The sequence below is a fragment of the Pseudomonas atacamensis genome (assembly GCF_017167965.1).
GTDB lineage: Bacteria > Pseudomonadota > Gammaproteobacteria > Pseudomonadales > Pseudomonadaceae > Aquipseudomonas > Aquipseudomonas atacamensis.
The window spans coordinates 4,702,709-4,758,060 of sequence record NZ_CP070503.1 but is presented as its reverse complement, the minus strand read 5'-3'; the positions used below and the strand labels follow the sequence as shown (position 1 = coordinate 4,758,060).

60 protein-coding genes and 2 tRNA genes (2 of these 62 running past the window's edge) are annotated in these 55,352 nt (G+C 60.1%); 33 read left to right on the top strand and 29 right to left on the bottom strand.

What is annotated here, in order from left to right; all coding sequences use genetic code 11:
• The 20 genes from JWU58_RS21770 to recX form a co-directional block, all read left to right on the top strand.
• On the top strand, positions 1-63 hold the 3' end of the coding sequence (locus JWU58_RS21770) for a phage baseplate assembly protein (RefSeq protein ID WP_123443022.1). It extends 981 nt beyond the left edge of the window; only the last 63 of its 1,044 coding nucleotides appear in the window; its start codon lies beyond the left edge, outside the window; it ends in the stop codon at positions 61-63.
• Positions 64-205: 142 nt separating this feature from the next.
• Positions 206-715 (top strand): phage baseplate assembly protein V, encoded by a 510-nt coding sequence (locus tag JWU58_RS21765; RefSeq protein ID WP_016771423.1) that lies wholly within the window; start codon positions 206-208, stop codon positions 713-715.
• Positions 715-1,113, top strand: a complete 399-nt coding sequence (locus tag JWU58_RS21760; protein ID WP_071174563.1) for a phage GP46 family protein — start codon at positions 715-717, stop codon at positions 1,111-1,113. Before JWU58_RS21765 ends, JWU58_RS21760 begins: the two co-directional genes overlap by 1 nt.
• Complete coding sequence (locus JWU58_RS21755) at positions 1,103-2,149, top strand: baseplate J/gp47 family protein (protein WP_206420966.1); 1,047 nt, start codon at positions 1,103-1,105, stop codon at positions 2,147-2,149. Before JWU58_RS21760 ends, JWU58_RS21755 begins: the two co-directional genes overlap by 11 nt.
• Positions 2,137-2,736, top strand: a complete 600-nt coding sequence (locus JWU58_RS21750; RefSeq protein ID WP_206420965.1) for a YmfQ family protein — start codon at positions 2,137-2,139, stop codon at positions 2,734-2,736. The genes JWU58_RS21755 and JWU58_RS21750 overlap by 13 nt, the downstream gene beginning before the upstream one ends.
• Positions 2,737-2,749: 13 nt before the next feature.
• Positions 2,750-3,907, top strand: a complete 1,158-nt coding sequence (locus tag JWU58_RS21745; protein ID WP_123443019.1) for a phage tail protein — start codon at positions 2,750-2,752, stop codon at positions 3,905-3,907.
• A complete protein-coding gene (locus JWU58_RS21740; RefSeq protein WP_123443018.1) occupies positions 3,904-4,419 on the top strand; it encodes a phage tail protein in 516 nt (171 codons plus the stop codon). The genes JWU58_RS21745 and JWU58_RS21740 overlap by 4 nt, the downstream gene beginning before the upstream one ends.
• 139 nt (positions 4,420-4,558) lie before the next feature.
• Positions 4,559-5,599: a phage tail protein gene (locus JWU58_RS21735; protein ID WP_123443017.1), complete on the top strand. Its 1,041-nt coding sequence runs from the start codon at positions 4,559-4,561 to the stop codon at positions 5,597-5,599.
• Positions 5,600-5,606: 7 nt separating this feature from the next.
• Complete coding sequence (locus tag JWU58_RS21730) at positions 5,607-6,167, top strand: tail fiber assembly protein (protein ID WP_206420964.1); 561 nt, start codon at positions 5,607-5,609, stop codon at positions 6,165-6,167.
• Between the two features lie 82 nt (positions 6,168-6,249).
• Complete coding sequence (locus JWU58_RS21725; protein ID WP_123443015.1) at positions 6,250-7,176, top strand: glycine-rich domain-containing protein; 927 nt, start codon at positions 6,250-6,252, stop codon at positions 7,174-7,176.
• Positions 7,176-7,643 carry a phage tail assembly chaperone gene (locus JWU58_RS21720; RefSeq protein WP_123443014.1) on the top strand — a complete coding sequence of 156 codons (468 nt, stop codon included), beginning with the start codon at positions 7,176-7,178 and terminating at the stop codon, positions 7,641-7,643. The genes JWU58_RS21725 and JWU58_RS21720 overlap by 1 nt, the downstream gene beginning before the upstream one ends.
• A gap of 38 nt (positions 7,644-7,681) precedes the next feature.
• Positions 7,682-8,419, top strand: coding sequence for a gp53-like domain-containing protein (locus JWU58_RS21715; protein ID WP_206420963.1), 738 nt, complete (start codon positions 7,682-7,684; stop codon positions 8,417-8,419).
• Between the two features lie 2 nt (positions 8,420-8,421).
• On the top strand, positions 8,422-8,853 hold the full coding sequence (locus JWU58_RS21710; RefSeq protein WP_123443012.1) for a phage tail assembly chaperone: 432 nt from the start codon (positions 8,422-8,424) through the stop codon (positions 8,851-8,853).
• A gap of 9 nt (positions 8,854-8,862) precedes the next feature.
• Positions 8,863-10,023 carry a glycine-rich domain-containing protein gene (locus JWU58_RS21705; RefSeq protein WP_206420962.1) on the top strand — a complete coding sequence of 387 codons (1,161 nt, stop codon included), beginning with the start codon at positions 8,863-8,865 and terminating at the stop codon, positions 10,021-10,023.
• Positions 10,023-10,277 carry a hypothetical protein gene (locus JWU58_RS21700; protein WP_123443010.1) on the top strand — a complete coding sequence of 85 codons (255 nt, stop codon included), beginning with the start codon at positions 10,023-10,025 and terminating at the stop codon, positions 10,275-10,277. Before JWU58_RS21705 ends, JWU58_RS21700 begins: the two co-directional genes overlap by 1 nt.
• 36 nt (positions 10,278-10,313) lie before the next feature.
• A complete protein-coding gene (locus JWU58_RS21695; protein WP_206420961.1) occupies positions 10,314-10,880 on the top strand; it encodes a glycoside hydrolase family 19 protein in 567 nt (188 codons plus the stop codon).
• Positions 10,859-11,377 (top strand): lysis system i-spanin subunit Rz, encoded by a 519-nt coding sequence (locus JWU58_RS21690; RefSeq protein WP_206420960.1) that lies wholly within the window; start codon positions 10,859-10,861, stop codon positions 11,375-11,377. The genes JWU58_RS21695 and JWU58_RS21690 overlap by 22 nt, the downstream gene beginning before the upstream one ends.
• Before the next feature lie 67 nt (positions 11,378-11,444).
• A complete protein-coding gene (locus tag JWU58_RS21685; protein ID WP_038861108.1) occupies positions 11,445-11,945 on the top strand; it encodes a CinA family protein in 501 nt (166 codons plus the stop codon).
• A gap of 83 nt (positions 11,946-12,028) precedes the next feature.
• A complete protein-coding gene (gene recA / locus JWU58_RS21680; RefSeq protein ID WP_024011876.1) occupies positions 12,029-13,087 on the top strand; it encodes a recombinase RecA in 1,059 nt (352 codons plus the stop codon).
• A gap of 8 nt (positions 13,088-13,095) precedes the next feature.
• A complete protein-coding gene (recX, locus tag JWU58_RS21675; protein ID WP_122610679.1) occupies positions 13,096-13,566 on the top strand; it encodes a recombination regulator RecX in 471 nt (156 codons plus the stop codon).
• A gap of 59 nt (positions 13,567-13,625) precedes the next feature.
• On the opposite strand, the gene JWU58_RS21670 is transcribed toward recX, so the two are convergent.
• Entirely contained in the window at positions 13,626-14,741 is a 1,116-nt protein-coding gene (locus tag JWU58_RS21670; protein ID WP_122751961.1) for an LOG family protein, read from the bottom strand.
• 341 nt (positions 14,742-15,082) lie between these two features.
• On the opposite strand from JWU58_RS21670, the gene JWU58_RS21665 reads away from it, so the two are divergent.
• A complete protein-coding gene (locus JWU58_RS21665) occupies positions 15,083-15,280 on the top strand; it encodes a hypothetical protein (protein WP_016770569.1) in 198 nt (65 codons plus the stop codon).
• Here the strand turns inward: JWU58_RS21665 and JWU58_RS21660 are convergent, their stop codons facing one another.
• Positions 15,281-15,706, bottom strand: a complete 426-nt coding sequence (locus JWU58_RS21660; protein WP_007908738.1) for a PA3611 family quorum-sensing-regulated virulence factor — start codon at positions 15,704-15,706, stop codon at positions 15,281-15,283.
• 189 nt (positions 15,707-15,895) lie between these two features.
• Here JWU58_RS21660 and JWU58_RS21655 point away from each other — a divergent pair, with 189 nt between their 5' ends.
• The 3 genes from JWU58_RS21655 (at position 15,896) to JWU58_RS21645 (ending at position 17,952) form a co-directional block, all read left to right on the top strand.
• Positions 15,896-16,642, top strand: coding sequence for a tRNA-uridine aminocarboxypropyltransferase (locus tag JWU58_RS21655; RefSeq protein WP_122882023.1), 747 nt, complete (start codon positions 15,896-15,898; stop codon positions 16,640-16,642).
• 223 nt (positions 16,643-16,865) lie between these two features.
• Complete coding sequence (gene erdR / locus JWU58_RS21650; RefSeq protein WP_123443004.1) at positions 16,866-17,516, top strand: response regulator transcription factor ErdR; 651 nt, start codon at positions 16,866-16,868, stop codon at positions 17,514-17,516.
• 73 nt (positions 17,517-17,589) lie between these two features.
• On the top strand, positions 17,590-17,952 hold the full coding sequence (locus JWU58_RS21645) for a diacylglycerol kinase (RefSeq protein WP_016771411.1): 363 nt from the start codon (positions 17,590-17,592) through the stop codon (positions 17,950-17,952).
• On the opposite strand, the gene JWU58_RS21640 is transcribed toward JWU58_RS21645, so the two are convergent.
• Positions 17,949-18,875 carry a LysR family transcriptional regulator gene (locus tag JWU58_RS21640; RefSeq protein ID WP_024011881.1) on the bottom strand — a complete coding sequence of 309 codons (927 nt, stop codon included), beginning with the start codon at positions 18,873-18,875 and terminating at the stop codon, positions 17,949-17,951. The genes JWU58_RS21645 and JWU58_RS21640 overlap by 4 nt on opposite strands.
• A 132-nt stretch (positions 18,876-19,007) precedes the next feature.
• Here JWU58_RS21640 and fpr point away from each other — a divergent pair, with 132 nt between their 5' ends.
• Entirely contained in the window at positions 19,008-19,787 is a 780-nt protein-coding gene (gene fpr / locus JWU58_RS21635; protein ID WP_007908723.1) for a ferredoxin-NADP reductase, read from the top strand.
• A gap of 173 nt (positions 19,788-19,960) precedes the next feature.
• Here fpr and tsaA read toward each other — a convergent pair whose 3' ends face one another.
• The 6 genes from tsaA to rimO all read right to left on the bottom strand — a co-directional run bounded on the left by tsaA (position 19,961) and on the right by rimO (position 25,195).
• A complete protein-coding gene (tsaA, locus tag JWU58_RS21630) occupies positions 19,961-20,659 on the bottom strand; it encodes a tRNA (N6-threonylcarbamoyladenosine(37)-N6)-methyltransferase TrmO (RefSeq protein ID WP_206420959.1) in 699 nt (232 codons plus the stop codon).
• 166 nt (positions 20,660-20,825) lie between these two features.
• Positions 20,826-21,596: an SDR family oxidoreductase gene (locus JWU58_RS21625; RefSeq protein ID WP_206420958.1), complete on the bottom strand. Its 771-nt coding sequence runs from the start codon at positions 21,594-21,596 to the stop codon at positions 20,826-20,828.
• Between the two features lie 129 nt (positions 21,597-21,725).
• Positions 21,726-22,193: a YehS family protein gene (locus JWU58_RS21620; protein WP_016771408.1), complete on the bottom strand. Its 468-nt coding sequence runs from the start codon at positions 22,191-22,193 to the stop codon at positions 21,726-21,728.
• Positions 22,194-22,263: 70 nt separating this feature from the next.
• A complete protein-coding gene (locus JWU58_RS21615) occupies positions 22,264-22,974 on the bottom strand; it encodes an rRNA pseudouridine synthase (protein ID WP_133335055.1) in 711 nt (236 codons plus the stop codon).
• 191 nt (positions 22,975-23,165) lie between these two features.
• Positions 23,166-23,639, bottom strand: a complete 474-nt coding sequence (locus tag JWU58_RS21610; protein ID WP_073475936.1) for a GNAT family N-acetyltransferase — start codon at positions 23,637-23,639, stop codon at positions 23,166-23,168.
• Between the two features lie 218 nt (positions 23,640-23,857).
• Positions 23,858-25,195 (bottom strand): 30S ribosomal protein S12 methylthiotransferase RimO, encoded by a 1,338-nt coding sequence (gene rimO / locus JWU58_RS21605; RefSeq protein WP_024011887.1) that lies wholly within the window; start codon positions 25,193-25,195, stop codon positions 23,858-23,860.
• A 349-nt stretch (positions 25,196-25,544) separates the two neighbouring features.
• Between rimO and JWU58_RS21600 the strand changes: the two genes are divergently transcribed.
• Entirely contained in the window at positions 25,545-27,386 is a 1,842-nt protein-coding gene (locus JWU58_RS21600) for a potassium transporter Kup (RefSeq protein WP_371699263.1), read from the top strand.
• Between the two features lie 197 nt (positions 27,387-27,583).
• Here JWU58_RS21600 and JWU58_RS21595 read toward each other — a convergent pair whose 3' ends face one another.
• Positions 27,584-27,910, bottom strand: a complete 327-nt coding sequence (locus JWU58_RS21595; RefSeq protein ID WP_125918029.1) for a DUF3077 domain-containing protein — start codon at positions 27,908-27,910, stop codon at positions 27,584-27,586.
• Between the two features lie 474 nt (positions 27,911-28,384).
• Between JWU58_RS21595 and JWU58_RS21590 the strand changes: the two genes are divergently transcribed.
• Genes JWU58_RS21590 through JWU58_RS21580 form a run of 3 tightly spaced genes read left to right on the top strand, consistent with a single transcriptional unit; the run spans position 28,385 to position 30,532 of the window.
• Positions 28,385-29,152, top strand: a complete 768-nt coding sequence (locus JWU58_RS21590) for a MarR family transcriptional regulator (protein ID WP_123442999.1) — start codon at positions 28,385-28,387, stop codon at positions 29,150-29,152.
• A 1-nt stretch (position 29,153) separates the two neighbouring features.
• Positions 29,154-29,852, top strand: coding sequence for a hypothetical protein (locus JWU58_RS21585; protein WP_123442998.1), 699 nt, complete (start codon positions 29,154-29,156; stop codon positions 29,850-29,852).
• A complete protein-coding gene (locus JWU58_RS21580; protein ID WP_206420957.1) occupies positions 29,849-30,532 on the top strand; it encodes a serine/threonine protein phosphatase in 684 nt (227 codons plus the stop codon). Before JWU58_RS21585 ends, JWU58_RS21580 begins: the two co-directional genes overlap by 4 nt.
• 196 nt (positions 30,533-30,728) lie before the next feature.
• On the opposite strand, the gene JWU58_RS21575 is transcribed toward JWU58_RS21580, so the two are convergent.
• The 4 genes from JWU58_RS21575 to JWU58_RS21560 all read right to left on the bottom strand — a co-directional run bounded on the left by JWU58_RS21575 (position 30,729) and on the right by JWU58_RS21560 (position 35,313).
• Positions 30,729-32,024, bottom strand: a complete 1,296-nt coding sequence (locus JWU58_RS21575; protein WP_206420956.1) for a virulence factor family protein — start codon at positions 32,022-32,024, stop codon at positions 30,729-30,731.
• A complete protein-coding gene (mprF, locus tag JWU58_RS21570; protein WP_206420955.1) occupies positions 32,024-34,663 on the bottom strand; it encodes a bifunctional lysylphosphatidylglycerol flippase/synthetase MprF in 2,640 nt (879 codons plus the stop codon). The genes JWU58_RS21575 and mprF overlap by 1 nt, the downstream gene beginning before the upstream one ends.
• Before the next feature lie 279 nt (positions 34,664-34,942).
• Positions 34,943-35,019 (bottom strand) — tRNA-Met (locus JWU58_RS21565).
• A gap of 217 nt (positions 35,020-35,236) precedes the next feature.
• A tRNA-Met gene (locus tag JWU58_RS21560) sits at positions 35,237-35,313 on the bottom strand.
• A gap of 279 nt (positions 35,314-35,592) precedes the next feature.
• Here JWU58_RS21560 and dinB point away from each other — a divergent pair.
• Complete coding sequence (dinB, locus tag JWU58_RS21555; RefSeq protein ID WP_076567795.1) at positions 35,593-36,654, top strand: DNA polymerase IV; 1,062 nt, start codon at positions 35,593-35,595, stop codon at positions 36,652-36,654.
• Between the two features lie 100 nt (positions 36,655-36,754).
• Here dinB and JWU58_RS21550 read toward each other — a convergent pair whose 3' ends face one another.
• The 4 genes from JWU58_RS21550 to JWU58_RS21535 form a co-directional block, all read right to left on the bottom strand.
• On the bottom strand, positions 36,755-37,708 hold the full coding sequence (locus tag JWU58_RS21550; RefSeq protein ID WP_206420954.1) for a hypothetical protein: 954 nt from the start codon (positions 37,706-37,708) through the stop codon (positions 36,755-36,757).
• A 17-nt stretch (positions 37,709-37,725) separates the two neighbouring features.
• On the bottom strand, positions 37,726-39,441 hold the full coding sequence (locus JWU58_RS21545) for a proline--tRNA ligase (protein ID WP_206420953.1): 1,716 nt from the start codon (positions 39,439-39,441) through the stop codon (positions 37,726-37,728).
• 129 nt (positions 39,442-39,570) lie between these two features.
• Positions 39,571-41,130, bottom strand: coding sequence for an AmpG family muropeptide MFS transporter (locus JWU58_RS21540; protein ID WP_024011895.1), 1,560 nt, complete (start codon positions 41,128-41,130; stop codon positions 39,571-39,573).
• 43 nt (positions 41,131-41,173) lie between these two features.
• The gene (locus tag JWU58_RS21535) at positions 41,174-41,527 is read right to left on the bottom strand and encodes an MGMT family protein (RefSeq protein ID WP_071174585.1); all 354 of its coding nucleotides are present in this window, start codon (positions 41,525-41,527) and stop codon (positions 41,174-41,176) included.
• Between the two features lie 165 nt (positions 41,528-41,692).
• Between JWU58_RS21535 and JWU58_RS21530 the strand changes: the two genes are divergently transcribed.
• A complete protein-coding gene (locus JWU58_RS21530) occupies positions 41,693-42,700 on the top strand; it encodes a DUF481 domain-containing protein (protein ID WP_016771390.1) in 1,008 nt (335 codons plus the stop codon).
• A gap of 118 nt (positions 42,701-42,818) precedes the next feature.
• Here the strand turns inward: JWU58_RS21530 and JWU58_RS21525 are convergent, their stop codons facing one another.
• Entirely contained in the window at positions 42,819-43,028 is a 210-nt protein-coding gene (locus JWU58_RS21525; protein ID WP_002554837.1) for a cold-shock protein, read from the bottom strand.
• A 355-nt stretch (positions 43,029-43,383) separates the two neighbouring features.
• Between JWU58_RS21525 and dcd the strand changes: the two genes are divergently transcribed.
• Together dcd and JWU58_RS21515 are read left to right on the top strand one after the other, a co-directional pair.
• Positions 43,384-43,950: a dCTP deaminase gene (gene dcd / locus JWU58_RS21520; RefSeq protein ID WP_007940589.1), complete on the top strand. Its 567-nt coding sequence runs from the start codon at positions 43,384-43,386 to the stop codon at positions 43,948-43,950.
• A 107-nt stretch (positions 43,951-44,057) separates the two neighbouring features.
• Positions 44,058-44,267: a hypothetical protein gene (locus JWU58_RS21515; RefSeq protein WP_016771389.1), complete on the top strand. Its 210-nt coding sequence runs from the start codon at positions 44,058-44,060 to the stop codon at positions 44,265-44,267.
• Between the two features lie 44 nt (positions 44,268-44,311).
• Here the strand turns inward: JWU58_RS21515 and pdeM are convergent, their stop codons facing one another.
• From pdeM to JWU58_RS21465, 10 genes are all read right to left on the bottom strand, one after another.
• Positions 44,312-44,965 carry a ligase-associated DNA damage response endonuclease PdeM gene (pdeM, locus tag JWU58_RS21510; protein WP_016771388.1) on the bottom strand — a complete coding sequence of 218 codons (654 nt, stop codon included), beginning with the start codon at positions 44,963-44,965 and terminating at the stop codon, positions 44,312-44,314.
• The gene (locus JWU58_RS21505) at positions 44,962-47,451 is read right to left on the bottom strand and encodes a ligase-associated DNA damage response DEXH box helicase (RefSeq protein ID WP_206420952.1); all 2,490 of its coding nucleotides are present in this window, start codon (positions 47,449-47,451) and stop codon (positions 44,962-44,964) included. Before JWU58_RS21505 ends, pdeM begins: the two co-directional genes overlap by 4 nt.
• 193 nt (positions 47,452-47,644) lie before the next feature.
• A complete protein-coding gene (locus JWU58_RS21500) occupies positions 47,645-48,409 on the bottom strand; it encodes an ABC transporter ATP-binding protein (protein WP_206420951.1) in 765 nt (254 codons plus the stop codon).
• Between the two features lie 12 nt (positions 48,410-48,421).
• Positions 48,422-49,540, bottom strand: a complete 1,119-nt coding sequence (locus JWU58_RS21495) for a succinylglutamate desuccinylase/aspartoacylase family protein (protein ID WP_206420950.1) — start codon at positions 49,538-49,540, stop codon at positions 48,422-48,424.
• 27 nt (positions 49,541-49,567) lie between these two features.
• A complete protein-coding gene (locus JWU58_RS21490) occupies positions 49,568-50,278 on the bottom strand; it encodes an ABC transporter permease (RefSeq protein WP_016771384.1) in 711 nt (236 codons plus the stop codon).
• A complete protein-coding gene (locus tag JWU58_RS21485) occupies positions 50,275-51,003 on the bottom strand; it encodes an ABC transporter permease (RefSeq protein WP_016771383.1) in 729 nt (242 codons plus the stop codon). The genes JWU58_RS21490 and JWU58_RS21485 overlap by 4 nt, the downstream gene beginning before the upstream one ends.
• Before the next feature lie 56 nt (positions 51,004-51,059).
• A complete protein-coding gene (locus JWU58_RS21480) occupies positions 51,060-51,842 on the bottom strand; it encodes a transporter substrate-binding domain-containing protein (RefSeq protein ID WP_024011901.1) in 783 nt (260 codons plus the stop codon).
• Between the two features lie 369 nt (positions 51,843-52,211).
• Positions 52,212-53,900 carry an ATP-dependent DNA ligase gene (locus tag JWU58_RS21475; protein ID WP_197890316.1) on the bottom strand — a complete coding sequence of 563 codons (1,689 nt, stop codon included), beginning with the start codon at positions 53,898-53,900 and terminating at the stop codon, positions 52,212-52,214.
• Positions 53,897-54,931: a ligase-associated DNA damage response exonuclease gene (locus JWU58_RS21470; RefSeq protein WP_206420949.1), complete on the bottom strand. Its 1,035-nt coding sequence runs from the start codon at positions 54,929-54,931 to the stop codon at positions 53,897-53,899. Before JWU58_RS21470 ends, JWU58_RS21475 begins: the two co-directional genes overlap by 4 nt.
• Before the next feature lie 187 nt (positions 54,932-55,118).
• A protein-coding gene (locus tag JWU58_RS21465; RefSeq protein WP_206420948.1) for a penicillin acylase family protein crosses the window boundary here: on the bottom strand, positions 55,119-55,352 show its end. Its footprint extends 2,217 nt past the window's final position; the window shows 234 of its 2,451 coding nt (coding positions 2,218-2,451); its start codon lies beyond the right edge, outside the window — the gene reads right to left on this strand; the stop codon is at positions 55,119-55,121.

Below are 55,352 nucleotides of genomic sequence, written 5' to 3'. Positions count from 1 at the left end.
ACCTTGCAAGTGGCGCCGCCGCATACCTTTGATCCTGATCCGACTCCCCCGAAAAAAACCTGAGCCTGACCCCGAACCCTGTGGGAGCGAGCCTGCTCGCGAAAGCGTCGCCAGCCTCAACATCACAGCGCCTGACCCGCCGCGTTCGCGAGCAGGCTCGCTCCCACACTGATCCCATTCGGGCGAATCTTTTCAAGGACACCCCATGAGCCTACTGACACGCCTGCTGGCGCGCGGCACTGTCGTGCTCGCCAATTCGGCAACCAAGCTGCAATCGCTGCAAATGCGCCTCACCGCCGGTGAAATCAACGACGACCTCGAACACTTCGAACCCTACGGTTTCACCAGCCATCCGCTGGCGGGAGCCGAAGGGGTCGTCACCTTCATCGGCGGCGACCGTTCCCATGCCATCGCCCTGGTCATCGCCGACCGCCGCTATCGCCTGCAAGCACTCGCTGCCGGTGAAGTGGCGATCTACACCGACGAGGGCGACAAAATTCATTTCAAGCGCGGACGGATCATCGACATCGAAACCGCCACGCTGAACATCCGCGCCAGCAGCGCGGTGAACTTCGACACACCGGTGATCAACCAGACCGGCAAGATCGTCTCCACCGGTGATCAACTGGCCGGCGGCATCAGCCAGATCAAACACGTGCATGTTGGCGTCCAGGCCGGTAACGGTCAGACCGGCGCGCCGGCAGGAGGTCAGTGATGTTCATCAGCCAGAACCTCCATGCCGCACTGACCCGCGCGGTGCTGATCAGCCTGTTCACCTGGCGTCGCGCCGCCGATGACGACGCCCTCGATGACGAGGAGCGCTTCGGCTGGTGGGGCGACAGTTTTCCCACCGTTGCCGACGATCGCATCGGCTCGCGGCTGTGGCTGTTGCGCCGGGTCAAGCTGACCCGGCAGACGCAGATGGACGCCGAATTTTATGCCCGCGAAGCCCTGCAATGGCTACTCGACGACGGCCACTGCAGCGCCATCGACATCCTCAGCGAACGCCTCGACGCCCAGCGCCTGAACCTGCGCACGGTCCTGACCCTGGCCGACGGTGAGCGTCTGGACATCAACCCCGATAACAGTTGGCAGGTGATCTATGCCGTTTGAAACCCCTTCGCTGCCGGTGCTGATCAAGCGCACCCAAAGCGACCTGGCCGGCGATTCGCTGCGCCAGTCCGATGCGCAAGTGCTCGCCCGCACCCTCGGCGGCGCCGCTTATGGTCTGTACGGTTATCTCGACTGGATTGCCGAGCAGATCCTGCCGGACAAGGCTGACGAGTCAACCCTGGAACGCATCGCCGCGCTGCGCCTGAACCAACCGCGCAAAGCTGCGCAAGTGGCTACCGGCAGCGTCAGTTTTACCGCCACTGCCGGCGCGGTGCTTGACGTCGACACTCTGCTGCAAGCGAACGATGGCCGCACCTACAAAGTCACCGCCGCGCGCACCACGGTCAATGGCAGCAACAACACCACAATTGCCGCGTTGGAGGCCGGCAGCCTCGGCAACGCTGACGCCGGTCTGACGCTGACCCCGGTGCAGCCGATTGCCGGGATTGTCGGCAACAGCTTCTTGGTGCTGGCGCCGGGCCTCAGCGGCGGTGTGGCGCGGGAAAGCCTCGAATCGCTGCGCTCGCGGGTGATTCGTTCCTACCGCGTGATTCCCCACGGTGGCGCGGCCAGCGACTACGAAACCTGGGCATTGGAAGTGCCGGGCGTGACGCGGGCGTGGTGCCGTGGTGGCTTGCTCGGCCCGGGCACCGTAACCGTGTTCATCATGCGCGACGATGATCCGCAACCGGTGCCGAACGATGAACAGTTGGCGGAGGTTCAGGAGTACATCGAACCGCTGCGTCCGGTGACCGCGGAAGTGCACATGCAGCGACCGGTTCAGGTGCCGGTGGTGTATCGCTTCAAGAGCGTCAATCCGGACACCACCGCCGTGCGCGCCGCCGTCGAAGCGCAGTTGCGCGATCTGCACAACCGCGAGGCTGACCTCGGCGTGCCGTTGCTGATCAGCCATATCCGCGAAGCCATCAGCAGCGCCGGCGGCGAATACGATCACACGCTCACTGCTCCAGCCGCTGACGTGCCGGCCGGGCAGAGCGAACTGCTGACCTTCGGAGGCTGCGTATGGGGGGCATAAGAACCGCCGCGCAATACCAAGCGCAACTGCGCGCCTTGCTTCCCAGCGGCCCGGCGTGGGATCCGGAACGCGTGCCGGAACTCGAAGAAGTGTTGCAAGGCGTCGCCCTCGAACTGGCCCGTCTGGATGCGCGCGCCGCCGACCTGCTCAACGAAATGGACCCGGCCGGCGTCAGCGAACTGGTGCCGGACTGGGAACGCGTCATGCAATTGCCCGACCCGTGCCTGGGCACCACGCCACTGTTCGACGACCGCCGCCTCGCCGTACGCCGCCGCCTGCTCGCGGTCGGCAGCCAGGCTGTCGGCTATTACCTCGACATCGCCAAAAGCCAGGGTTACCCCAACGCCAGCATCACCGAACACGAAGCCCCACGCATGGGCCGCGCCCGTTTCGGCTCGGCGCATTGGGGCACCTGGGAAGCACAGTTCATGTGGACGCTCAATACCGGCGGGCGCTTGCTGCTCGGCCGGCGTTACGGCGCGAGCTATTGGGGGGAGCGCTTCGGCGTAAACCCGGGCTCGGCGCTGGAATGCCTGATCCACCGCAGCGCACCGGCGCATACCAAGGTGCACATCAATTATGACTAGGGAGGGATGAGGGATGGATTATCCGAAGAGTGTGCCCAGTGCCGGGCTGGTGAATGGCAAGTTTGTTGATGAAAACCCCATGACGGGGACGCCGGGATCGTTGATTCCGGCGGATTGGGGTAACGGAGTTACGCAGGAAATTCTCAACGTGATCAAGGCGGCGGACCTGACACCGGACGAGAAGAAATACGATCAGTTGTTGCAAGCGATCCAATCGGTGACGGCCAAGGGCTGGAACCAGGATTTGGCGCTGCCGTTGGTGGCATTGCCGCTGCCGACGCTGGCCACTGCCGATGGCCGGCTGACGGTCAGCCCAGCAGCTGCCGCTACCAGCGGTGGCAAGGTTTCGATCGCGGCGGGTACGTTTATCAGTCTGGGGCAGGAAGTGGTGAATGGCCAGTTGGGCCGCTCGCGCACTTTTGTGACATCGGCCTGGAGCAGCGGGGATTTGTTGCCCAGCAGCCATTACTTTCTGCGCACGCAAGTTTCTGGTGGTGCGCTGACGTTCTACGTGCAGCGTGGCAACATTCATGACGTGACGCCCGAGTCGTTGAAAGGAACGGTAAACGGTGCCGCCGGTGGCGGCTTCCAGTCAACGGCACTGGACATGTGCCTGGCTTGGGTCGTGACCGGCGCACCGGGTTCGGTGCCGACGGTGCGAACGATATACAACCGTGCCCGCTTGACCTGGACCCAGACCGTCAACGGCACGGGCGCAATTTTCCTGCCACTGGATCCCCATGCTCGTTCTGCACGATTGGTTGCTGGCAACCCGACACCGTCTTCGACGGCAGTGACGTCGGTTGCCTTTCCGTCAACGGGATGGGCGGGCGGTAACTACTGCTTCCTGTCGCCCATTATTACGGGGAGTTCCAACAACCCCGGGGGCTGGAACCCCGCAACGGTTTCCCCTTGTGTGTTGTTCACCAACAACATCGTTAACGACGTGACGGTTTCAACGCTGGCCGCCAGTTTCGACCATGCCAATCTGCGCTCGCTGTGGCAGTGCTATCAGGCAGAGCACAATCTTGGCCAGTCGAACGCCGACAGTGATGAGCTGTTACTCAGCATGGGCATCAAGAGCCACCCTGTCACCGACTACAGCGTCGGGATTGCGATCAACTTTGCAGACGCCGTGAACGTCCAACTGTCGTGGGAGCTAATTCGATGATCGTGATTCAGGAACTTCATCAGTTCGACGGCGAGATGCGCCTTCCTCAACCTTCTGCCGCCCATGACTGGGACGGTGAGAAGTGGGTCGTGAACGGCGATAAGCAGGCTGTGCTGGACGAGCAGGAAACTGAACGTCTGTGTACCAAAGTCGACGCCACCGCCGACAACATCCGCACCGCGCTGGCCGGCGACCCCCTCAAAGCCTTGGAGTACGCCCAGGCCGCCGCTGACGCGCAGGCTTATCAGGACGCCGGTTACCCGAAAAAGGAAGTGCCGCTGTCAGTCGCCGCGTGGATGGTCAAAGGGCGCACGGCTAAACAGGCCGCCGAGCAGATTCTGAGCAAGGCCGATCAACTGACCGACCATCTGCTGGCACTGCGTACGCTGCGCCTGAAAGCCAAAGCGCAAATTCGCGCACAGGCAGCCAAGGGCAATATGGATCTGGCGCGCAGCGCGGGTGATGAAGCTTTGGTCGCCATTCGCGAGCTGGCCAGCGGCCTTTCCAACTAAGCCGAAAAGCCTCCGTTCAGCGTCACCCAAGCCCACTTCGTTGTGGGCTTTTTATTTTCAGAAAACAGACCGCGGGCAGGCACCTAAAAGGCGCCGTGTCGACGCCGGTCATTTGTCATTTCAAAGGAACGAACAACCTATGGATTATCCAAAAAGCGTCCCCAGCGTCGGCTTGGTTGATGGCCGCTTCGTTGATGAAAACCCGGTGGCGGGTACGCCGGGATCGTTGATCCCGGCGGTGTGGGGCAACAGTGTCACCGAAGAGTTGCTAAGCGTTATCAGGGCGGCCGGAATCACCCCGGCCGAAGCCGCTACGGATCAGTTGTTGGCGGCATTCAAAAAACTTCTGAGCCTGGCCAGTCCCATGGCATCACGGGTGACGGAAGTTTCCGGATCCAAGACATTGATTGCCGATGAGCTGGGGCTGGTCTTGATCAGTGCCAATGGAGCCGATGTAACGATCACTTTGCCGCCGGTGAACGCTCTTTCCGGTGTGCGCGACGTCATTGTCCGTCGAACCGATAACAGCGCTAACCGCTTGGTAGTGCAAGCCGCCGGCAATGATCGAGTCCGCTTTCATACTCATCTGTCGGCAAACGGCTACCCGTTTCTGGTGCTGATGGGGGCGGGCGATTGGTGGCACCTGCGCAGCGATGGTTCGGGTAACTGGTGGCCGGTAGGGCGCTTCGATGGCAGTGCGTTGGGACGGATTGTATTTGAGACGTCGACCGCACTCAGCCCAGGTGGATATGGCGCACTCAACGGTCGTGAGTTTCTGCGTGCCGAATGGCCGTGGCTCTGGGATCACGCTGTTCAATCGGGAATGTTGCGTGCCGAAGCTGACCGCGCGGGTGGCTGGAGCAGCGGTGACGGCATCAAGATCTTTCGCGGGCCTGAGGTTCGCGGCGAGTTCCTGCGGATGCTGGATGAGCAACGCAATATTGATGCGGGCCGAGTGGCCGGCTCATGGCAGACGGGAACCAACATCGCCGGTGATAACGGATCCGCCCCTGCGGTGCACGCAATCGGCAATCTGGCGACGATCGGGGCAGATTCGACCGCTTTCCTCGGCCTGACGTACTACGTCACTGCCACTAATGCTGAAAACTTCAGCGCCCCTTATTGGGGAATGGCCCGACCTAGAAACATTGCGTATCCAGGTCGCCTTAAACTGATTTGAGGTATTTATGGCTTATTACTATGTCAACGAACTCACCGGGGAACTGACCGGGCCCGTCGAACTGCCGGTTTGCCCAGGCATGGGGGTTGTTGTACCGGGCAATGCAATCGAGCTGCCGCAAGTGTTGCCTGCGGCCGACTCCGGACATGTCTGGGTATGGCGCAATCAGCGCGCCCTGCAAGCGGTGGATTTGCGCAACCGCACGGTTTTTCGCAAAGACAATGGCAATCCCCTGTACTGGGCGCAATTGGGGTGCCTACCCGATCACCTAACAGCCAAGCCTAGACCGGGTATCTATCACTTCTGGAAGAGTGACGATTGGGAACTGGATGTCGAAGCCGAGCGCACAGGTCTTATCGTGCACGCGCAGATCGATCGGGACAGCAGGCTGCGCGAAGCAGTCATTCGGGTTGCGCCTCTGCAATATGCCTATGAGTTGGGCGAGGCGAGCAGTGATCAGTTGACCACTCTGCAAACGTGGAAGCGTTATGCGTTGACATTGGCTCGGATCGAGCAGCAGCCGGATTATCCATCGGTTATTGACTGGCCTGCGCCGCCGACCGTGTAACTCGCCAATCACTCAATAAAAACCTTACAGACGGCCTGTGCTGCCGGCATTCGGCTGCCTGTAAAACCTAGAAGGTGCCGACATGGACTATCCAAAAAACATTCCCGGCGTGGGGCTGGTCAACGGCGGCTTCGTCGATGAAAACCCGCTCGCCGGAACACCGGGATCGTTGATTCCCGCTGCGTGGGGCAACAGCGTCACGCAAGAAATTCTCAACGCGATCAAGGCTGCCGGATTGACGCCGGATGAAGCCAGAACTGATCAATTAGCCAGCGCAATCGGGGCACTGGTCGACTTCAACAAACTGAAAAATACCCCAACCACGTTGGCCGGCTATGGCATCACCGATGCGGTGGGACGGTTGTTGGCAGTCAGGCAGTTCGAAACGGTCGGGATCACGGTTTACAAGCCTAACCCCAAGGCCAAACGTATTCGTGTTCGACTGGTGGGGGGCGGTGGATCTGGCGGCGGTTGTGCACCTGTCGCCTCCGGGAACCTACGTCTCGGTGGCGGCGGCGGATCGGGGGCCTATGCGGAGAGTCTGTATGACGTGACGCCCCAGATGCTTGCCGGCGTACCTGTTTCTTTGGGGGCCGGTGGAGCTGCCAGCCCTTCGATGGGCCTGGCAGGTGGTGGGGCTTCCTTCGGCTCTTACATGAGCGTTACAGGAGGCGGCGGTGCACAGATCCTGACCATCGATACGACAACCTCTTCCTCGGGGTACGTTCAGGGTGGGACGGGAGGTCAAGACGCCGTGGGCGGCAACCTTGCCAATGCTCGGGGGCACACCGGTGGCTACGCAATGTTCAACGGCAATTGGGGAATGCTCTCCGGAGGCGGAGCGGCGAGTCCGTTTGACGGTGGCGGCCCGTACAGGGGCGTAAACAATCCGGGTTTCGCAGGCGTCCGAGGCTCGGGTGGCAGTGGTTCTTGTTCGACCAGTACGTCCGCCTCTGTCCTTAGCGGTGTTGGCGGTAACGCCTTCTGTGAAATCTGGGAGTACGAGTAATGGCCGTTTATGCACGGATCGAAAACGGCGTAGTCGTCGAACGGATAGACACGGGTGACTACGCAATCAGTCAACTGTTTGCACCGTCCTTTGTCGAGTCGATGGTGCGAGTGCCGGATGGTCAGGCGGTCGAGATCGGCGCACCGATCAGTGAGACGCCGACAGCTGCCGACCCACTGCCCGCGCAGGAAAGTCCGGTGATCCTCCAAGCGTCGGTTGTTGCAGATCAAGCGCCTTCGACAGCCGAACGTAGCTGGCGTCAGGCATCCCTTTCTGCGACTGAATGGCTGGTCACTCGCCATCGCGATGAGCAGGAACTGGGGCGCGGAACCTTGCTCAAGGCTGCGCAATATCTGGAACTGCTCGAGTACCGACAAGCGCTGCGCGACTGGCCTGATTCCAGCCACTTCCCGGAAGTGGTTTTCCGTCCGGCTGCACCCGAGTGGATGGTCGGCGTTTCTGCCTGAGACGTTTTGTTGATGCTTTGAAAATATGGAGAAGATTGATGGACTACCCAAAAAATATTCCCAGCGCCGGCCTGGTGAATGGCAGGTTTGTTGATGAAAACGCTCTCACTGGAATGCCGGGTTCGTTGATTCCGGCAAGTTGGGGAAATGCCGTTACGCAGGAGATTCTGGAAGTCATCAAAGGCTCAGGAGCGGCCGCTGATGAAAGTGATAACACTCAACTAAAAGCGGCCATTGACTCGCTTATAGCGAGGAAGCAAAGCGAGAGTCTTGCCAGTCAGGACGAAGCCGAATCCGGCACCAGCACTACACGGTTGATGACGCCGTTAAGAGTCTTTCAAGCCATTGCGAAAAAAGTGCAACAGGCCACAGAGTCCCTCGTAGGAACCGCAAAAATCGCCTCTCAGGCAGAGGTCAACGCCGGTGTCAGTGACACATCTATTGTGACCCCTAAAAAGCTCAGACTCGGGTTCATGGTTAGGTTAGGGGCATCAGGTTATGTTGTTTTTCCTTCGTGGATGGGTGGCGTCATTATCCAATGGATCAGTGGCAGTGCCAGCCAGGCAGGCAATAGTAATTATGGCGATGTAAACCCATGGCCATTGATGTTTCCCAACGCTTTATTTCTCGCAGTCGCTACCCATGAGGGCACTTCATCGGCAACTTTACTGGTTTGGAACAACGCGACGATCAGTCGGCTGGCGGGCATCAATGTTCGCTGTCCTGATTATCCGACAGGCTCCATTGCTGCTCGCGTAATCAGTATAGGGTACTGAATATGTATTATTTCTCTCCGCAAACTTCTGGCTTTTATCATTCAGATCTACACGGTGCGAATATCCCCGCTGACGCTTTTGCGTTGAGCGAGGGCGAGTATTGCGCGCTGGTCTCTAATGCTCCGGCAGGGACAGTTCTTTCGCTGAACGCTAATGGGCGTCCACAGCGGGTGGTGTTGGCTGGACAAACCACCGACGCCGCAGAAAGGTTCTGGCGCGACAAGGCACTGGATCGTACTCAATGGCTGGTCCTTCGCGATGCCGAAGAACTGGAAATGGGCGAGGGCACAACCTTGCGTACCGAGGAGTTCAAAGAGCTCCTCGCCTACCGGCAGGCTCTGCGCGACTGGCCCAATCATCCGGACTTCCCCGATGCCCGTTCGCGCCCGGTCGAACCTGACTGGCTTGACGGTTTGCGACAGGCCAATGGCTGAGGAGTCGACATGGATTATCCTAAAAGCGTTCCCAGCGTCGGGCTGGTGAATGGCAAATTCGTCAATGAAGACGTCGTCGCGGGATTGCCCGGATCGTTGATCCCGGCGACCTGGGGCAACAGCGTTACCGATGAATTGTTGAACGTCGTCAAATCAGCCGGCCTTGAGCCGAGCGAAGCCGATGCAACCCAGTTGTTGCAAGCGATGAAAAAGCTCAGTCAGGCAGGTGAAGACAAACATGCCACTGACATCGGCGCGGCCAATCTCTACATGGCCAATTATCTGCCTGCCGTCACCGCACTGAAGGACGGATTGGCGCTGCGCTTTACTGCCGGTAATGCCAATACCGGGGCGAGTACGTTTGCACCGAACGGGTTGATGCCCAGGCCGCTATTGAGCCTTGGGCTGAGTGCGTTGCGGCCAGCGGAGATTGTCGGCAGCAGTGTGTGTTCGGTGGTGTATAGCGCGGCGCTGGACAGTTGGGTGCTGGTGTATGCGAGCGGTGGTAGTGCTGCGAGCGGCCGGTTGTTGGAGGTAAAGACGTTTACCGTATCCGGTACCTATGAGCCGATAGCCGGGACGAAGCACGTTCTGGTCAAGGTTGTGGGCGGTGGTGGTGGAAGTGCGGGAGTCGGGGCGACCACAACTTCCCAGTATGCAACCGTGGGCGGCGGCGCCTCCGGTAGTTATGCTGAAGCGTGGTTACCTTCCGAGACGATTGGTTCTCGTCAGGTTGTCACGGTGGGGGCTGGCGGAAGCGCGGGACTCGCAGCGGGGAATGCCGGAGGTGGTGGTACCAGTTCTTTTGGCTCGCTGGTTTCTGCTGCCGGTGGTGGAGGGTCGCCGTGGATTGGCTTTGTCGCGAATCAGGGCATGGGGCTTTATACCGGAGGCTATCCCGGTCAGACGGCCAGTGGCGGCAACATCTTCAATAGTGCCGGAAATGCGGGCGCCTCCGGGATGTCTGTCAACGGCTCAACCCTTGCTGGGCACGGTGGCAGCTCGCCATGGGGCGGAGGCGGTTTTGGCAGCAGCGCAGCAGGCTCTCTGGCTGCACCCGGTTCCGGTTTCGGCTCCGGTGCAGGAGGAATCGCCAACGCCCCCAATCAACCTGGCAGACCAGGTGGCGCAGGTGCCTCGGGCGCCGTGATCATCTATGAGTACGCCTGATGAAAACCTACGCACGCATCTTCAACAGCACCGTGGTCGAGTTGTTCTCCACCGATGGCAATATGGCCGAGATGTTTCATCCGGATCTGCTCTGGGTCGACATCACTGAAATCACTCCGGTACCGCAAATCGACTGGACCGCCCACTTCGGTACCCTCGGTTGGGTGTTCGACGTGCCCGAAGAACTTGCACCGGACAGCAGCCTGAAAACTCTGGCAAAAAAATGGCTGACGGGCATCAGCCGCCAACCATGATTCAATCGGGACAACATCCAGGGAGGATCAAGCATCATGCAATTAACTGAAAAACACCTTGTCGACATCATGCCCAACGCCCGCTCCCAAGCGGGCGTTTTCGTTTCGGCCCTCAACACCGCGATGGCCAGACATCGCATCGATACGCCGAAACGTATAGCGGCGTTCCTCGCACAGGTCGGCCACGAGTCGGGCCAATTGCGTTACGTGCGCGAACTGGGCAACAACCAGTACCTGAGCAAATACGATACCGGCACCCTGGCGCTGCGTCTGGGCAATACTCCGGAAGCCGACGGTGACGGGCAAAAGTATCGCGGGCGTGGACTGATTCAGATCACCGGCCGGGCAAATTATCGTCAGTGCAGCCTCGGCTTGTTCGGCGATGAGCGCCTGTTGGCATTGCCCGAACTGCTCGAGCAACCGCAGTGGGCGGCCGAATCGGCGGCGTGGTTCTGGGCGCAGAAGGGCTTGAACGAACTGGCCGATCGCGATCAGTTCAACACCATCACCCGGCGGATCAACGGCGGGTTGAACGGCTTGCAGGATCGACTCGAGATCTGGGCACGGGCGAGGGCGGTGCTATGTCCGGCTCCTGGCGCGTGATGGGTCTGTTGCTGCTGGTGGCCGGGGCGTTTGCAGCAGCCTGGCAGTTTCAGGACTGGCGCTACGGGCGGCAATTGGCCGAGCAGGCGCGGTTAAACGCCGAAACGCAAAATCAACTCACTCTGACCGCCGCGAGCGCACAACAGGCCGAGCAGGACAAACGCCTTGCACTGGAGCAGCGGCTCGCGGCCAGTGAGCAAACCCATTATCGAGCGCTGAGCGATGCCCAACGTGATCAGGATCGCCTGCGCGATCGCCTTGCTACTGCCGATGTGCGGCTGTCAGTCCTTCTCGACGCCGGCGACGTTGCCCATGGCGGTGCGATGCCAGCCACCGCCGGCACCAGCGGCGTGGATTCTGCAACCGTACGCGCCCGACTTGACCCGGCGCATGCTCAACGAATTATCGCCATCACCGACACCGGCGACCGCGGATTGATTGCCCTGCAGGCCTGTCAGGCCTATGTCAGAGCGCTGGCGTCCGAACATCTTGAATGATTCTGTGTATTGAAAGCATGGCCGGCTCGTGTACGGTGAAGGCATTCCACACGATCCGGAGCTCGCCGTGAAAGAGACCACCCAACTGGCCGCAGAACTGGGCCGACGTCTGCAAGTGCTCAATGCCCATGTCACTACCGCCGAGTCCTGCACAGGTGGCGGGATTGCCGAAGCGATTACGCGGATTCCGGGCAGTTCGGCCTGGTTTGAAGCGGGGTACGTGACGTATTCCAATCGGCAGAAGACTCGGCAGCTGGATGTGCCGGGCGATTTGTTCGAGACGGTAGGGGCGGTCAGTCGCGAAGTGGTCGAGGCCATGGTGCGCGGTGCGCAGCAGCACAGCCTGGCGCATTTTGCCGTGGCGGTCAGCGGTGTTGCCGGCCCCGACGGCGGCACGCCGAACAAGCCAGTGGGCACGGTATGGCTGGCCTGGGGTGTTGGCGATGAGGTTTACAGTGAGGTTCAGCACTTCCCCGGCAACCGTGATGAGGTCCGCCGACAAACGGTGAAGGCCGCGCTAGAGGGGCTTGTGCGACTAGCGGCACGAGAAATCGAAAATCAGGGGTAGGCGATCTTCGAACGCTGTGGAATAATACTGGCTACTTATACAGGTGTTGGCCGTCAGGCCTTATTGATTACGTGAGGACTTTAATGGACGACAACAAGAAGAAAGCCTTGGCTGCGGCCCTGGGTCAGATCGAACGTCAATTCGGCAAGGGTGCCGTAATGCGTATGGGCGATCAGGACCGTCAGGCGATCCCGGCCATCTCTACTGGCTCTCTGGGTCTGGATATCGCACTCGGCATCGGCGGTCTGCCAAAAGGCCGTATTGTTGAAATCTACGGTCCTGAATCCTCCGGTAAAACCACACTGACTTTGTCCGTGATCGCCCAGGCGCAGAAAGCCGGCGCGACCTGCGCATTCGTCGACGCCGAACACGCACTCGATCCAGAGTACGCCGGCAAGCTGGGCGTCAACGTCGATGATCTGCTGGTTTCCCAGCCGGACACCGGCGAACAGGCCCTGGAAATCACCGACATGCTGGTGCGCTCCAACGCCGTTGACGTGATCATCGTCGACTCCGTGGCGGCACTGGTACCGAAGGCTGAAATCGAAGGTGAAATGGGCGACATGCACGTCGGCCTGCAAGCACGTCTGATGTCTCAGGCGCTGCGTAAAATCACCGGTAACATCAAGAACGCCAACTGCCTGGTCATCTTCATCAACCAGATCCGTATGAAGATCGGCGTGATGTTCGGCAGCCCGGAAACCACCACCGGTGGTAACGCGCTGAAGTTCTACGCCTCGGTTCGTCTCGACATCCGCCGTACCGGCGCGGTGAAGGAAGGCGACGAAGTGGTCGGCAGCGAAACCCGCGTCAAGGTTGTGAAGAACAAGGTGGCTTCGCCGTTCCGTCAGGCCGAGTTCCAGATTCTTTACGGCAAAGGCATCTACCTCAACGGCGAGATGATCGACCTGGGTGTGCTGCACGGTTTCGTCGAGAAGTCCGGCGCCTGGTACGCCTACGAAGGCACCAAGATCGGTCAGGGCAAGGCCAACTCGGCCAAGTTCCTGGCGGACAACCCGGAAATTGCCGCGAAGCTCGAGAAGCAGCTGCGTGACAAGCTGCTGTCGCCAGCGGTGATCGCGGACTCCAAGGCCTCGGCGGTCAAAGAGACCGAAGACGACCTGGCCGACGCTGACCTCTGATACCAGCGATGACCACCGCCGTACTGGATACCCTCGTCGCTGTGCGGCGAACCGCTATGGACCTGCTCGCACGTCGCGAGCATGGTCGAGTCGAGTTGACGCGTAAGCTGCGTCAGCGCGGCGCCGAGGCGGAGCTGATCGAAACAGCCCTCGACCGTTTGACGGAAGAGGGGCTGCTTTCCGAAGCCCGCTACCTTGAAAGTTTTGTTTCCTACCGCGCCCGTTCCGGCTATGGCCCTCTGCGAATTCGCGAGGAGCTCAGCCAGCGGGGTTTGCAACGTACCGATATCGAAATCGCCCTGCGCGAAAGCAGTATCAATTGGCAGGCGCAGCTTCAGGATACGTGGCAGCGCAAGTTCTCCGGACATTTACCGATTGATGCGAAAGAACGGGCCAAGCAAGGCCGGTTTCTGGCGTATCGGGGGTTCTCGATGGAGATGATCAACCGCTTGTTCAGCGGTCGAGGGATGGACGATTAGACCGATTCAACAAAAAAGGCCCGCTATTTTTTAGAAAATAGCGGGCCCTTTTTTTGCCTTCAAATTACGTTGAAAGGCTCGCGTGAGCGTTGTGCAGTGGGCGGTTTCGAATCGGCCCAGTTTTCCGGCAGATTGATAAAGTCCACCAACTCCCTCAGACGACCATGAGTACGGCCATTGAAGGCAAACGCCAGCCGTGCCAGATGGCTGAACTGTGCATCGTCGTGTTCTTCACCGCTGTAGGCGTGTTGATGAAACTCGTCGCTCAGGCACAGATCGGCGAACTCTTCCTGCATCTGCGTCAGTGCCTGGTCGCTGAGCTTGTGGTTCATGCGAATCACAAATTGCCGCTTGAGCCAGCGGCTGGAGTGGAAGTTGCTATAGAACTGATTGATCTCGTCCACCGCGTCTTCAACGCTGTAAACCAGTCGCATCAACTTCATATCGGTAGGCAGGATATAGCGGTTTTCTTCCAGCTGATTGCGGATGAAGTCCAGCGCACCTTGCCAGAAGGTACCGCCCGGAACATCCAGCAACACCACCGGCACCAATGGGCTTTTGCCGGTCTGAATCAGCGTCAGCACTTCCAGCGCTTCATCAAGGGTGCCAAACCCGCCCGGGCACAGTACCAGCGCGTCTGCCTCTTTGACGAAGAACAGTTTGCGGGTGAAGAAAAAGTGGAATGGCAACAGATTATCGGTGCCGTCGACGGTGGGGTTGGCATGTTGTTCGAAGGGTAGGGTGATGTTGAAACCCAAGCTGTGATCTCGACCGGCTCCTTCGTGGGCGGCGGCCATGATGCCGCCGCCGGCGCCAGTGATGACCATCATCTCTGCACGCGTCAGCGCTGCGCCGAGTTCGCGGGCCATCGCGTATAGCGGATGTTCCACTGGCGTACGTGCCGAGCCGAACACGGTGACTTTGCGCCGGCCCTTGAATTGTTCGAGCACGCGGAACGCCTGCTCCAGTTCACGCAGGGCTTGCAGGGTGATCTTGGCGTTCCAGCGGTTGTGGTCTTCCTGAGCCATGCGCAGCACGGTCAGGATCATGTCGCGGTAGATGGGGATGTTCGGGCTGTCGGTGGAAACACGGTTGAGTTGGGCTTCGACCTGGCTGATGAGGTCGCCGCTTTCTTGAAAATGACGGCTCAAGAGGTCATTCGGTTGATAAGGCATTCAACGTCTCCTTCTGTACAGAGCGGTTAGCCCTGACAACCAGCGTCCGGGTCGCACTGCAAAAACACACAGGGCCGGCAGTTCCATTTCTGCCGTTAACGAATGATCGGGAATACTCTCAATCTAGACCCTCGCACGCATTCGCGCTGACTTGAACAGTGCGCTGTAACGTTTTGCCTGGCAACCGCTTACTGATTTGCGCCAAAGCGTCGCCGCTCGTCTGAACGTGTCGCAAAGGGCCATCACTCTGATTTACTCAAATACAGACGTCGCAAGACAACCTTGCGCTTGCGCAAGGCCAGGCAATTCAAGGATTCGTGGGTGGCAAGGAGGCGGGATGCATGGTCAGAGTGGTTCTGGAGATCGATACTCAGCTGTATCGAATGTTGCAGGAGTCGGCCGAGACGCATCAATTGAGTCTCGAAGAAGAGTGCTGCCGACGATTGGCCGGCGGCGAACGCCGCTCGCGCTATCTGCAGGCGCTAGTGGCGGAACTGCGCGCCGAGGATGAACAGCGGCGCGCCAAGGCTTCGCGCTGATTACTTCTTCTTTGCTGGCGCGGCTTTCGGGCAATCGGATTCCTGATAGCTGGCCGAACCGATCGCTTTGTTGGTTTTCACTTCGGTGAAGTCGTAACGCATGATCGCGCCTTTGGCCATCAGCTTGCGATACGACGGGTTGTTGCAGACCGACGCGCCCAACTGGAAATACACAGCCTTGGGATCGGCGCGCATCTTGTCGGCGTGGCTCTTTTGCACGCTCAGATGGTTGATCAGCTGTGTGCCTTCGACGGTGTAGCCTTGATCAAGAATGTCTTCATTGATCGCCCGTGGCGTGCCGACGCTGCTTTGGGCGGCGACGTTGCGCAGCTCTCGGTTCAGATTCTGCTCACTCAGGGACGCAGCCTGAGCGGTAAAGGACGACGCCAGCAGAATGGCAGCGGTGGGAACGATAAGGCGCAGCATGAAACTCTCCTGATTCGGTGACTGGTGGTTCGACCCGTCACGGGGCGGTGCGTTCAGTGGCGGCGAATTATAGGTGAGCCGGTCTGGACGGTACAGGCTTGTGGCCGTCGCTCTGGTAAACTGCCGGCCTTTATAGCCCTGCCGAGTGTCGTTCGTGTCGAGTTTTCCTGTCTGCCGGTGTTGCTTGCGATGATCCATGCCCCCAACGCCGTGGCCCGCCTGCGCGATCAGCGCGAGGATGAAGGCATCAAGCCGATTCAGGCGCGCGGCTTTCGCTCCGAGCGTTGCCGCGATTGCCGGGTCATCATCAGTCATTGCCTGTGCGCGTGGCGGCCAAGCGTCGACACCCGTTCCGGCGTGTGCCTGATCATGACCGGCAAGGAAGTGTTCAAGCCAAGCAACACCGGTTGGCTGATTGCCGACGTGGTGCGCGACAACCATGCGTTCATCTGGTCGCGCACCGAGCCCGACCCGCAGATGCTTGCACTGCTCAACGATCCGCAGTGGCAGCCGTATCTGGTGTTTCCGGGTGAGTATGTCGAACCGTCGCGGGTGACCAACACGGTGACAGTCGATAGCAGCAAGCGCCCGCTGTTCATACTGCTGGATGCGACCTGGACCGAGGCGCGCAAGATCTTTCGCAAGAGTCCGTATTTCGACCGCTTGCCAATCCTCAGCCTGCTGCCCGACAAACTCTCGCGCTATCGCTTGCGCCGTTCGACCCGCAGCGAGCACCTGTGCACCGCTGAAGTTGCGGCGTTGTGCCTGGAGCTGGCCGGTGACAGCGATGCCGCTTCGGCGCTGGACGCCTATTTCGATGTGTTCAGCCAGCATTACCTCGGTGCCAAGCAGCAACTGGACATGAATGAATCAACGCCCGCTCACGCCGAGCTGCTGCCCTATATACGAAAGCCGCAGCCGGAGTTGGCCCGATAGTGGCCCATACTGTCCACAGCGCTGGCCATCTTGCTTGACCACCCCGGCTGCGCTGGGCATGCTTGGCGCCGATTAGGGTGCGGCCAAGGTTTGAGACGCCGTGTTTGCTGTTGATTGGCGTCGAACGTGCCCCTGTGGATATCGCTTCCAAGCGCTGTCTCGAGTTGCTTTGGCCAGACCGGAATCTACCGCGTCTGCCATCAAAAACAGGATCATTTGAAAAATGGCCACATACGACATCCTGATTGCCGATGATCACCCCCTGTTTCGCAGCGCCCTGCACCAAGCGGTGACGCTGGGCCTTGGCCCGGACGTGCGGCTGGTGGAAGTGGCGAGCATCGCCGAGCTTGAAGCGCGCCTGACCGAAAAGGCTGACTGGGATCTGGTCCTGCTGGATCTGAACATGCCCGGCGCCTACGGTTTTTCCGGGCTGGTGCTGCTGCGCGGGCAGTATCCGCAGATTCCGGTGGTGATGGTCTCTGCCCAGGAAGAAGCTTCGGTGATGGTCAAGTCCCGCGAGTTCGGCGCCAGTGGCTTTATTCCCAAATCCAGCGATCTGAGCGTGATTCAGCAAGCGGTGCGCAAGGTGCTCGATGGCGACGTGTTCTGGCCGCCGCAAGCGTTCGAAGCGGTGAGCGTGTCGGATGAGGCGAAAGCTGCCAGCGATGGCCTCGCCAGCCTGACGCCGCAACAGTTCCGGGTGCTGACCATGGTCTGCGAAGGTTTGCTGAACAAGCAGATCGCTTATGAGCTGAGCGTGTCGGAAGCGACCATCAAGGCCCACGTCACGGCGATCTTTCGCAAATTGAACGTGCGCACTCGCACGCAAGCGGCTTTACTGCTGCAACAACTTGAGTCAATTCCCAGCCAGTGATGGCTGGCGGTTTCACGCTTTTTTGACTTTCGTTGATCTAGCTTCCCCACTCCTTTTTGGCTGGTTTTTCCTTATGTCACCTTTCAAGGGCCAGACCGGCCTGAAACGCATCCTCAACGCGTCCGGCTATTCGCTCGATGGCCTGCGCGCCGCCTTCACTGGCGAAGCGGCATTCCGCCAATTGGTGCTGCTCAACGTGGTGCTGATTCCGCTGACATTCTTCCTTAATGTCAGCCGGGTCGAGCAGGCGGTGTTGATCGCGGTGTGTTTGCTGGCGCTGATTGTCGAGCTGCTCAACTCAGCGGTGGAAGCGGCCATTGACCGCATCTCGCTGGAATTGCACCCGCTGTCGAAGAACGCCAAGGACATGGGCAGCGCCGCGCAGTTCGTGGCGCTGAGCATGATCGGGCTGGTGTGGGCGGTGATTCTGCTTTAAGCGATAGTCGGCAAGACGATCTCGTCGCTGCGCTGCACCCCGGCGGTGAATGCTCGGCACAGCTCGAGAAACTCGCGCATCGCTGAAGTCTGATATTTCTGTTTGTGCCAGATGAAATAGAACTGCCGGGCCAGGTCCAGATCCGGCGTCTCCACCGGCACCAGACTGCCGCGCCGGAAGGCATCGCGCAGCGCCAGCCGCGAAATGCAGCCAATCCCCAGGCCTGATTCCACCGCGCGTTTGATCGCCTCGGTGTGTTCCAGCTCCAGGCGAATATTCAGCGCGCTGCGATGGTGACGCATGGCCTGGTCGAAGGTCAGCCGCGTGCCGGAACCCTGCTCGCGCAGAATCCATGCCTCATGGGTCAGCTCTTCCATTGTGGCACTGCCGCGTTTGGCCAACGGATGCTGCGGCGCGCAGAACACCACCAGCTCATCCTCGACCCAACTCTGCACTTCGATGTCCGGGTGGCTGCAATCGCCTTCAATCAGACCCAGATCAATTTCGTAGTGGGCAACTTGTTGCACGATATTGGCAGTGTTCTGCACGTGCAGCTTGACCTGACTTTCGGGGTGCCGCTGCATGAAGCTGCCGATCAGCAGGGTGGCCAAATAGTTGCCAATGGTCAGCGTCGCCCCCACTGATAACGAGCCGAAACCGGATTTGCCATTGAGCAGGTCTTCGATTTCCTTGGCCTGGTCGAGCAGGGCCACCGCTTGCGGCAACAGTTGTTTGCCGAGGGCGTTGAGGCTCAGGCGTTTGCCGGCGCGGTCGAACAGCTGGCAGCTGGACTGGCGCTCAAGCTCGGTGATCGAAGTGCTGGCCGCCGATTGCGAGAGGTTGAGCAGACCCGCAGCACGGGATACGCTTTCCTGCTGGGCGACGGCGACGAAGACTTGCAGTTGACGGAGAGTAAATCGCATATCGATATAACCGATAACCCTTATCTTAATAATCCAGTTAACAGATATTGTCGTCGCTATTAGAATGCGATGCAATTGCGCACGTTGAGCCTCATTGAGCCGCGCAGACCAATCTCCAGGAGTCAAACGTACATGAGCAACATGAACCACGAGCGTGTCCTCAGTGTTCATCACTGGAACGACACTCTGTTCAGCTTCAAGTGCACCCGCGATCCGGGCCTGCGCTTCGAGAACGGTCAGTTCGTGATGATCGGCCTGCAACAGCCCAACGGCCGCCCGCTTATGCGCGCTTACTCGATCGCCAGCCCGAACTGGGAAGAGCATCTCGAATTCTTCAGCATCAAAGTGCAGGACGGTCCGCTGACCTCCCAGCTGCAGCACTTGAAGGAAGGCGACGAGATCATCATCTCGAAGAAGCCTACCGGCACGCTGGTTCTCGATGACCTGAACCCGGGCAAGCACCTGTACCTGCTCAGCACCGGCACCGGTCTGGCGCCGTTCATGAGCGTCATTCAGGACCCGGAAACCTACGAGCGCTTTGAGAAAGTGATCCTGGTTCACGGTGTGCGTTACGTCAACGAAGTCGCCTACCGCGAATTCATCACCGAGCACCTGCCACAGAACGAGTTCTTCGGCGAAGCGCTGCGTGACAAGTTGATCTACTACCCGACCGTGACCCGCGAGCCGTTCGAGAATCAGGGCCGCCTGACTGACCTGATGCGCAGCGGCAAGCTGTTCAGCGATATCGGCCTGCCACCGATCAACCCGCAGGACGACCGCGCGATGATCTGCGGCAGCCCGAGCATGCTCGACGAGACCAGCGAAGTGCTCGACAGCTTCGGCCTGAAGATCTCGGCGCGGATGCGCGAGCCGGGTGATTACCTGATCGAGCGTGCGTTCGTCGAAAAATAACCTGCGATACATGTGGGAGCGAGCCTGCTCGCGAATGCGGTCTGTCATCAACGTTGATGTTGCATGACACGACGCCATCGCGAGCAGGCTCGCTGCCACAGTTGGTTTTTGGGTGTGACAGTAAAAGCCCGCGTTGCCTGAGAAGGCAGCGCGGGCTTTTTCGTTTGCGGGCTTTATGCCTCGGCCGGGATGACTTCCAGCACGCGGATCTGTTCGGGCGTCGGGTAGTGCCAACGAACGTCCAGGTCCCAGAACTGCGCACCATATTCACGTTCCGGTGCCGGTGTCTGATACGCCGGGCGCGGATCCTGAGCCAGACATTGTTCAATCAGCTCAACCAATGGCTCTTCAAGCCGCTGAGCGTGGGTGTGCGCTTGTTTCAAGGCTGAATCCGCCCACTGCACGTCGATCAGCTGCGGCGCGGCGCTGGCGATGTCATTGGTCGCCCCAGGGATGATGTCGGCATACGGCACATAGGGTTTGATATCCAGCACCGGCGTGCCGTCGAGCAGATCGATGCCGGAAATAAACAGGCGATTGCCTTCGACTTTGTCCAGCTTTACCACTGACTGGCCGATGCCATTGGGGCGGTGCGTGGCGCGGGTGGCGAATACGCCCATCGACTTGTTGCCGCCCAGGCGAGGCGGGCGCACCTTCAGGCGTGGCTTGTCTTCGAGGGCCTGATGGAACAGAAACAACAGCCACACATGGCTGACCTGTTCCAGCCCCTGCACGGCGTCACCCTGATCGAACGGCGCGACCAGTTCCAGCACGCCACGGGCGGCCGGGGCCAGTTGTGGCTGGCGGGGGATGGCGAACTTCTCCTTGAAGCAGGAGCGCACGAAGCCGATGGGGGAGACGCTGTAAGTCATGGTTTGCATTCGAAGCGGGGCAGGGGGGCATGATAACCCGTCCCGTCTCAAGTCTGGGGGTGGCAGGGCTGGCCTATTCGCGAGCAAGCTCGCTCCCACATTGGATCTATGGCGTGCACAAGATCCCTGTGGGAGCGAGCTTGCTCGCGAAGGCCGCGCCGCCGATCTACAGACTGAATCCGCCATCAAGAGGAATAATATTCCCGGTCATATAACCCCCCGCCGTACTCGCCAGGCTGATCGCCAGCGCCGCCATCTCTTCCTCACGCCCCCAGCGCTTCATCGGAATCAGTGCAGTATCCTCAGCCAACGCCTGTTCATCATTACCAATATGCTGGGTCATCCTGCTCGGAAATCGTCCCGGCGCAATCACGTTGACGTTGATGTGCTGGCTCACCAGTTCCCGGGCCAGAATGCGCGATAACTGATGCAGGGCGGCCTTGCTCGGCCCGTAGGCATATGCCTGCTCGCCAAACGAAGAAATCCCCGCCACCGAACCGATATTGATGATCCGCGCCGGATTCGCCGCCGAGCCAGCCTTGCGCAGCAACGGCAGAAACTGCTGGATGCAACTGAACACCGAGGTCACGTTGAGCTGCATGACCTTTTCCCAGCCCTTGACCGGATAACTCTCCAGCGGCGCGCCCCATGTGGTGCCCGCATTGTTCACCAGAATGTCCAGATGAGTGATCTGCTCACCCAGACGCGCGGCCAGTTCCCGCACGCCGTCTTCGGTGGCCAGATTCGCCGCCACACCGTGGCAAGTGCCCAGGGCGCCTAGTTCTTCCGCGGTTTGATGACAGGCTTCGACGTCGCGCGAGCACACGTAGACATGGGCGCCGGCCTCGACGAAGGCCTTGGCGATCATCTTGCCGATACCACGGGTTCCGCCTGTCACCAGAGCGGTGCGGCCTTGCAGGGAAAAGTAGGGATGCATGGCGAGTCCTGAAGATTAGGGATCAGTACACTCTAGGCCATGCGGCCAGCTTCGAGCTGCAAGCTACAAGCGGCAAGTCAAACACCGTGCTCCGACTTGCCGCTTGTAGCTTGTAGCTTGCAGCTGTTTTCAGGCTCTCACGCGCAGCGTGAGCCCTTTGAGGAAATTACGCAGCAACTGGTCGCCACAAGGACGGTAGTTGGTGTGGCCGACCTTGCGGAACAGCGCGCTCAGTTCTGGCTTGGATACCGGAAACTCGGCGGCTTTGAGGATAGCGTGCATGTCGTCTTCTTTCAGCTCGAAGGCCACGCGCAGTTTTTTCAGGATGATGTTGTTGGTCACCGGCACTTCGATCGGTTGCGGCGGACGGCTTTCGTCCTTGCCGCGCTTGAAGATCACCAGGCCGTCGAGGAAATGCGCGATGACTTCGTCCGGGCAACGTACGAAGCCTTCTTCGTCTTCTTCTTTCTTGTCGAGCCAGGTGATGACATCGGCGAGCGTGACGTCCATGCCGCCCAGTTTGATAATCTCGACAACTTTCTTGTCGCTGATGTCGAGCATGTAGCGCACGCTGCGCAGTACGTCGTTATGAACCATGTCGGTATTCCTGATGCGTTGTGGGCAGCGCTCGCGGGCGCTGCCGGAATGTGGGGCGGCAGAGGAAGTCTTAAAACTTCTCTTTGCCGGACAGGTAGCGCCACTGGCCGAGCGGGACTTTGCCGATCGACACGCCGCCGATGCGGATACGACGGATGCCGATGACCTTCAGGCCAACCGCTTCGCACAACTGCGCGATGATTCCCGGCTGCGGGTTTTTCATGGCGAAGCGCAGGCGGTTTTCGTTCTGCCAGCTGGCCTTGACCGGCGGCAGCTCCTTGCCCTTGTGCGTCAGGCCATGCTGCAGGCGATTGAGGCCGTGGGCAGCCATCTCACCTTCGACTTCGACGATATATTCCTGCTCGATCTTCGCAGCGTCGGCGGTGAGCTTGCGCAGGATTTTCCAGTCCTGGGTGAACACCAGCAGGCCGCTGGCCTTGGGCTGCAGGTCGGCGCTGGCGGTCAGGCGCAGGAAATGTCCGCGCAACGGACGCTTGCCGTAGCGATGCTCTTCGCTGAGGGTTTCGGCGCTGAGCGATTGCATGGCGCTGTCGACATCCATGCCGGCGGGCGCGTTAAGCAGGATGGTCACCGGCTCCGGCGCGGTGGCCTTGGCGTCCTTGTCGAGCTCGACCTTTTGCTCGCCGACCTTGAATTGCGGCTCATCGATGACTTCGCCGTCCACGGTGACCCAGCCGCCCTCGATGAACAGCTCGGCCTCCCGGCGGGAGCAACCGACCAGTTCGATGAGGCGTTTGGAGAGGCGAATCGGGTCAGTCATGACGGGGCCGTAACAAAAAAGGGGTGGGCATTGTACCTGTGTGGAAGCGGTTAAGCCCGGTTCCATTTGCAGGCGCTGTATTCAATGTGGGAGCGAGCCTGCTCGCGAAGGCGTCCTGCCAGTCAATGTTTGCAGTGACTGATACACCGCATTCGCGAGCAGGCTCGCTCCCAAAGGGGTTTCATGGTGTGTCAGCCGTTGCTTGAGCGCTGCTGGGACTGCCGCAAGCGCATATGCAGCAGCGGATACGGCTGGCCCATGCCATCGACCTCGGAGCGGCCGATCACTTCAAATCCCTGCTTTTCATAAAAGCCCAAGGCTTGCGGGTTCTGCTCATTGACGTCGAGTTCATCGGCGTTGAGCCGTTCGATCGCATAGCGCAGCAACTGCTTGCCCAAGCCTTGACCACGATGATCAGGATCGATGAACAACATTTCGATCTTGCCCGCCGCCACACCGGCAAACCCGGTGATGCGCTGCTGGCGATCCTTGGTGCAGATCAGCATGACCGCATCAAGATAGCGGGTGAGCACCAGATTGCGCAGCAGCTCGATGTAGCTGTCCGGCAGGAACTGGTGAGTCGCACGGACCGAGGCCTCCCAGACCCGGGTCAGTTCTTCGTAATCGCTGATTTTCGGTGTGTGAATGACCGAATGCTGACGCATGTGCGTGTGCCTCTTGTGCGGTTCAAGGGAGTCCGTCCCCCGCTAAACGATAGCCGCAAAAAAGCCCCGTATCTCGGAAAAGAGCGGGGCTTCTGGATACAGCGCTATTCACTTGTGGGAGCGAGCCTGCTCGCGAAGGCATTGTGTCAGGCAATATTTACAGCGACTGACCCAGCGCATTCGCGAGCAGGCTCGCTCCCACAGGTATTTTGCGGTGCTTAGATCTGCTCAGCCCACAAATCATATTCGTCTGCGTCAGTCACCTTGCACCAGACCTTGTCGCCCGGCTTCAGGTTGCTGCCATTGTCGATAAACACGTTGCCATCGATTTCCGGGGCGTCGAAGAAGCAACGGCCGACCGCACCTTGCTCGTCAACTTCATCCACCAGCACTTCAATCTCACGACCGATGCGCATTTGCAGGCGTGCCGAGCTGATCGCCTGCTGGTGCGCCATGAAGCGCTCCCAACGATCCTGCTTGACGTCGTCCGGTACCACTTCCAGATCCAGATCATTCGCTGGTGCGCCGTCCACCGGCGAGTACTGGAAGCAGCCGACGCGGTCGAGCTGGGCTTCGGTCAACCAGTTGAGCAGGTACTGGAAGTCTTCTTCGGTTTCGCCCGGGAAGCCGACGATGAAGGTCGAACGGATGATCAGGTCCGGGCAGATTTCGCGCCAGTTCTTGATGCGCGCCAGGGTCTTGTCTTCGAACGCCGGGCGTTTCATCGACTTCAGGACTTTCGGGCTGGCGTGCTGGAACGGGATATCCAGGTACGGCAGGATCTTGCCGGCGGCCATCAGTGGAATCAGCTCGTCGACGTGTGGGTACGGATAAACGTAATGCAGGCGGACCCAGACGCCCAGCGTGCTCAGCGCTTCGCACAGCTCGGTCATGCGGGTTTTCACTGGCGCGCCGTTCCAGAAACCGGTGCGATATTTCACATCAACGCCGTAAGCGCTGGTGTCTTGCGAGATCACCAACAACTCTTTAACGCCGGATTTGACCAGGCGCTGCGCCTCGTCGAGCACATCGCCAACCGGACGGCTGACCAGTTTGCCGCGCATCGACGGGATGATGCAGAACGAGCAGCTGTGGTTGCAGCCTTCGGAAATCTTCAGGTACGCGTAGTGGCGCGGGGTCAGCTTGATGCCTTGCGGTGGCACCAGGTCGATCAGCGGGTTGTGATCCTGACGCGGCGGCACCACTTCGTGCACGGCGTTGACCACTTGCTCGTACTGCTGCGGACCGGTCACGGCCAGCACGCTCGGGTGTACGTCGCGGATGTTGCCTTCTTCCACGCCCATGCAACCGGTGACGATGACCTTGCCGTTTTCCTTGATCGCTTCGCCGATCACTTCCAGCGACTCGGCCTTGGCCGAATCGATGAAGCCGCAGGTGTTGACCACCACGACGTCGGCGTCCTGATAGGTGGACACCACGTCATAGCCTTCCATGCGCAGCTGGGTCAGGATGCGCTCGGAGTCGACCAGTGCTTTCGGGCAACCCAGAGATACAAAGCCAACCTTTGGATTGGCCGGCGCAGGAGTGGTGGACATGTCTAACCTCGGTGTTTTGTGACGTCGCTGGCCACGCGCGGCAGCTGACGGATGGGCGCTTGAGATGCGCCTCTGATCAAAAAGTGCGCAATTCTAGCGGCGGGCAACGCACTTGACCAGCTTTATACGGGGAAATACGACGAGTGCTGCGCTATGCTTCGCGCCGTTGAGCTTTACCGATTTCGTGCAGTCAATCATTGGTCTGTAACAACAGGTAAAACAGCGCATGCTGCAACTCAAAGCATAGTGCTTCCTTCAAAGAAGCCGGTATCGAGATCAGGAGTGTTGGATGGGTCAGGCAAGTAGTCATGCGGCGGGCGCCGAGGGTTCGGCAAGCAGACCGCTGAGCATGCTGGTCGCGGCAGTCGGGGTGGTTTATGGCGACATCGGCACGAGCCCGTTGTACACGCTCAAGGAAGTGTTTTCCGGCGGTTATGGTGTGCCGGTCAATCACGACGGCGTGCTGGGCATTCTGTCGTTGATCTTCTGGTCGCTGATCTGGGTGGTCTCGATCAAGTACATGATGTTCGTCCTGCGCGCCGACAACCAGGGCGAGGGCGGCATCATGGCCCTGACGGCACTGGCACGGCGGGCAGCGGCGGGGCGCAAGCGCCTGCGCACGCTGTTGGTGGTGTGCGGGCTGATCGGCGCGGCGCTGTTCTATGGCGACAGCATGATCACCCCGGCCATTTCGGTGCTGTCGGCGATTGAAGGCCTCGGCCTGGCGTTTGAAGGCATCGATCACTGGGTGGTGCCGCTGTCGCTGGTGGTGCTGGTCGCGCTGTTTCTGATTCAGCGCCACGGTACCGCGCGGATCGGCATTCTGTTCGGGCCGATCATGGTCACCTGGTTCCTCGTCCTCGGCGCCCTTGGTGTGTACGGCATCAGCCACACCCCGGAAGTGCTGCACGCGCTGAACCCGATGTGGGCGGTGAATTTTTTCGTCGTGCACCCGGGCATGGGCGTAGCGATCCTCGGCGCGGTTGTGCTGGCGCTGACCGGCGCCGAAGCGCTGTACGCCGACATGGGCCACTTCGGCCGCAAGCCGATCGCCCGCGCCTGGTTCCTGCTGGTGCTGCCGGCGCTGGTACTCAACTACTTCGGCCAGGGCGCATTGCTGCTGGAAAACCCTGACGCCGCGCGTAACCCGTTCTACCTGCTGGCGCCGAGCTGGGCGCTGATTCCGCTGGTCGGCCTTTCGACCCTGGCCACGGTGATCGCTTCGCAAGCGGTGATTTCCGGTGCGTTCTCCCTGACCCGTCAGGCGATCCAGCTCGGTTACATCCCGCGCATGTACATCCAGCACACCTCCAGCGACGAGCAGGGCCAGATCTACATCGGTGCGGTGAACTGGGCGCTGATGGTCGGCGTGGTCCTGTTGGTGCTGGGCTTCGAATCCTCCGGTGCACTGGCCTCGGCCTACGGCGTGGCAGTGACTGGCACCATGCTGATGACCACCATTCTGGTGTCGGCGGTCATGCTGCTGCTGTGGAAGTGGCCACCGATCCTCGCGGTGCCGGTGTTGCTTGGCTTCCTGCTGGTGGATGGCCTGTACTTCGCTGCCAACGTGCCGAAGATCGTTCAGGGCGGCGCGTTCCCGGTGATCGCTGGTATCGCGCTGTTCGTGCTGATGACCACCTGGAAGCGCGGCAAACAGCTGCTGGTCGAACGCCTCGACGAAGGCGCGCTGCCGCTGCCGATCTTCATCAGCAGCATCCGCGTGCAACCGCCGCATCGCGTGCAGGGCACCGCCGTGTTCCTCACCGCCCGCTCCGACGCCGTGCCCCACGCGCTGCTGCACAACCTGCTGCACAACCAGGTGCTGCATGAGCAAGTGGTGTTGCTGACGGTGGTCTACGAAGACATCCCGCGCGTACCGCCATCGCGGCGTTTTGAAGTGGAAGCGCACGGTGAAGGCTTCTTCCGGGTGATCCTGCACTTCGGCTTCACCGACGAGCCGGACGTGCCGCAGGCGTTGAAGCTGTGTCATCTGGATGATCTGGACTTCAGCCCGATGCGTACCACTTACTTCCTCAGCCGCGAAACGGTGATTGCCTCGAAACTGGAAGGCATGGCGCGTTGGCGTGAGGCGTTGTTTGCGTTCATGTTGAAGAATGCCAATGGCAATTTGCGGTTCTTCAATCTACCGCTGAACCGAGTGATTGAGTTGGGGACGCAGGTGGAGATGTAGCCTGCGCCTCAACTGAAAAGCCCCCGTCAGCTTCAAGGCTGTCGGGGGCTTTTTTGTGCCTGCACATAAACCTCAAACCCACGCAAATCCCCCTGTGGGAGCGAGCTTGCTCGCGAAGGCTGAGTGACAGGAGAAGCATTCTTCGGCTGACCCACCGCATTCGCGAGCAAGCTCGCTCCCACAAGGGTTCTGTGGTGTTAGTGGCTTTCAGGCAATTCTTCTTCGGATTCGGTCTTTGTGCGAGCAGGTCGTGGGATCAGCGCTTGGATCACGTCATCAATCAAGGCCTTGCCCATCACCGTCAGGTAATGCGCAGCCCAGGCGTGGCGGTCGGTGTCTTTGATGAAAGCAGCATCCTCGGCGAAGGATTTGGCGAGGGATAGCAGGTCGGAGGATTGGGACAAGGCATCGATGATCGGGATGCCGGCGCGGACGTTGAAGAACGCTCGATCCGAGTTGTAGAGGAAAGGGGTGAAGCCGATGGTTTTAGCGTTTGCAAGTCCGTGCAGATCAGTTTCGGTCATCGTGTTACTCCTTGGTTCGAAGTGCCGCGACTTTCGTTACCACGCGAAAGGGAGGCAACTGTACGCAGGGTGGTAAACCGGGAACCAAGGAAACCGGCACGCCCGAAAGCGTCCCACGCACAGCCGCCATAACTTGAGGAGCGCGCTGTTGCGATGGTTTCTCCGGGTTACCACACCCGATCGCTGAATGGGTCAGCGACGTCCGGAGAGTATCCCGTCGAAAAACAGCGCAATAGAGCGGCAAAGCGCCCGAACACGAGTTTCGGAGTTTGCCTACAAGGTCTGTGGGTGTCATCTGATATTGCGAAACTGGAAGTAAACGATACTAAACGTCTGACACGAACACAGCCATGACGATATGCGGGCAAGGTATGCAGCGATTAGTGATTTACCCAAGGGCTTGACGACCCGGCCTCGGTAGTGAGACAAGTGTCCACGTTTTATGGAATGTGGACACTTGAGGTTTTGATCTAAATGAAGAGTCAAGACATTTTATTATTGTTCAAAATGGCCAGTCTGCACGCTCAGGAAGAGAACCTCATGGGGGAGATGGAGGCCGAATCGAATTCGGACAGGGTCGAAGAGCTGCTCAGGCCTTATGTCGTCAGCCGAATGACCGCAGGGCAAAGTGTGGGGAAGCCATTGGTCACCTATTCCACTGATGGGGAAGACACTCTCTTCCTGCGCCGCGAATTCGACTCGCCTTTCGCTGATGGGCCAGGTTGGGAGGGATGGGCGGAACCGGCATCTGATCCACCGCTGACAAGTTGGAGTGATCGGTACTCCTTACGTGCGCTGTCTGCCTCTCTCGGACTGAGCAAAAGCGAAGTCTCAAATGCTCTCGCCCGGTGCCGGGAATCTGGATTGCTCATTCATGATTACGACACCGGGCTTGCCAAAGTGCACCGCCGGGAACTGCTGAAAATTACCGAGCACGCGCTGAAGTACTTCTTCCCGGTCAAGCCTGGCGCGATGGTTCGTGGCATACCCACAGGTTTTGCAGCGCCTGCGCTGTCCAAAAGCATCAAGAGTGCGGGTGGTTTGATTCCGGTCTGGCCGGATGCGCAGGGAACCGAGCGAGGCCAAGCGATCGAGCCGCTTTACAAAACAGTGCCGGAAGCGGTGAAAAAAGACCGGATTCTTTACCACTATCTGGCGCTCGCTGATGCAATCCGTCTGGGTGGTCCGCGTGAGTGTGGTGTGGCAATCAGTATTCTGAAGGCAGGGATGGGGCTGAAATAACATGTCGTCAAACGCGGATCACAACTACGAACTCATTGAGTTCGTGGCTGGAGGCTTGGGCGAGGCGTTTCTCGCCGAAGTTGCTTTTGTTGGCGGTTGCACAACCGCCATGCTGGTTACAGATACAGCCGTGCTGGACGACATTCGTTTCACTGATGACGTTGATCTAGTGATCGAGTTGGCCGGTATCAGCGCCTGGAACCAACTCACCGAACGGCTGGCGGCCAAGGGATTCAAGATCACGGGTGAGGACGAGGTGAATTGTCGTTTTCGCTTCAATGACGTTGTCGTGGATGTTATGCCTTCCGACCCTGCAGTGCTCGGCTATGCCAACCGCTGGTTCGTCGAGGGGCTGGCGAGGGCGGATAAATTCACCCTGCCCAGCGGCACTGCCATCCAGATATTCCAGCCCGCGTATTTTCTCGCGACGAAACTGGAAGCTTTCGCCGGTCGGGGAAATGGCGATCCTTATCACAAGGATGTCGAGGATATGATCATCTTGATCGATGGTCGGCCTGAGCTGTTGGAGGAGGTGGTCCAGGCTGACAAGGACCTCAAGGCATTCATTACAGAGGGAGTCCAGAAGCTGATGGCGCTCGATGGGGTTGGCTACGTGATCGAAAGTTCAGGCTCGGTGCAGGCGAATCCAGGCAGAGGGCAGATTATTCACAGGCGTATGAAAGCGCTGGCCAGCGCATGAGATACCTCTCCCGATCAATCACTGGGCAAGCCAGCAGAGCAAATAATGACTATGCCGGAGCTACCTGTGAGGGTGACCGTGGTTTTTTTGTTGTCGCGGATGGCACTTCAAGGCGCGGCAGTGGACAGCTGGCTGAATGCTTCGTAAGCGGCATGTTGGCGGCTCATTCCACACAGTTGGAGCAGGGGGGCTATCCTGCAGAACCCGGAGCTATCGAGCGTCTATTGGGTTCAATACTGTCGGATTTTCATGCGTCGTTGCCTGCTGATCAGACGGGAGCCATCTGTTACCTGATTGGCTTGGTCGCTCATGGCCGACTCACCGTTGCATACGAAGGTGACTGTTCATGCGGGATTGTGACGCTGTTGGGAGCCATCGAGTGGATTACGCCTCCTCACTGCAAGGCCAATTGGCGGCGCGACCGTTCGCACTGTGAGTTGGCGCAAGATCCAGCTCGAAATTCAGTAACGCGATGCTTGAAGATCAATCGGGTTCCGAACCCTGACTTTGTTTGGTGTGAACTGGAGGCTGTTGAGCGCTTGGTATTTGTCACTGATGGCTTTTGGGCGGACTTGACGCAAGTCCAGCAAAGCAGTTTGTTGGCGGCGCCGGATAGCGACTTTAGCGTTGGCGACGATGATGTCACGTGGATAGATGTTCAGCTTGGCCAGCGCGACTGACGAGTTGCCTGAATCCAGCGCAACCCCTTGTAGGAGCGAGCCTGCTCGCGAAGGCGTAGTGTCAGTCGACGAATCTGTAAACTGACCCACCGCATTCGCGAGCAAGCTCGCTCCCACAGGGATTTTGGTGGCTGCTGGAATGTAAAAAGCCCCCGCAACTGTGAAGTTGCGGGGGCTTTTCTTGGTGCGCTTCAGATCACTCTTCAGCCACCGAATCCTTGCTCTGGCGCTTCTGAATCAGCTCCACCAAGCGCTTGGCCAGCGCTGGATAGTTTTCATCAAAGTGATGCCCGCCGGGCAGTTTCACCGCTTCACCCACAGCAGTCTTGTCCGTGCAGCCACTTTCATCGGTCTCTTCTTCACCATAGATGCACACAACCTTGGCCGCCGGCAGTTTGGCCATTTCCGGGCCGGTGGCGGCTTCTTTGCCGGCGTTACCCAACCAGCCTTCGACTTCGATTTCAAAGCTGCCGGTGCGGGCGAAGGCGAGCAGGATGATCGCGTCGACGCGCTGCTGTTCGTTTTCTGGCAGGCGGTTGTAGATCGCCGGGAGGACGTCAGCGCCGAACGAGTAGCCGGTGAGGATGAAGCGCTTGGTGCCCCATTTCTGCCGGTAGTGCTGCATCAGCTCGGTGAGATCCAGTGCACTCTGCTCCGGGCTCTTGTGCTGCCAGTAGTAGCGCAGGGTATCGATGCCGACCACCGGGTAGCCGATCTTGGCCATTTCCCCGGCCACGTCGCGGTCGAGGTCGCGCCAGCCGCCGTCGCCGGAGAGGAACAGGGTCACGGTGTCGTTGGCCTGACCGGCCGGCACTTCCACCACCGGGATCGCCAGGCCGCCGTTGGCCTTGTCGCCGCCGACGAGGATTTTGCGCAGTTCGTTGTTCAGCACTTGCGGCAGGTTGATGTCGTAGTCGCTGATGCTGGTTTCGGCGTTCGGCTGATCGCGGACGAAGCCTGCGCTGGCGTCGTCCGGGTTGTCGTTCCACGCCACCAGCCAGTGGCCGTGGGCGGCGGATTTCGGCAGCAGGTGGGTGCAGCCGGGTTTTTCCAGGGCCAGATCAACGGAGATGGCCTGGGCCTTGTCGTTTTTCTGTTCCGCCAGCCAGCGCCACGCCAGTACAGCGCCCGGGCCGATACCGCTGACCAGGGTGGCCGGGCCGTTCAGTTCGCGCAGGCCCGATTGCAGGGCGCGGCTTTGCAGCAGGCAGTCCTTGGGCAGGATCACCTGGACGATTTGCGCCGAAGCGCTGCGGCTGAGGGTGGTCAGTTGTTTCTCGGAGAGCTTCTGTTCGTCGGTGACGGCCACCAGCACCTGAGCCTTCGGCTTGTTGCCGGGGATCACGCGGGTCATGGCGGTGCCATCGGCGGGTTTCAGTTGTTCGACGGTCGGTTCCGGTGCCGGACGTTTGAGGTACCAGTAACCGCCGCCGGCAATCACGGCCAGCACCAGCAGGGCGGCCAGGATGTACTTCAGGGAGCGTTGAATCATCAGCGTTTCACCAATCCAGTCAAGCCGCCCGCGATCAGGGCAGCAGTGTCGGCCAGTGCCACGAGCGGATCGAGTCCGGCGGGCACGGCCATATAACGGGGTTCCCAGTCAGGCTGGAACTTGTCTTTGAAGCGGCGCAAGCCTTGGAAGTTGTACAGCTGCTCACCACGGCGGAAAACCATCGAGCCCAGGCGCTGGGTCAGCGGTGCGCCGCGCCGGGGTTGCAGCCCCGACAACGGCACCATGCCCAGGCTGAAGCGCGCGTATCCGTGACTCTTATAGTGTTGAATCAGGCCGACCATCATGAATTCCATGGTCAGCTTGGGCGCTTCCGGGTGCGCGCGCATCAGGTCGAGACTGGCCAGATCGTGGCTGTAGGTCTCGAGCAGATTGGCGAACGCCACCGGGCGGCCTTCGAAGCGAATCACCGCAATGCGGAAATGCTTCAGGTAATCGTCGCTGAAACGGCCGAGGGAGAAGCCTTTCTCACGCACGTTCTTGCCGGTCAGCCAGGCATCGGAAATCACCTTCAGCTCGTCCATCGGCGCTTGGCCCGGCTCATGGATTTCCAGCGACAGACCATCGCGGGTGCCACGGTTCCAGGTGTAGCGCAGGTCCTTCATCTCCTTGCCCTTGGCTTCCAGATCGAAGCGCAGCAGATCGACCCGGGCTTCTTCGCCGAGCTTGATCGCCGTCAGGCCGATGTCCATGTAGTACGGCAGGTTCTCCGCACGTACCTGATAGAAAACCGGGCGCGTATGGTGGATGTCGCAAAGGTCGCGGAACTGCCAGATCATTTCCGCACGTTGCTGGCTCGGCCCGATCGGGTCGTACAGCGCCACCAGACTGCGGCCACGACGGGCGTACATCAGGAACGCCTCATCGTTGGGATGAAACAGCAACGCCTTGTCACCGGTCAGCGCGAGGCCGCCGTCGGGTTGTGACGAGGCCATGAGGATTTTTGCCGCGCGATCCAGTTCGTCCGGCGTCGGCAAATGAATCACCGGGCGCGCGGTGCGCAGCAGCCAGGTCAGCGAGATTATTACCAGCAACACCGCCGCACCGAGCAGCGAGCGCAGACCGCGCGGCGCGTCAGCGTCGAGGGTGAACTGCCACCACAGCTGGTGGCTGTAGGGTACGTCCTGATAGGCAAACAGCAGCAACCAGGCCGAAGCGCCCAGCACGCAGAGACTGGCGACCAGATACAGCGGCGAAAACGGCAGTTCGGTCAAACGGCTCGGGCGATAGAAGGAGCGGCGGAACACGCCGAGCAGCGCGGCCGTAAACGTCATCAGCGTGGCTTCTTCCCAGTCGAAGCCTTTGAGTAGCGAGAGCAGGGCGCCGACCAGCAGCAGAATGACGGTCAGCATCCACGCCGCCGACAGGCGTCGGCGCAGACCTTGGGCGAGCAACAGACACAAAACGCCAATCAGGCTGGCGCCGAAATGCGACGCGTCGACCAGGCGATGCGGGATCAGAAAACCGATGTGTTCCAGACGAGTGTCGATTTCCGGTGTGGCGCCGGAAAACAGCAGCACCACGCCAGACAGAAACACCAGCACCGCCAGAACCGGCGCGGCCAGACCGGACGCGGCGCGCATGGTCTGGGATTGGAACAGGCGCTGGCCTTCGTTGATCAGCAGCAATACGCAAGCGACCAGCAGCGGCAGCACCACGTAGATCAGGCGATACAGCAGCAGGGCAGCGGCCAGCGGTGCGGCGCCAAGCTTGTCGGCAAACGCGGCGAGCAGAATCGCCTCGAACACACCGACGCCGCCAGGTACATGACTGAGGACACCGGCGGCGAGGGCCAGCAGGTACACCAGCAGGAACGGCGCAAACGGCGGCGCTTCCGGCAGCAACAAATACAGAACGGTGGCGGCAGCCGCGACGTCGAGGGCGGTGATTACGAGTTGAAGAAAGGTCAGGCGCCGACCCGGCAGACGCAGGGTGCGCCGCCCGGCACGGACCAGCAGATTGTCGGGGTAGGGTTGTTCCGGCAGACGACGGCGATAGATGCCGATCGCCAGCACTGCACCGAGGATCAGTACGCCAGCGGCGACCGAGCCGAGCAAGACTTCGGACAGTCCCAGCGCTTGCGAGGCGGCGGGCAGGTTGCTCAGGGTGGCCAGCGCTGCCAGTGGCGGCAAGGCGCAGCCCAGCGAGAGGCTGGCAAATAGCGTCATGTGCGCAACTTCCGACGCACCGACGCCCAGTCGCGCATATAAACGATAACGAACCGAGCCGCCGGACAGCAGCGACAGGCCGATCGCATTGCCGATCGCAAAAGCGGTGAAACCGCCGAGCGCGAGTGTGCGCGGCGGCAGTTTCACGCCAGCGTAGCGGCTGGCCGACCATTCATAGCCGAGCAGAATGATGAAACCGACCACGGTCGCGCCAATGGCGCCGAGCAGGGCCGGTTTCGGCACGTCGAGAATCGAGTCATGCAGCGCGTCGAGATCGAGCTCGGCGAGCAGATGGCGGCAGGCAATCAGGGCAATGGCAAACAGCAGCAACGTGACGGCCAGACCGATCGGCTGACGGTATTTGCTTAATCGATCCAGCCAGCGCAAACGCTCGGGTTTGATCGGTTGTTCTGCTGTAACGGTGTCTTGTGGATCAGACGAGTTGGCGCGCATCAATCACCTCTTGGATTGTGCGCGACAGGATGGAGGTATCCAGCCAAGTTACCAATCCCTGTAGAAAAAAATAATCACAAAATACTACGCCTCTCGTCGGGCATCGGCGAGGGCAGTTCCTGGATTGCAGAAGCCCTGTCTGCGACTCAAGCATAGTCGCAAGTCAGTGGTTCTGATGATCCCCAGCGGTTCACTGCACAGTGACAGATCATTGTTGCGAAAGGACTTTTTCAACAGATACAAAAAAGGCCACTCTTTCGAGTAGCCTTTTTTGATGTTTGGTTGCGGGAGCCGGATTTGAACCGACGACCTTCGGGTTATGAGCCCGACGAGCTACCAGACTGCTCCATCCCGCGTCTGTGTGGCGGCATTCTACAGGCGAACGACGAGGTGTCAACCGCTAATCCCGGAATGGGCCAAATAACTGCGAAATCGCGGCAAACGGTCGCAGGTGATGCGTAAGTTTCGGAAATGCAACGAATTGCCGTTTCGCTAGCGATTAAGCAGGGCGCCCGTTTGCAAAACAGACGCGCACAAAAAAGGCCACTCTTTCGAGTAGCCTTTTCTGATGTTTGGTTGCGGGAGCCGGATTTGAACCGACGACCTTCGGGTTATGAGCCCGACGAGCTACCAGACTGCTCCATCCCGCGTCTGTGTGGCGGCATTCTACAGAGGTTCGCGAGTGTGTCAACCGTCGATCTGGATAAATCTGTTCAGGTTCAAGCGCTTAGCGTCTTTTCGCGGCGGTTGGCTGGTGCGCAGGGCAGGTAGCGCAAGGCTTTCAGCTCTATTGCACCTTGATCTGTGATTGAAAAAATAAATTCAGCGGAAATCTCCTACGGTCGGAAAAGAACATTCAACCACTGGTGCTATATACAGGTGCCAATGAGATACTGCCGCTCCGGCTTTCCACGTTGTCTTTTTCCGACATGACCCAGCGAAAAATCATCCACATCGACTGTGACTGTTTCTACGCCGCCATCGAGATGCGCGATGATCCGCGTCTGGCCGGCAAGCCGTTGGCGGTGGGTGGTTCGGCGGATCGACGCGGGGTGATCGCCACCTGCAATTACGAAGCGCGCGCCTATGGTGTGCGCTCGGCAATGGCTTCCGGGCATGCATTAAAGCTGTGCCCGGACCTGACCATCGTCAAGCCGCGCATGGAGGCTTATCGCGAAGCGTCAAAGGAGATTCATACGATCTTTGCCGACTACACCGACCTGATCGAGCCGCTTTCGCTGGACGAGGCCTACCTCGATGTGTCGGACAGCGCGCACTTCGGCGGCAGCGCCACGCGCATCGCTCAGGACATTCGTCGCCGGGTCTCCAATCAGTTGCACATCACCGTTTCCGCAGGCGTTGCGCCGAACAAGTTTCTGGCGAAGATCGCCAGCGACTGGAAAAAACCCAACGGTTTGTTCGTGATCACCCCGGATCAGGTCGAAGAGTTCGTCAGTGGTCTGCCGGTGAGCAAGCTGCACGGCGTCGGCAAGGTCACCGCCGACAAGCTCGGCAAGCTTGGCATCGTTGACTGCCAGCACCTTCGCGAGTGGGGCAGGCTGGCGCTGGTGCGCGAATTCGGCAGCTTCGGCGAGCGCTTGTGGAATCTTGCCCGTGGGATCGATGACCGTCTGGTGCACAACGACAGCCGCCGTCAGTCGATTAGCGTGGAAAACACCTACGACGTGGATCTGCCGGACTTGCGCAGCTGCCTGGACAAATTGCCCGAGCTGCTCGATACCCTGAAAACCCGCATGGCCCGAATCGACAGCAGTTATCGACCGGGCAAGCCGTTCGTCAAAGTCAAATTTCATGATTTCACCCAGACCACGCTGGAGCAGGCCGGGGCAGGGCGTGACCTTGGCAGTTACCAGTTGATGCTGACGCAGGCGTTCAATCGCGGCGGCAAACCGGTGCGGTTGTTGGGGGTGGGGGTGAGGCTGGAGGATTTGCGCGGCGGGTTTGAGCAGATGGAGTTGTTTGAGCGGTAGATTCGCGGCGCCTGGCAGGGCCTCTTCGCGAGCAGGCTCGCTCCCACAGTTAGAATGCATTCCTCTGGGGGAGCGAGCCTGCTCGCGAAGCTTTTAAGCTTTAATTCGGTCCCGGATCTGCAACCAGGCGCCCGGCATCCTTGGCCAGAGACTTGAGAAACTCAGTCTGCAACTCAGGATCATTGCGGGTCAGTTCGATCAGGCTTTGTTCCAGTTCGCTGGCTTCTTCTTCCAGGCCCAGCTCCGACAGGCGTTTGACCCGGTGTACCCACTGGCTCACCTCATCATCTTCCAGGTCGTCATAAATCAGCCCGTGCGCCTCGATCAACTTGCCGCGCAGGTGGCCGCTGAGCATCAGGGTCGAGTCGGTATGCACGTCGTCCTTGGCGTCTTCGACACTGATCTGCAAGCGGCCAACATGGTTGAGGTCATGTTCGGCGAAAGGGCTGTCGAGCAGATTCAAGCGCAGCACGCCGTTGCGGTCGGTGGTCATGTCGAATGTCTGCTTGCCGGCCTTGACCTGCACCGGTCGTTCGCTCCACGGCAGGCTCGAATACTCCGTGCGCTTGTCGCGCTGGACTTCATCGATGCCCGCGAGGTTCTGCTGCGCGCGACCGTTGGACTGCACGTTCATGAACGGGTTGAGCCCGGCGAAACCGTAGCTCAGCCAATCCCGGGTGACGCTGTCCGGCAGGTTACCGAGAGCGAACACGTTGACCACGTTCGCACCGACACCACCGACCACGGCCACCGCGCCCAGCGGAATCTCGTAGACTTCGCGCCAGGGTTGGTAAGGCGTGTAGCGGTCGTAACGACGGGTGACCTCGAACTCGGTGACTTCGAAAGTCTTCTGCTCGTTGATCTTCACGCGTCGCTGCGGCAGCTCGAGCACCTTGGGCTCGCCGACATCGATCTGCAGGCTGTGATCGAGCAGTTTTCGCTCGACCCGCTCTTCGTGCTCGCTGCGTTGCGACATGTGATTGGCGCAGCCGCTGACCAGCAGGGCGCCGCACAGGGCGGCGCCACCGAGGCCTAAGGTGTTTCGCTTGAACATGACGTCTCTATCTGGTTTCAGCGGCGGATACGGGCCTGAAGGAAGGACACAACATCGGCCACCGGCAGTGCTTGCGCCTCTGCTTCGGAACGACTCTTGTATTCCAGGTTGCCTTCGGCGAGGCCGCGGTCGCTGACCACGATCCGGTGGGGAATGCCGATCAGCTCCATGTCCGCAAACTTGATGCCCGGGCTGGTTTTCTTGTCGCGATCGTCCAGCAGCACTTCGAAGCCGGCCGCCGTCAGTTCGGCGTACAGCTTGTCGGTGGCTTCGCGCACCTGCTCGGTTTCATAGCGCAGCGGTACCAGAGCAATCTGGAACGGCGCCAGGGTGTCGCTCCAGATGATGCCGTTGGCGTCGTTGTTCTGCTCGATGGCAGCAGCCACCACGCGCGATACGCCGATGCCGTAGCAACCCATTTCCAGGGTCACCGGCTTGCCGTTTTCGCCCAGCACTTCGCACTTCATCGCCTTGCTGTACTTGTTGCCCAGCTGGAAGATGTGGCCGACTTCGATGCCGCGCTTGATTTCCAGCGTGCCTTTGCCGTCCGGGCTTGGGTCGCCGGCGACGACGTTGCGCAGGTCGGCAACGGTCGGAACCGGCAGATCGCGCTCCCAGTTCACGCCGAAGTAGTGCTTGTCGTCGGTGTTCGCGCCAATGCCGAAGTCGCTCATCATCGCGACCGAGCGGTCGATGATGATCGGCAGTGGCAGGTTCAGCGGGCCGAGCGAACCAGCGCCGGCGCCGATCGCGTCACGCAGTTCGGCATCGGAGGCCATCACCAGCGGGCTGGCCACGCCAGGCTGGTTGGCAGCCTTGATTTCGTTCAGTTCGTGGTCGCCACGAATCACCAGCGCGATCAGCTTGCCTTCTTCTTCGGCGTGGACGATCAGGGTCTTGATGGTCTTTTCAATCGGCAGATTGAATTTTTCCACCAGCGCCGCGATGGTCTTGGTGTCTGGCGTATCGACCAAGCGCAGTTCTTCGGTTGGCGCAGGACGCGAGGTTTCCCGTGGCACCGCTTCGGCTTTTTCGATGTTCGCCGCGTAGTCGGAGCCGTTGCTGAAGACGATATCGTCTTCGCCGGACTCGGCCAGCACGTGGAATTCGTGGGAGCCGGCGCCGCCGATGGAGCCGTTGTCGGCTTCTACCGGACGGAATTTCAGACCCAGACGCGTGAAGATGTTGCAGTAGGCTTCATGCATGCGGTCGTAGGTGACCTGCAGCGACGCCTGATCAGCGTGGAAGGAGTAGGCGTCCTTCATGATGAATTCGCGGCCGCGCATCAAACCAAAGCGCGGGCGGATTTCGTCGCGGAATTTGGTCTGGATCTGGTACAGGTTGATTGGCAGCTGTTTGTAGCTGCTCAACTCGTTGCGCATCAGATCGGTGATCACCTCTTCGTGGGTCGGGCCCGCGCAGAAATCACGACCGTGGCGGTCTTTGATGCGCAGCAGCTCAGGGCCGTATTCTTCCCAGCGCCCCGATTCCTGCCACAGCTCGGCCGGTTGGGTGCTCGGCATCAACACTTCCAGAGAACCGGCAGCGTTCATTTCTTCGCGAACGATGGCTTCGACCTTGCGCATGACTCGCAGGCCCATCGGCAGCCAGGTGTACAGGCCCGAGGCAAGCTTGCGGATCATGCCGGCGCGCAGCATCAGCTGGTGGCTGATCACGACCGCGTCGGAAGGCGTTTCTTTCTGTGTGGCGAGCAAAAATTGACTGGTGCGCATGGTTGGCCGTTGTCGGTTGCTATGACTGGAAATGACGGAGCAGTGTACCGGCGAGTTTTGCTGACGTACAGAAGTGTGGCCGGCGGAAGGCGCCAGCGGCGGGATTCCTCCCGCCATTGGCGAAGCGTCCTACGATTCTTCGGTGACGGGCGTCGGTGCAGGCTCGGGCGTCGGTGTCTGCCCTTCGCGGCGGCGCTCCTGGAACCAGTGCAGCGCGATCAGTAGCAGCGTCGGTACGCCGAGCAGGGCGGTAATGAGGAAGAAGCTGTGATAACCGAACTTCTCGACCAGCACGCCGGAATAGCCGCCCATCAGGCGCGGCAGCAGCAACATGATCGAGCTGAGCAGGGCGTACTGCGTTGCGGAAAACTTCAGGTTGGTCAGGCTCGACAGGTAGGCAACGAACGCCGATGTCGCCAGGCCCGAGCTGAAGTTGTCGAGGGAAATGGTCACCACCAGCATCTGCAGGTTCGGGCCCATGTCCGCGAGCATGACGAACAGCAGGTTGGTCGCTGCCGAAGACACACCGCCGATAAACAGGATCGGCAGAATGCCGAAACGCACGATCAACAGGCCACCCATGCCGGCGCCGACGAGGGTCATGATCAGGCCGAAAATCTTGCTGACACTGGCGATCTGATCCTTGGTGAAACCCTGGTCGATGTAGAACACGTTGGCCATCACGCCCATTACCGTGTCCGACATGCGATAGGTCGCGATCAGGCCCAGCAGCAACAGCGCCTGCCAGCGATAACGCAGGATGAAGTCATTGATCGGCGTCAGTACCGGCGCCAGTCCGCGCCGGCCCATGGCCGACAGGCACATCCCCGTCAGCAATATGTAGAGGATGGCGCGCAGAAAGGCGCGATCTTCGAGGAGCAGGTCGAGCGGGCTCATGTCGCCAAACAGCACGCCGGCAAAATCCGTGTTGTACAGCTGGGTGAACATCGCCGGCACGGAAACCAGCAAAACGATCAGCACGAACACCGACATCAATTGATGCATGAACGTGTAGCGCCCGGCCTGCAACTGCGTGCGCAGCGGCACCGGTGGTTCGCGCATGAACAGCGTAGTCAGCAGTGCGGGCACCATCAATGCGCCAAACAGTACATAGGTGCCGGTCCACGCCGCGTGCTTATAGTTGAAGCCGGTTGAGCCGAAACCTTCGGCGAAGAACAGCGCGCCGGCGGTGGCGAGCAGGGCAGCAACACGATAACCGGACATGTAGCTGGCGGCGAGGGCGGCCTGGCGGCTGTCATCGGCGATTTCCAGGCGATAGGCGTCGACCGCGATATCCTGCGTGGCCGAGGCGAAGGCGACGACGACGGCAATGGCGATCAGCCAGGACAAATGTTTTTGCGGATCACAGAAGCCCATGCCGATCAGCCCGAGAATCACCAGTGCCTGGGAGAGCACCAGCCAGGAACGGCGGCGGCCGAGCTTGCCCAGCAAGGGCAGGCGCCATTGGTCAAGCAGGGGCGACCAGACCCATTTGAACGCATACGCCAGGCCGATCAGGCTGGCATAGCCAATGGTTTCACGGGCCACGCCTGCTTCACGCAGCCATACGGAGAGCGTCGAGAACACCAGCATGTACGGCAGGCCGGCGGCAAAACCGAGCAACAACAGCACGAGCGTCGAAGGACTGGCATAGGCGGCGAGCGCGGCGCGCCAGGTTTTACGGGGCATGGGCTGAAGTCTGCCTCAAAATTGCGAAAACAAAGCGCGCACTCTAACCGCTGTGCTCTACCGGACGCCAGCCATGGCGCCGAATATCCACACGATTGTTCTGGACGGTGATGCCTTCCATACGCAATCGCGCACGTTGTTCATCACCGGAGGGGCTGCCGACCGGCAGACTGATGCGCCCGCCGGCGCCGAGTACGCGGTGCCAGGGCAGCCTGGTGTCGCCAGGCAACTGGCTCAAAGTCCGCCCGACCCAGCGCGCGGCGCGGCCCAGCCCGGCAAGTTCGGCCAACTGGCCATAACTGACGACTTTGCCTTCAGGCACTTGCGCGAGCGTCGAGTAGAGTGCCGTGCGTCGGATTTGCGCATCATTTTCGACGCTGTCGAGCGGGTCTTTCACGTACGCGGCTCCTGAGCATTGGCGTGATGATGGCGACAAGGGTAATCGCTCGTGGCGCAATTGAGAAATGAACTCAATTGAAATAGTCCGGTCAGTCCTTGTCATGGGCAAAATCCTACGGATAATGCCGACCCTTTTCGCCAACTCCGAGCCCCCGATCTGCTTATGTTCCCCAGAACCCTGTTGTGCCTTGCTGTTTTCAGCGCGTCCACGCCCCTGCTTGCCGACACCGTCTGGTTGAAAAACGGCGACAAGCTGAGTGGCACTATCACGGTATTCGACGGCGGCAAGCTGTTGATCCAGACCAAATACGCCGGCGCAGTGGCGATTGACTGGAAAGAGGTCAAGACCCTCGACAGCGATCAGCATCTGCTGGTCAAGCAGGACGCCTATGCCGGCGAAGTGTCGAAGTCGCTCACCGCGGCCGACGATGGCAAGGTCACCCTGGCCAACGGCGAGGAGCCGAAGACTGTCGAATTGGCGAGCATTCAGCAGATACTCAAGCCCAAGCCGATCGTCACCGACCTGGTGTGGAAGGGCAACGTCGATCTGGCGCTGGACTATCAGCGCGCCGAAAAGGACACCGACGATTACGACGTTGCCTTCAAGACTTCTGCTCGCCATGGCCGCTGGCGGCATACCGGCGAGGGCGAGTACAACCGCGAAGTCCAGGATGCGGAAACCACCACCAACAACTGGCGCGCCGAATATTCCCTCGACCGTTTCCTCACCGATCAGTGGTTCTGGCAGGGGCGCATCAACTACAAGCGTGATCACATCGAAGAGCTGGCGCGTCAGCGTGTGGTCGGTACCGGTCCGGGCTACCAGTTCTGGGACGACGAACTCGGCGCGTTCTCGCTGGGTTCGTTGCTCAACCGCACCGACTATGAATACCGCGATGGCAGCAAGGACAACTTCTATTCCGTCGCGATGAAGTGGGACTACAACCGTTACCTGATCGGCAAGAAGGTCGAGTTTTTCACCAATGGCGAAGTCGGCAAGCCGCTCTCGGGCGTTGCCGATTACGCACTGGATGCCGAGCTGGGCCTGCGCTACAAGGTCACCGACTGGGCGTCGCTCAACCTCAAGGCCGAGCGCGACATCATCAGCGGCACCAACGATGCGGATCTGAACAAGACCCGATATACCGCAGGGTTTGGTGTGGCCTGGTAAAAGCACAAACGAAAAATCGCAGCCTTTCGGGTTGCGATTTTTTTTGCCTGAACAAAACAGGCGCCCACAAAAAAGCCCCGCTTTTAAGGGCGGGGCTCTTTTCTAAAGAAGCTACAAGTTAGATAACTTGTACTTCTTCAGCTTGCATGCCTTTCTGACCGCGGGTAGCGATGAAAGAAACCTGTTGGCCTTCTTTCAGGCTTTTGAAGCCGTCGGATTGGATAGCTTTGAAGTGAACGAACAGGTCGTCACCGGATTGTGGAGTGATGAAGCCGAAGCCTTTTTCATCGTTGAACCACTTAACGGTACCGGTTTGGCGATTAGACATGGTGTAACTCCTTGAACAAAGATAACTGCGACTCAGGAAAAACCCTGGCCGAGACTGAGTGCAAAGAGCAGGAAAAATTCTTGTAGATGGTTGGATCGAAATTCAACATATCGTGTAGAGATTCTCAGTGACACAAGCAACACAGTGACGCCACCTTAACCCTTTTTCCGGAACGTGCCAATGTTTCTTGCAAAGGATTCTGTGTTTTAGGGATCGGCGGTGCGACGGTTCGTCGCCACAGCGCGTAAATACGGGGTGTTCGCCGAGAATTGCGTTGCGCACTTTGATCGCGGCGACGCGCCCGGTAAGATGCCGGACAGAATTTTTCCACCTCGCTATTCAGGACAAACCCGCCATGAGCATCAAATCGGACAAGTGGATTCGCCGCATGGCGCAGGAACACGGCATGATCGAACCGTTCGTCGAGCGCCAGATGCGCGGCAGCGACGACAGCCGGGTGATTTCCTACGGCGTGTCGAGCTACGGCTACGATGTGCGTTGCACCAACCACTTCAAGGTGTTCACCAACATCAACTCGGCCATTGTCGACCCGAAGAACTTCGACGCCGGCAGCTTCGTCGACATCCACAGCGACGTCTGCATCATTCCGCCGAACTCCTTCGCCCTGGCCAGCACCGTCGAGTACTTCCGCATTCCGCGCAACGTGCTGACCATCTGCCTGGGTAAAAGCACCTACGCGCGCTGCGGCATCATCGTCAACGTCACTCCGCTCGAGCCTGAGTGGGAAGGTCATGTGACCCTGGAATTTTCCAACACCACCAACCTGCCGGCGAAAATCTACGCCAACGAAGGTGTGGCGCAGATGCTCTTCCTCGAATCCGATGAAGAATGTGAAGTTTCCTACAAGGATCGTGGCGGCAAATATCAGGGCCAGCGTGGCGTAACCTTGCCGCGTACCTGATCGACCATCTGACGGATGTCGGGAATTCTTTGGCGGGCAGACACTCTATGGGGTGTACTGCCCGTTTTTGTTACACACAAATTCGGGCCTTCACTGAGGAGTGCCCTATGAAGATCGACCCGCGAATCAGCGCTGAACTGGCAAGGCTTGAGCCCAATCAGATAGGCGTTCTGGCCTGGTCGTTACTGGCGAATCCGTCTTTGAGCCTGTCCGGCGGCGTGCCCGGCCAGCCCGATCCCGATACTCCCAACGAACAACCGACCGAACCAGGCGAACCGACCCTGCCGGACGAACCGCCTCCGGCGCCTGTCGCCTGACCCACTGTCATGAATATGGCCCGTCAGCCTGATCGATTTGCGATCTAGCTGACGGGCCATATTTCGTTGTCGCCGATCACGAAGACCTTGCAACTGTCGTCCCGCTCGACCTGATAGCCACCGGTAAACGCACCGAATGCCGGCATCAGGCTGATGCGCTCACCGAGTCTGAAACAAGCCAGGCGCAGACTCTGCCGACCTTTGCCATGCAGCCGATAGACCGGGTGAACGTGGCCGGCGAGCACGTGCCGTTCCGGATGCGCATCGGGCTCATGCTGCAAGGCAAACGGCCCGAGTAACAGCGGTTCTGGCACCACGCGGATATTCAGCGAGGCCGGCGGGTCGCCTGCGCGTTTATCATGGTTGCCGCGAATCAGCGTCATCGGCAGGTCAGCGTGCCGCGCTCGCCACTCTGCCAGCGCATTCAGTGTGGTCGGGACATGGGAACCAGGCCCATGCAGAAAATCCCCGAGAAAAATCAATTGGCGACACGGCAGCCGCGCCAGCAATGCGTCGATCACCTCGATGTTGCTCGCCGTCGTGCCATGCGGCACCGGCTGGCCGAGGCTGCGATAGGCCGCCGCCTTACCGAAGTGCACATCGGCGATCAGCAATGCTTCCTGCGCTGGCCAGTACAGGGCTTTCTCCGGCAGCAGCCACAACTCCTCACCGGCCAAACGCACTGGGTACGCACTCACGACGATTTTCCGTTATCAGCGGTTTTTTCCAGGTCACCGACCATTCTTCTGATCCTGTCAGCCAGTTTTTCCGAACTCATGCTCTCGCGCATCCGCTCCACCAGCAGCGGAAAACCCAACGGTGTAGGACGTTTAACCTGATGCACGTCCAGTTTCATCTGATTGATGCGCTCCAGTGTCTGTTCCAGGCGGCGAATATCCAGTTCTTCGCGTAGGACTTCTTCCCCGGCCTGGGCCAGCAGCAGGTTGTCGGCGTCATATTGTTTGAACACCTGGAAGAACAAGCCACTCGACGCCTGCACCTGGCGGGTGCTTTTCGGTGCGCCCGGATACCCGGCGAACACCAGCCCGGCGATCCGCGCGATTTCGCGAAAGCGGCGCAACGCCAGTTCACCGGCATTGAGGCTGGCCAGCACGTCCAGCAACAAGTCATCGGCGTTGAACAGGTGAGCGTCGAGATGCGTGGCCCAATCCACCGGCGTGGCGCTGAGCAGTTCCAGGCCGTAATCATTCACGGCAATCGAGAAGGTCACCGGCTGGCGCTGACTGACGCGCCACGCCAACAGGCTCGCCAGTCCCAGATGCACTTGGCGCCCGGCGAACGGATAGATGAAAAGGTGCCAGCCCTCGCGGGATTTCAATACCTCGGCCAGCAGGTTTTCCGTGGTGGGCAAGCCGGACCAGCGTATCTGCGTCTCCAGCAGCGGCCGCAGCGCGTGCATTTCCGGGCCGTTGAACTGACCTTGAGCAGCGGAGCTGAAGCGCGTCACCACTGCTTCGGCCAGTTCGTTGGATAACGGCATGCGCCCGCCATTCCAGCGCGGCACGGCGGCTTTTTTTGCGGTGCTGCGTTTGACGTAGGCGGTCATGTTTTCCACCCGCACCAGCTCCAGCAAGCGCCCGGCGAAGAGGAAACCATCGCCGGGTTTCAGTCGCGCGATAAAGCCTTCCTCGACGCTGCCCAGTTGTTTGCCGCCGCCTCCCTTGCTCCAGAATTTCAGGTTGATGCTCGCGTCGCTGACGATGGTGCCGATGCTCATACGATGGCGCCGCGCCAGACGCGCATCCGGCACACGCCAGACGCCGTGTTCGTCCGGCTCGACCCGGCGGTAATCCGGATACGCTGTAAGAGACATCCCGCCATGGCGTACGAACGCCAGCGCCCAGGCCCAGTCTGCCGCTGTCAGGTCACGATAAGCCCAGGCACCCCGGACTTCTTCGTACAAGTCTTCAGGAATAAACCCACCTCCAAGGGCCATGCTGACCAAATGCTGGACCAGCACATCCAGCGGCTTGCGCGGTGACAGACGCGGCTCGATGCGCCGCTGTTCGACGGCATCGCGTGCGGCGACCGCTTCGATCAGCTCCAGGCTGTGGGTCGGCACCAACGTCACCCGCGAGGTGCGCCCCGGCGCGTGGCCGGAACGCCCGGCACGTTGCATCAAGCGCGCGACGCCTTTCGCCGAGCCGATTTGCAATACGCGCTCGACCGGGAGGAAATCCACACCCAAGTCCAGGCTTGAGGTACACACCACCGCTTTCAATTGACCATTCTTTAATGCCTGCTCGACCCAGTCGCGGGTATCGCGTGACAGTGAGCTGTGGTGCAGCGCGATCAACCCGGCCCAGTCCGGCCGCGCTTCCAGCAGCGCCTGATACCAGATCTCCGATTGCGCGCGGGTGTTGGTGAACACCAGGCTGCTGGCGCAGGCGTCGAGCTCGGCCACCACTTGCGGCAGCATCTTCAGACCGATGTGGCCGGCCCAGGGAAAACGCTCGATGGCCGGTGGCAGCAGGGTGTCGACTTGCAGGGTTTTTTCGCTTTTGCCCTGAACACTGACGCCGCCGCCCTGTGGGATCAGCACTTGCTCGGCGTGGGATTGATTACCGAGGGTGGCGGACACGCCCCAAACGATCAGATCGGGCTGCCAATGACGCAGGCGGGCGAGAGCCAGTTGCAGTTGCACGCCGCGTTTGTTGCCGAGCAACTCGTGCCATTCATCGATGACGATCATGCGCAGGCTCGACAACGCGGTGCGCGCATCGGCGCGGGCCAGTAGCAGAGTCAGGCTTTCCGGTGTGGTGATCAGCGTCGTTGGCAGACGCCGGCCCTGGCGGGCGCGTTCGCTGCTGCTGGTGTCGCCGGTGCGCAGGCCGATGCTCCACGGAATCTGCAATTCATCGACCGGGCTTTGTAAAGCGCGGGCGGTATCGGCGGCAAGAGCGCGCATCGGCGTGATCCACAGCACCGTCAACGGCTCGCCCGGCGGTTTGCGTTTGCGCGGTGTAGCCACGGGCGGTTGCAGGCGGGCGAAGCGGTTGAGCGTAGCAAACCATACCGCATAAGTTTTGCCGGCGCCGGTGCTGGCGTGGAGCAATCCGGACTCGCCGTTTTTCACCGCCGCCCACACCTGTTTCTGAAAGGCGAACGGCTTCCAGTCGCGGGCGCTGAACCAGGTTTTTGCAAAGTCGGGGGATTTCGCCATGCCGGCTGCGTGCGCTCTGGAGGTGTTGTTTCAGAGACAGCGAAGCGGGGGGACAAGTTTAACTTTATCGGTCGGTGGATTCCCCCGGTGGGAGCGAGCCTGCTCGCGAATGCGATGTCTCATTCAACATTGATGTTGATTGATAAACCGCTTTCGCGAGCAGGCTCGCTCCCACACAGGGCGGGGGCCAACCTTACTTAAGATTGCCGCTGAGGAACTGCTTCAGCCGTTCGCTTTTGGGATTGCCCAGCACGTCTTCCGGCGCACCTTCTTCTTCCACCAGACCCTGATGCAGAAACAGCACCTGATTCGACACCTTGCGCGCAAAACTCATTTCATGGGTAACCATGATCATAGTCCGACCTTCTTCGGCCAGACCCTGAATCACTTTCAGCACTTCGCCGACCAGTTCCGGGTCGAGTGCCGAGGTCGGTTCGTCGAACAGCATCACTTCCGGTTCCATCGCCAGTGCCCGGGCGATCGCCACGCGCTGTTGCTGGCCGCCGGAGAGAAACGCCGGGTATTGATCGGCGACCCGCGCTGGCAGGCCGACCTTGTCCAGATACCGCCGGGCGCGATCCTTGGCTTCCTGTTTACTGCAACCGAGCACCCGGCGCGGGGCCATGGTGATGTTTTCCAGCACCGTCATGTGGCTCCATAGGTTGAAATGCTGGAACACCATCGCCAGCCGCGTGCGCAGGCGTTGCAGTTCATCGGCGTCGGCGACGTGCATGCCGTGCCGGTCGGTGACCATGCGGATCGCCTGGCCATCGAGGCTCATGGCGCCGTCATTCGGTTGCTCGAGGAAATTGATGCAGCGCAAAAAGGTGCTTTTACCCGAGCCGCTGGCGCCGATCAGGCTGATCACGTCGCCGGTTTTGGCCTTGAGCGAAACGCCTTTGAGCACCTGATGATCGCCATAGCTTTTGTGCAGGCCTTCAACGGTCAGTTTGTACATGGACGAGCATCCTCAAGGCGAAAGTAGGTAGCCGCTGCGATAGGCTTCGGCGCCCGCGACGTGGGCGATGACCATGCCGGCAGTGGCCATGCGCCGCAGCGAGCGCGCATACAGCAGGCCGGCGGCGGTGCAATGAATGGGGGTGACCTTGTCGTGGACCGGGTCGATGATTTCGGCGATCTGCTGGCCGGCTTCCAGGTATTGGCCGGGTGTCGCGCAGTACACCAGCAGGCCGCCGACTGGCGTGGTCACCGGTTCGACCCCGGCCAGCGGCGTGGCCGGGTACGGCAGTGGCGGTTGCGGCTTGGTCTCGCCGACGATGGCATCGAACTGGATCAGATAGTCGATCAGCGCCTGACAATCGCGGCTGGCCAGCGGGTGATTGACGTCGCCCTGACCGCGCAATTCGACGGTCACCGAGAAGCTGCCCAGCGGAATCTCGAATTGCTCGCCGAAGCGCTCGCGCAGTTGCCACCAGAGCAGGGTGAAGCACTCGTCGAACGACTGCCCGCCGGAATCGGTAGCGAGCAGACTGGCCTGGGCTTCGATATAGCGTGCCAGCGGCTCGACCTGCGGCCAGGCTTCAGGCGTGGTGTACAGGTGCACCACCGATTCGAAGTCGCAGTGCAAGTCCAGCACCATGTCGGCATCGCAGGCCAGGCGTTGCAGGGTCAAACGCTGGGATTGCAGTTGTGTGGCCGGCGTCTGGCGGGCGAGGGCGTCGCGCAGGCTGGCACGGATCAGTTCGAGGTTGTGCTGCGCATCGTCGTCCAGCTGGCCTTCGATGGCGTTGCCGATTTCTTCGCTGAGGTCGACGAACCAGCGATTGAAGTTCTGCCCACTCTCCAGGTCGTAACGGCCCAGCGGCACGTCCATCAGCACTTGTTCGAGGCCGACCGGGTTGGCCACCGGCACGAGGACGATTTCGCTGCGCAGGCGGCCGGCAGCTTCCAGCTCGGCCAGACGCTGCTTCAGGTGCCAGGCGACCAGCATGCCGGGCAGTTCGTCGGCATGCAGCGAGGCCTGAATGTACACCTTGCCCTTGGCCTGCTGTGGGCCGAAGTGGAAACTGTGAATCTGCCGTGCGGTCCCCGGCAGCGGGGCCAGCAAGTCATGAATCTGGTGGCGCATTGTTATCTCTTTATTTTCAAACCGGTGCTAGTGAGTCGGCCCGAGGAAGGCCAGCCAGCGGCGTTCGGCAAGGCGGAACAGACCGACCAGCGCAAAAGTAATGGTCAGGTAGATCAGCGCGGCGATGCCGAATGACTGGAAGGTCAGGAAGGTCGCCGAGTTGGCATCCCGCGCGACTTTCAGAATATCGGGAATGGTCGCGGTGAACGCCACGGTCGTCGAGTGCAGCATCAGGATCACTTCGTTGCTGTAGTAAGGCAACGAGCGGCGCAATGCCGACGGCATGATCACGTAGGCGTACAGCTTCCAGCCGGTCAGGCCATAAGCCTTGGCCGCTTCGACTTCGCCGTGGTTCATGCTGCGAATCGCCCCGGCAAAAATCTCCGTGGTGTACGCGCAGGTATTGAGCGCGAAAGCGAGGATCGTGCAGTTCATCGCGTCACGAAAGAAACTGTCGAGGATCGGCTGCTCGCGCACGGCGGCGAGGCTGTAGATGCCGGTGTAGCAGATCAGCAACTGGATATACAGCGGCGTGCCACGGAACAGGTAGGTGTAGAACTGCACCGGCCAGCGAATGTAGAAGTGCGGCGAGACGCGGGCGATCGACAATGGGATCGAGACGACGAAGCCGATGCAGATCGACGCGGTCAGCAGCCACATCGTCATCGCCAGCCCGGTGATGTTCTGGCCGTCGGTATAAAGGAAGGCGCGCCAATATTCCTGGAGAAGTTCGATCATCGTACGGCCTCCCGGGCACCGGCGGCGTAGCGGCGTTCGAGCCAGCGCAGGATGAAGTTCGAAGCACTGGTGATCAGCAGATAGATCAATGCGGCAAGGACCAGAAAGTAGAACAGTTGATAAGTGCTTTTACCGGCGTCCTGCGCTGCCTTGACCAGATCGGCGAGGCCAATGATCGACACCAGCGCGGTGGCCTTGAGCATGACCATCCAGTTGTTGCCGATGCCCGGCAGGGCGAAGCGCATCATTTGCGGAAACACCACAAAGCGAAAACGCTGGCCACGTTTGAGGCCATACGCGGTGGCGGCTTCGACCTGACCACGCGGCACCGCGAGGATGGCGCCACGGAAGGTCTCGGTGAAATACGCGCCATAAATGAAGCCCAGCGTCAGCACGCCGGCGCTGAACGGGTCGATTTCGATGTATTCCCATTCCATGTAATCGGTGAGCGACGTCAGCCAGGTTTGCAGGCTGTAGAAGATCAACAGCATCAGCACCAGATCCGGCACGCCGCGAATCAGCGTGGTGTAGAGCTGCGCGGGCAGGCGCACCAGTTTGACTTTCGACAGTTTGGCACTGGCGCCGAGCAGGCCGAGCAACACGGCCACCAGCAGCGACATCGCCGATAATTTGATGGTCATCCAGGTGCCTTGCAGCAGCAACGGGCCGAAGCCCTGCAGACTGAACGAGGCCAGCCCCAGATTTTGCAGGAGGGTTTCAAACATAAATCAGCAACCTGAGCGGATGGAAAAGGCGCCCATCGAGGATGGGCGCCGGGGCATTATTTGCCGCTGTACAGATTCAGGTCGCCAAAGTGTTTCTTTTGAATCTCGGCGTATTTGCCGTCGTCGTGTAACGCTTTGATACCTTTATCCAAAAGTGCTTTCAGCTCAGTGTTACCTTTCTTGATACCGATAGCGGTTTTCGACGGCAGCAATTCGCTGTCGACCGGCTGGCTGACTTCGTAACCTTCGCCTTTCGGCGACTTGAGGAAGCCCAGTTCGGCTTGCAGCATGTCCTGGATGGCTGCGTCGAGGCGGCCGGAGGTCAGGTCGGAATACACCTGATCCTGGTTCTGATAGGCCTGGGTTTTCACACCGGCCTTGTCCAGCACGGCTTTGGCGTAGGCTTCCTGAATGGTGCCTTGCTCATAGCCAACGGTCTTGCCCTTCAGCGACGCGACGTCTGCGCTCAGGCCGGAGCCTTTCTTGAACACGTAAGCGGTCGGGCCGGAAAACAGTTCGCTGGAGAAGTCGATGACCTTCTCGCGCGCCGGAGTCACGGTCATCGACGAGATCACGCCATCGAATTTGTTGGCCTTGAGGCCCGGAATCATGCCGTCGAAATCGCTTTCAACCCATTTGCACTTGACCTTCAGTTCGGCGCAGATCGCGTTGCCCAGATCGATATCGAACCCGACCAGGCTGCCATCGGCCGCTTTCGACTCGAACGGTGCGTACGAAGGGTCAACGCCAAAGCGCAGCTCTTTGTATTCCTTGGCCAGCGCGGAGCCGGCGGCCATGCACAACGCCAGTGCAGAAAGGGTCAGCAATGCTTTTTTCATTATTCAATCCCTAAGAACCAATATGAGCGCTTGTGGCGCAGAATTATTGTTACTGCAACGCTTACGACCTATAGAAAGTAGCAATTTCCGAACCAGAGTGCCGAACAGGTGTTTTAAAAGGTCGAGTGCAGAGAGGCAAGGGTAGTTGAATGCCCGGAAATGGGCATTGCTGTTTGCATGCACTGTTTCGGTTCAAGCGCGTGGCCCGGAGCAGTTGAAACTGTGGCGAGGGGCTTATCCCCGATCGGCTGCGCAGCAGGTGCAAAAACCTGAGTGCACGATTTCAGGGGGAAATTGCCGGGGGCCGCTGCGCAGCCCAGCGGGGATAAATCCCCTCGCCATAGGATTCTGCGATGTGTCGAGAATGAATCAGGCCAACAAGTCTTGCAGAGTCGCGAGGCTGTCGGCTTCTTCGACGGTCTTGTCCTTGCGCCAGCGCAGCATGCGCGGGAAGCGCACGGCGATGCCGCTCTTGTGCCGGCGCGACAGGGCGATGCCCTCGAAGCCGAGTTCGAACACCAGGCTCGGCTTGACGCTGCTCACCGGGCCGAATTTTTCCACCGTAGTCTTGCGCACGATGCTGTCGACCTGGCGCATTTCTTCATCGGTCAGCCCCGAATAGGCCTTGGCGAACGGCACCAGCGAGCGCTGGCTGGATTCCGGCGGGCCGTCCCACACGGCGAAGGTGTAATCGCTGTACAGGCTGGCACGACGGCCGTGTCCGCGCTGGGCATATATCAGTACCGCGTCGACGCTGAACGGGTCGACCTTCCACTTCCACCACACGCCCATGTCCTTGGTCCGGCCGACGCCATACAGCGAATCGCGCGCCTTGAGCATCATGCCTTCGACGCCGAGTTTGCGCGACGCTTCGCGCTGGCGGCCAAGGTCGAACCAGTCCTCGCCGGTCAATACCGGGGAGGGCAGCAGTACCGGGCTGTTGCAGCGCGCGATCACCTCTTCGAGTTGCGCACGGCGCTTGACCTGTGGCTGGTTGCGCCAGTCTTCGCCCTGCCATTCCAGCAGATCGTAAGCCAGCACCACCACCGGCACTTCTTCGAGAATCTTCTTGTCGAGCGTCTTGCGACCGATGCGTTGTTGCAGCAGGGCGAACGGTTGCACGGCCGGCGGCTCATCGGAATGCGGATCGAAGGCATCTTCAGTAGTCGGATGGGTGCTCTTCCACACGACGATTTCGCCGTCGATCACCGTGCCGTCGGGCAAGCCGTGCACGAGCACATCGAACTCGGGGAAGCGCTCGGTCACCAGTTCCTCGCCGCGCGACCACACCCACAGCTTGCCGTCGCGCTTGACCACTTGCGCGCGAATACCATCCCACTTCCATTCCACCTGCCAGTCGCTGGCCGGGCCGAGCAGAGCTTCGAATTCCTCGACCGGTTGCGCCAAGGCGTGGGCGAGAAAGAACGGGTAGGGCTGGCCGCCGCGCTGGGCATGTTCGTCGGCGGACTCCGGGGCGATGAGTTTCAGGTAACTGGCGGCGTTGGGCCGGTTCGACAGATCGGTGTAACCGACCAGACGCTGAGCCACGCGTTTGCTGTCGAGGCCGGCCATTGAGGCGAGGGCGCGGGTGACCAGCAACTTCGACACGCCAACGCGGAAACTGCCGGTGATCAGCTTGATGCACAGCATCAGGCTCGGCCGGTCCAGTTGTGCCCACAACATTGGCAACTGGCGCGCCAGATACTCCGGCGTTTCGCCGCGAAGTGGCAGCAGCTTTTCTTCGATCCATTCGGCAAGACCGGCCTCGGAGCTGTGGGAATTTTCTGGCAGCACCAGAGAAATGGTCTCGGCCAGATCGCCGACGGCTTGGTAGCTTTCTTCGAACAGCCATGGCTCCAGTCCCGAAACTGCGACCGCCAGCTCACGGAGGATGCGCACCGGTACCAGTTGCCGAGGCCGGCCACCGGAGAGGAAATACACCGCCCATGCGGCATCTTCCGGCGCGGCCTGCGCGAAATACGCCTGCATCGCCGCCAGCTTGGCGTTGCTCGACGTGGTGGCGTCGAGTTCGGCATATAACTCGGCGAAGGCTTTCATGGGGAAGTCTCGGCAACGGTGGGTTCGGTGGCGATGTTGTCGTCTTCGTCATCGCCGTATTCAGTGGTGAAGCCTTGTGCATCCAGGCCCTGCTCGCGCAGATGGCGCACGAGCACGCCGATCGAGCCGTGGGTGACCATCACCCGTTCCGCGCCGGTCTGGTGGATCGCCCACAGCAGGCCGGGCCAATCAGCGTGATCGGAAAGGACGAAACCGCGATCGACGCCGCGCCGCCGCCGCGTCCCGCGCAGGCGCATCCAGCCGCTGGCAAAGGCATCGCTGAACTCGCCGAAACGACGCGTCCAGGTACTGCCGCCTGCTGACGGCGGAGCAATGACCAGCGCCTGGCGCATGATCGGGTCGCTTTTTTTTACGTCGCCCGCATAGATCGTCGGCGGCAGGTACACGCCGGCATCGCGGTAGACCCGGTTCAGCGGTTCGACCGCGCCGTGGCTGAGGATCGGGCCAAGGGTTTCGTCGATGCCGTGGAGAATCCGCTGCGCCTTGCCGAAGGAATAGCAGAACAGCACGCTGGCCTTGCCGGCGGCGATATTGGCCGCCCACCACTGATTGATCTCGGCGAAGATCTGCGCCTGCGGCTGCCAACGATAGATCGGCAGGCCGAAGGTCGATTCGGTGATGAAGGTGTGGCAGCGCACCGGTTCGAATGGGGTGCAAGTGCCGTCCGGCTCGACCTTGTAATCGCCCGATGCGACCCAGACTTCGCCGCCGTATTCGAGCCGTACCTGCGCCGAACCGAGGACATGCCCGGCGGGGTGAAAGCTCAGGGTCACGCCGTGGTGGGTGAGGCGCTGGCCGTAGTCAAGTGTTTGCAACTGGATGTCCTGACCCAGACGCGCGCGCAGAATCCCGGCGCTGGCGCTGCTCGACAGGTAGTGCTGATTACCGGTGCGCGCGTGATCGCCATGGGCATGGGTGATCACCGAACGCTCGACCGGCCGCCACGGATCGATATAGAAATCCCCGGCGGGGCAGTAGAGACCTTCAGGTCGGGCAATAACAAGATCCATGTCGTGACCGGAATGGGGGGCTTGTTAGCTATGAGGCGGGCGTGAGGCTGGAAGTTCGATCGGCTTTTAAGGGTGATGCAAAGCCAATGTGGGAGCGAGCCTGCTCGCGAAAGCGGTTTACCAGACACATCAATTTTGACTGTGCCTCCGTCTTCGCGAGCAGGCTCGCTTCCACAGGGAACTGCGCTTACTTGCCCGGGGTGAGGGTCAAACGGGTCTTGCCATACACCCGATCAAAGTTCTGCGGCTGCATCGGCAGGCCGATGTACTGACCTTTCAGCCACGCATCGATCCCGTTCAGGTAATTCGGACTCAGTGGATTGCCCGACTGCCCCGTACCGTTCTGCGCCATCAATGGCTCGCTCTGGCCGAAGTCGACGATAAAGCGCATCGACGGCGCGCGTGTGGTGGCGAAGTCCTG

Coding starts and splice junctions, on each gene's coding strand:
- JWU58_RS21765 (WP_016771423.1), top strand. CDS start 206: ATGAGCCTACTGACACGCCTGCTGGCGCGCGGCACTGTCGTGCTCGCC.
- JWU58_RS21760 (WP_071174563.1), top strand. CDS start 715: ATGTTCATCAGCCAGAACCTCCATGCCGCACTGACCCGCGCGGTGCTG.
- JWU58_RS21755 (WP_206420966.1), top strand. CDS start 1,103: ATGCCGTTTGAAACCCCTTCGCTGCCGGTGCTGATCAAGCGCACCCAA.
- JWU58_RS21750 (WP_206420965.1), top strand. CDS start 2,137: ATGGGGGGCATAAGAACCGCCGCGCAATACCAAGCGCAACTGCGCGCC.
- JWU58_RS21745 (WP_123443019.1), top strand. CDS start 2,750: ATGGATTATCCGAAGAGTGTGCCCAGTGCCGGGCTGGTGAATGGCAAG.
- JWU58_RS21740 (WP_123443018.1), top strand. CDS start 3,904: ATGATCGTGATTCAGGAACTTCATCAGTTCGACGGCGAGATGCGCCTT.
- JWU58_RS21735 (WP_123443017.1), top strand. CDS start 4,559: ATGGATTATCCAAAAAGCGTCCCCAGCGTCGGCTTGGTTGATGGCCGC.
- JWU58_RS21730 (WP_206420964.1), top strand. CDS start 5,607: ATGGCTTATTACTATGTCAACGAACTCACCGGGGAACTGACCGGGCCC.
- JWU58_RS21725 (WP_123443015.1), top strand. CDS start 6,250: ATGGACTATCCAAAAAACATTCCCGGCGTGGGGCTGGTCAACGGCGGC.
- JWU58_RS21720 (WP_123443014.1), top strand. CDS start 7,176: ATGGCCGTTTATGCACGGATCGAAAACGGCGTAGTCGTCGAACGGATA.
- JWU58_RS21715 (WP_206420963.1), top strand. CDS start 7,682: ATGGACTACCCAAAAAATATTCCCAGCGCCGGCCTGGTGAATGGCAGG.
- JWU58_RS21710 (WP_123443012.1), top strand. CDS start 8,422: ATGTATTATTTCTCTCCGCAAACTTCTGGCTTTTATCATTCAGATCTA.
- JWU58_RS21705 (WP_206420962.1), top strand. CDS start 8,863: ATGGATTATCCTAAAAGCGTTCCCAGCGTCGGGCTGGTGAATGGCAAA.
- JWU58_RS21700 (WP_123443010.1), top strand. CDS start 10,023: ATGAAAACCTACGCACGCATCTTCAACAGCACCGTGGTCGAGTTGTTC.
- JWU58_RS21695 (WP_206420961.1), top strand. CDS start 10,314: ATGCAATTAACTGAAAAACACCTTGTCGACATCATGCCCAACGCCCGC.
- JWU58_RS21690 (WP_206420960.1), top strand. CDS start 10,859: ATGTCCGGCTCCTGGCGCGTGATGGGTCTGTTGCTGCTGGTGGCCGGG.
- recA (WP_024011876.1), top strand. CDS start 12,029: ATGGACGACAACAAGAAGAAAGCCTTGGCTGCGGCCCTGGGTCAGATC.
- recX (WP_122610679.1), top strand. CDS start 13,096: ATGACCACCGCCGTACTGGATACCCTCGTCGCTGTGCGGCGAACCGCT.
- JWU58_RS21670 (WP_122751961.1), bottom strand. CDS start 14,741: ATGCCTTATCAACCGAATGACCTCTTGAGCCGTCATTTTCAAGAAAGC.
- JWU58_RS21665 (WP_016770569.1), top strand. CDS start 15,083: ATGGTCAGAGTGGTTCTGGAGATCGATACTCAGCTGTATCGAATGTTG.
- JWU58_RS21660 (WP_007908738.1), bottom strand. CDS start 15,706: ATGCTGCGCCTTATCGTTCCCACCGCTGCCATTCTGCTGGCGTCGTCC.
- JWU58_RS21655 (WP_122882023.1), top strand. CDS start 15,896: ATGATCCATGCCCCCAACGCCGTGGCCCGCCTGCGCGATCAGCGCGAG.
- erdR (WP_123443004.1), top strand. CDS start 16,866: ATGGCCACATACGACATCCTGATTGCCGATGATCACCCCCTGTTTCGC.
- JWU58_RS21645 (WP_016771411.1), top strand. CDS start 17,590: ATGTCACCTTTCAAGGGCCAGACCGGCCTGAAACGCATCCTCAACGCG.
- JWU58_RS21640 (WP_024011881.1), bottom strand. CDS start 18,875: ATGCGATTTACTCTCCGTCAACTGCAAGTCTTCGTCGCCGTCGCCCAG.
- fpr (WP_007908723.1), top strand. CDS start 19,008: ATGAGCAACATGAACCACGAGCGTGTCCTCAGTGTTCATCACTGGAAC.
- tsaA (WP_206420959.1), bottom strand. CDS start 20,659: ATGACTTACAGCGTCTCCCCCATCGGCTTCGTGCGCTCCTGCTTCAAG.
- JWU58_RS21625 (WP_206420958.1), bottom strand. CDS start 21,596: ATGCATCCCTACTTTTCCCTGCAAGGCCGCACCGCTCTGGTGACAGGC.
- JWU58_RS21620 (WP_016771408.1), bottom strand. CDS start 22,193: ATGGTTCATAACGACGTACTGCGCAGCGTGCGCTACATGCTCGACATC.
- JWU58_RS21615 (WP_133335055.1), bottom strand. CDS start 22,974: ATGACTGACCCGATTCGCCTCTCCAAACGCCTCATCGAACTGGTCGGT.
- JWU58_RS21610 (WP_073475936.1), bottom strand. CDS start 23,639: ATGCGTCAGCATTCGGTCATTCACACACCGAAAATCAGCGATTACGAA.
- rimO (WP_024011887.1), bottom strand. CDS start 25,195: ATGTCCACCACTCCTGCGCCGGCCAATCCAAAGGTTGGCTTTGTATCT.
- JWU58_RS21600 (WP_371699263.1), top strand. CDS start 25,545: ATGCTGGTCGCGGCAGTCGGGGTGGTTTATGGCGACATCGGCACGAGC.
- JWU58_RS21595 (WP_125918029.1), bottom strand. CDS start 27,910: ATGACCGAAACTGATCTGCACGGACTTGCAAACGCTAAAACCATCGGC.
- JWU58_RS21590 (WP_123442999.1), top strand. CDS start 28,385: ATGAAGAGTCAAGACATTTTATTATTGTTCAAAATGGCCAGTCTGCAC.
- JWU58_RS21585 (WP_123442998.1), top strand. CDS start 29,154: ATGTCGTCAAACGCGGATCACAACTACGAACTCATTGAGTTCGTGGCT.
- JWU58_RS21580 (WP_206420957.1), top strand. CDS start 29,849: ATGAGATACCTCTCCCGATCAATCACTGGGCAAGCCAGCAGAGCAAAT.
- JWU58_RS21575 (WP_206420956.1), bottom strand. CDS start 32,024: ATGATTCAACGCTCCCTGAAGTACATCCTGGCCGCCCTGCTGGTGCTG.
- mprF (WP_206420955.1), bottom strand. CDS start 34,663: ATGCGCGCCAACTCGTCTGATCCACAAGACACCGTTACAGCAGAACAA.
- dinB (WP_076567795.1), top strand. CDS start 35,593: ATGACCCAGCGAAAAATCATCCACATCGACTGTGACTGTTTCTACGCC.
- JWU58_RS21550 (WP_206420954.1), bottom strand. CDS start 37,708: ATGTTCAAGCGAAACACCTTAGGCCTCGGTGGCGCCGCCCTGTGCGGC.
- JWU58_RS21545 (WP_206420953.1), bottom strand. CDS start 39,441: ATGCGCACCAGTCAATTTTTGCTCGCCACACAGAAAGAAACGCCTTCC.
- JWU58_RS21540 (WP_024011895.1), bottom strand. CDS start 41,130: ATGCCCCGTAAAACCTGGCGCGCCGCGCTCGCCGCCTATGCCAGTCCT.
- JWU58_RS21530 (WP_016771390.1), top strand. CDS start 41,693: ATGTTCCCCAGAACCCTGTTGTGCCTTGCTGTTTTCAGCGCGTCCACG.
- JWU58_RS21525 (WP_002554837.1), bottom strand. CDS start 43,028: ATGTCTAATCGCCAAACCGGTACCGTTAAGTGGTTCAACGATGAAAAA.
- dcd (WP_007940589.1), top strand. CDS start 43,384: ATGAGCATCAAATCGGACAAGTGGATTCGCCGCATGGCGCAGGAACAC.
- JWU58_RS21515 (WP_016771389.1), top strand. CDS start 44,058: ATGAAGATCGACCCGCGAATCAGCGCTGAACTGGCAAGGCTTGAGCCC.
- JWU58_RS21505 (WP_206420952.1), bottom strand. CDS start 47,451: ATGGCGAAATCCCCCGACTTTGCAAAAACCTGGTTCAGCGCCCGCGAC.
- JWU58_RS21500 (WP_206420951.1), bottom strand. CDS start 48,409: ATGTACAAACTGACCGTTGAAGGCCTGCACAAAAGCTATGGCGATCAT.
- JWU58_RS21495 (WP_206420950.1), bottom strand. CDS start 49,540: ATGCGCCACCAGATTCATGACTTGCTGGCCCCGCTGCCGGGGACCGCA.
- JWU58_RS21490 (WP_016771384.1), bottom strand. CDS start 50,278: ATGATCGAACTTCTCCAGGAATATTGGCGCGCCTTCCTTTATACCGAC.
- JWU58_RS21485 (WP_016771383.1), bottom strand. CDS start 51,003: ATGTTTGAAACCCTCCTGCAAAATCTGGGGCTGGCCTCGTTCAGTCTG.
- JWU58_RS21480 (WP_024011901.1), bottom strand. CDS start 51,842: ATGAAAAAAGCATTGCTGACCCTTTCTGCACTGGCGTTGTGCATGGCC.
- JWU58_RS21475 (WP_197890316.1), bottom strand. CDS start 53,900: ATGAAAGCCTTCGCCGAGTTATATGCCGAACTCGACGCCACCACGTCG.
- JWU58_RS21470 (WP_206420949.1), bottom strand. CDS start 54,931: ATGGATCTTGTTATTGCCCGACCTGAAGGTCTCTACTGCCCCGCCGGG.